Below are 57064 nucleotides of genomic sequence, written 5' to 3' on the forward strand. Positions count from 1 at the left end.
GTGATCGTGGCGTGCTGGATCTCCAGCACGCTCGGACGCTGGGCACCGGCGGCCGATATCCCCGGTTGGCCGTGGCTCGGCGTGGCGCTGAACTGGCTGACCACCGCCGGCATGTACGTGCTGGCCCTGTCCGGTCTGCGCCAGCGCATCCTGATGGCGCGGCCGCCAGCGGCCAGGAACACGGACGCGAGCGACGCAACCGCCACCGGCACCGCCATGGACCCGCGCTACCAGCGCTCCGGGCTGGATGCATCCCATTGCGCGCGGATCGCCGCCGAACTCACCCGTCTGGTGCAGGCCGAGCGGTTGTATGCCGACCCCGACTTCGACCTGCTGCGCCTGAGCCAGCGCAGCGGTTGGCCACCGAACCATGTGTCGCAGGCATTGAATCAGGGCCTGGGGCAGAACTTCTTCGAGTTCGTGAACACCTTCCGCATCGCCAGTGCGACGGCCAGCCTGGCCGATGGCGGCGATGGTCGCAGCGTGTTGGAGATCGCCCTGGCCTCCGGCTTCGGCAGCAAATCGACCTTCAACGCAGTGTTCAAGCGGATGACCGGCCACACCCCGCGCGAGTACCGGCGCCTGCCCGCCACCGACAAGCAGGCCGACAGCTGCCCCTGAAGGTGCGATCCGGCACGATCAGACGAATCGTGCCTTCAGCTCTGCTGTCCTGCGCACTGGCTCGGACAAGGTGGGGTGCGGGATGCGATGCATACGATGGGCATTTGTTGCGTTGATGGCGGCCGGCGCGGTCACGGCACAGGCGCAGGATGCCGAAGCGGCACTGGCGCGTGCCAAGGCCAGCAGCGGGGGCGCGAACTGGGACAGCGTGCAGACGCTGCAGATGGCGGGCACCCGATCGGCCGGCGGCCTGAGCGGTGCCTGGCAGCTCACCCAGGCGCTGGGCAGCGGCCGTTACGTCGAATCCTCGGCGTTGGGTGCGTTCCAACAGGCCCACGGCTTCGATGGCCAGCACGTGTGGCGGCGCGACCCGGGCGGCGAGATCGGGTTGCTCAATGGGGTGGTGCCGCTGCGTCAGGCGCGTACCCAGGCGTGGCTGGCGGCGCGGACGTACTGGCATGTCGGCGGCCTGCCGGCAGGCCATGCCGCCGTGCGCTCGCAGACGCTGGAAGGCCGGCGCTACACCCTCATCGCAGCAACGCCTGACGGTGGTGATCCGCTCGAGCTGTGGTTCGATGCCGGCACCGGCCTGCTTGCCCGCGTGGTGGTTCCGGCCATCAGCGGGTCGACGGTATCGGTGCTGAGCGATTACCGGCAGGTAGACGGCCTGCAGTTGCCGCACCGGATCACCGTCGACGCGATCGACAGCCGCGGCCACAGCGATCCGCGCCTGCGCACTGCGCTGCAGGTGCAGCGTTACGCGATCAACGCACCGCTCGCCGAGGCGGCCTTCGCGCCGCCGCCGATGCCGACCGATGCCTACGTGGACAACCCTGCCGGCATCACCCGGGTGCCCTTCGACCTGGTCAACAACCATATGTATGTCGATGCCGAAGTGGATGGAAAGCCGGCGCGCTTCCTGGTCGATACCGGCGCGGTGAACCTGCTCACGCCCGCCGCGGCCAAGCGCCTGGGCGTAGCCAGCGTGGGAAAGCTGAGCATCAACGGTGCCGGCGACGCGGCCATCGACCTGAGCCTGGCACAAGGGCGCGCGCTGCGCGTCGGTGAGGCGCATCTGCCGCATCCGGTGTTCTACGTCGTTGAGCTGGGCGAGCAGCTGAATTCGATGGGCGTGGCCTACGACGGCTTCATCGGCTATGAGACCTTCCGTCGTTTCGTCACCACCTTCGATTACGCCGCAGGCGTACTGACCTTCGCTGAGCCCGGTCGCTTCCCGCCGCCGGTCGATGCGGTCGTGCTTGCCTTCGAGCAGGACGACCGTGCGCCGGTCCTGTCCGGCGTGCTGGACGGAATCCCGTTGCGGCTGTGGATCGACTCGGGGTCACGCGGTTCGCTCAGCCTGAACAGCCCGTTCGTGCGCCGCCACGGCCTGCTTGAAAAGTACGGTGCCAGCGGCGAAGCCGTGCTCGGCTGGGGCATCGGTGGGCCGGCCCGCGCCCATCCGGCGCGGCTGGGCGTTCTGCACTTGGGCAGCATCGCGGTTGAGGGGCTGGCAGGGGACCTGTCGACGACCGGCAAGGGCGCGTTGGCCACGGCCGATTACGGCGCGATCCTCGGCGGCGCGGTGCTGCGGCGATTTACGGTGGGTCTGGATTACGACCGAAAGCACATGTACCTGACCGCCAATGCCGAAAATGCGGCACCGGAGCCGTTCGACCGCAGCGGGCTGTGGCTGCAGGCCGATGGCGCGGTAGTGCGCGTAGGCGATGTTGCTGCGGGCACCGCCGCCGCGCGGGCAGGGCTGCGCGAGGACGATCGCATCGTGTCCCTGCGCGGTGCGCCGGTGGCCACCCGCAGCCTCGGCGACTGGCGGGTGATGCTGCGGGAACTGCCGGCAGGCGAACGCGTTGCGGTCGGCTATGTTCGCGGTGGAAAGGCGGCGGTGGCAGAGATGGTGCTGGCCGATCGCATTGCGCCGCGCTGGCCTGCGGATTGAGGCGCCGGCCTTTCCCGAGAGCCTCCGGAGCAAGCGATTCGCTCCGGAGTGCCGCGCTCAATACGTCCCGTCAAACGCGAACATCGGCTTGCGCTGCTTCCACAACCCGGCAGTGAAGTCCGGGAATTCCAACGTCTGGAAGCCGTTGGCGATGGACTGCTCCGACAATGGCGTAATCGCGCTCCAGGTGATGGCGTCGTAGATGTCGATCGGCATCGGCGCCTTGGCCTTGAGTGCTTCAACGAAGGCGTGGATGACGAACCAGTCCATGCCGCCGTGGCCGGCGCTGGCGGCGGTGTCGGCGTGCTGCTTCCACAGGGGATGCTCGTACTGGTCCTGGTAGGTCTTGAAGTCCTCCCACTTGTGCGGGGGGCTGCGGCCTTCGATGTGGATGGACTGGTTGACGTCCATCCACAGGCCCTTGGTGCCCTGCACGCGGAAACCCATCGAGTACGGGCGTGGCAGCGAGGTGTCGTGCTGCAGGATGATCGTTTCGCCGTTCTCGCAGGCCAGCGTGGTGGTCACCACGTCGCCCAGCTTGAACGCCACCTTGGTGCTGGGGTGGGTGGTGCCGCCACTCTTGGCCACGGTGTAGTCGTGCAGCCCACGCGCCTTGCTGGCAAACGCGTTGATGTGGGTGAAGCGGTTGCCACGGTTGACGCCGGTGTACATCGCGCACGGGCCGATGCCGTGGCTGGGGTACAGCTCGCCGTTGCGCTTGACCGAGTGCTCGGTGCGCCAGCGCGCTTCGGACCAGCCCTTGGCCCCGAACTCCACGCCGCTGTCATAGGGCTGGTTGGGATCGCCGGAGTTGAACTTCACCCCGCGCAGGTCGTGCTGGTAGCCGGCCTGCAGGTGCACCAGTTCACCGAACAGGCCCTTGCGTACCATCTGCAGCGCGGCCATCACATCGCGGCGGTAGCAGACGTTTTCCAGCAGCATGTACGGGGTGCCGGTGCTCAGCTGGGTCTTGAGCACGTCCCAGTGGTCCTGCAAGGTGATGCCGGCGACCACTTCACAGCCGACCGCGATCTTGGCCTGCATGGCCGCAATGGCCATCGGGGCGTGGTAGTCCCACGGCGTGGCGATGATCACGGCATCGAGGCCGCGCTGTTCGAGCAGGCGCCTCCATGCGTTGACGTCGCGGTCCTGGCCGTAGGTTTTCGGCGTCGGCTTGCCGGCCTTGGCCACTTTTTCCAGGGCGCGACCGAGCATGATCGGTTCGATGTCGCACAGCGCCACCACCTCGACATCGTCGCGGCGCACCAGTTCGGTCAGCAGCACCTGGCCACGCATACCGGTACCGATCAGGCCCAGTCGTACCTTGCGCCCGCGCGCCCAGGCCGGCGTCTGCGGCAGCAGGCTGGTGGCGGCGACGGCCGCGCTGGCGGCGATGAATTCCCTACGTTTCATGGACAGTACCTCGTTTGAAGATCGCGCCGGCGTGCACCGGCGCGATGAAGCATCAGAACTTGTAGCCGACGGTCAGACTGTAACCACGACCGTAGATGGTGGCGTAATCGCTGGAGTCGCCGAGAAAGCTGTTCGGATCGTAGAACGGCAGGCGGTCGAACAGGTTCTTGATGGTGAAGCCGACATTCCAGTGCTCATCCGGGCGCCAGCCCACGCTGAGGTTGGCCGTCCACCACGACGGGGCACCATCGCACTTGCTCTGCTCCAGCGGCAGGTAGCCGGCGGTGCAGGTCTGCGGGTTGTTGTCTTCCTCATCGATCTGCTGCAGCGCCCACTTGGTGCCGCCCACGTAGTTGATGAACATGCTGGTGGTGAACTGCTTGTAGGTCCAGTCGGCGTTGAGCGTGGCACGCAGGCGCGGGTTGTTGTAATAGCCGACCAGGTCGCCGTAGTACCAGCCGCTTTGCGCGTCGGTGTAGGAGCGGTTGCGGTTGGCGATGGTGGCGGCCACACCGATGTTGAGGTTGCCCCAGTCGCCCAGGGTGAAGCGGCTGCGCGCGTCGATGTCGAAGCCGTCGATGAGCGTCTTGCCGCGGTTCTTGTACTGGCCCACCACGCTGGCCACGTTGCCCACGCTGTAGCCGGGCAGCGTGCCGGGGCAGCTGACGCCGCTGGCCGGGTCGGCGCACATCGCCGCCAGCGCGGCCTGGTTGGCACGGTCACTGTCGGTGATCGGCGAGCGCGTTGAGGCGATGATGTCTTCGTCGCGGGTGAAGTCCGGGGCGACGATTTCGTTGCTGCGGTAGATGAACCAGTAGTCGGCCGACACCGACAGCCACTGGGTGGGCTCGTAGACGAAGCCGAGCGTGGTGATCTTGGCCTTCTCCGGCTTCAGGTCCGGGTTGGGCTGGGTCATGCGCGCCACGGTGCGGCTGCAGTCGCTGTTGAGCAGGGTCTTGCCCAAGTCCACATCACCGCCGCGGCCGGATTTCAGCAGCAGGTTGGCAATGGCGTTGGTCTCGTTGCAGCGTACTTCGTCGCGGTAGCCGCCCAGCTGCGCGAACACCCCGCCGTTGCCGGACTCGGCCAGGCTGGGTGCACGGAAGCCGGTGGAGTACGTGCCGCGCAGCATCAGCTGGTCGAACATCTGGTACTTCAGGCCGATCTTCGGGGCTAGGTTGGCGCTGAAGTCGGGGTACTTGTCCACGCGCAGCGCAGCGTCCAGTTCCAGCTTCTCGGTGAGTGGGGCCACGGTTTCGGCAAACAGCGCATAGGTGTTGCGCTTGCCGTCGAACCACGAGCCGCCCTGCTGGGTGATCAGGCCGTTGGCCGCATCCGGGTTGCCGGGGGTGTAGAAGGTTTCGCGGCTGGCGTTGAAGCCGAAGGCCGCACGTACCTCACCGGCGGGCAGGCTGAACAGCGGGCCTTCGATCTTGCCGTCCAGGGTGTGCAGGCGCGTCCACGACTGGATGTCGAAAGTGGGGAAGGCCTCGCGGATCAGCGCGGCGTTGGCTTCGCTGAGCTCGCCGAACGTGTAGGCCGGATGGTCGGAGATGATCACCCGCCCGGTGCCCGGATCGATGCTGTACGGCCCGAAGGCCTTCTCGAAACCGGCCAGGTTGACGTTGGTGGTCTGGTAGGTGACCGAGTGGCTGCCGGCGGTGGCGAACGCGGTTTCCCAGTTCCAGTCACCCACGTCGCCACGCAGGCCGGCCACCACGCGGTAGCTCTGGTCGGTGTTGCGCTGGCCGAAGTGGTTGGCGCCCACGTCCTGCAGCAGGTACTGCAGGCCGACGACGCCGCCCATCAGGGCTTTCAGTTCGGGCGACGCGTGGTTGTATTCGTTGTTCGGGCCCAGGTACGGGTACAGGAACTGGTTGACCGTGGTGCCGGTGTTGCGCGAGAACCAGCTGGTCGGGTTGCCGGTGGTGGTGCCGTAGGCGCGAGGGGTGCCGCCGTTGGCGGTCAGGTCGATGTCGGTATAGGTCGCCTCGGCGAAGGCTTCGGTGCTGTCGCCAATGAGGAAATGCGCGTTGACGTAGGCGGTGTTGCGCTCGGATTTGGCGCCGGCATCGATCTCGTTGTTCATCCACGTCTCCCAGATACAGCGCGGGCCGGCCGCTTCGCTGGTGAGCACGTTGTTGCAGCCTGGCGCGGCTTCCTGCACGCGGCGACCGGTGACCGGGTCGAAGGCGAAGTAGCTGCCGGGGTTGAACTCGCCCGGCTTGCTGCCGGTGCCCAGGCGCAGGTTGGGCAGGTAGTTGGGGTTGTTGACGTAGTACTGGCTGGGGCGCTTGTCGTAGAAATCGCTCAGCGGAATCGCATCACGGCGGTACAGGTTGACCGAGGCGTAGACGTTGTAACGGTCAGCGTCGAGGTCGCCGAAGCCGGCGGTGATGCTGCCCTGGTGTTCGCCGTAGGAGCTGATGCGCGAGGATTTATCGGTGGTGAGGTTGATCTCGGCGCCCTGGTAGGAGCGCTTGGTGATCACGTTGATCACGCCGGCCACCGCATCGGTGCCGTACACCGCCGAGGCGCCGTCGGTGAGCACTTCCATGCGTTCGATGGCCGCGGCCGGGATCGCATCGATGTTGACGAACTGGGTCTGGAAGCCGGCCGGCGCGCCGTAGTACGACAGGCGACGGCCGTTCAGCAGCACCAGCGTGCCCTGCGCGCCGAGGCCACGCAGGTTGGCCTGCGAGGCACCATCGGAGCCGGTGAACAGCGAGCGCGAATCCTGCTGGCCCGGGCGGGCGGCCGGCAGGTTGTCGAGCACCTGCAGCAGGGTGCGCGCGCCCATGTTCTCGATGTCCTGCTTGCTGATCACCTGCACCGGCGAGGCGGTTTCCACGTCGGTGCGGCGGATGTTGGAGCCGGTCACTTCGATGCGCGACAGCTCGGTGGCCTTGGGATCGGGGGTGGCGTCCTGCGCGTTGGCACTGCCGACCACGGCAACGGCCAGGCCGAGTGCGATGGACAAGGGGGTAGCGGTGATGCGGCGATGGCGATGGCGTTCGGTCAACATCTTTGTCTCCTTGTTCGATCCGCAGCGTGGGGCTGGCGGTGGATGGGTGTTTTCGGGCAAACGTCCCCCGTTCCGCGGCCGGCGGGCCGCAGTCGGGAAAACGCAGAGAGCTGTTTTGAAGCGGGCGGTTGAGCGGTTACGGCGACACGATGCTGGCGGTATCGCCCTCCTGTCCGATCAGGGCGGCATTGGCCCAGTTGCCACAGACCTGCGCAGGCGTCTGGCCCTGCGCGCCCAGCGTGCGCAGGCTCAGTCGCTGCAGGCCGCGCACGTCCACTTCCGGTTTGACCACGCCCGGTGCCTTGACCAGGCCGCTGTCGTACAGCAGCCGGCCATCGCCCCAGACCTGGAACTGCATGCCACCGGCGGCGCGGCATTGGTCATCGATGCCGAGGTCGGCGCGCAGCAGGCGCCAGCTACCGCCCAGCTGCAGGTCGATGCGGCTGCTGGCATTCACGCCCAGGCCGCGACGGAAGTGCAGGCCGTTCATGCGCATGTCCGCCGTGCCGCCGAAGGCGTGGTCGGTGGCGACGCTGGCCTGCAACGCGGCCGGCAGTGGCAATGCGGACAGGTACAGCTGCTGCGCCGGCTTTTCAGGCTGCTGGTGTTCCAGCACATGGAAGGTCGACAGCACGATCGGACCCACATCGCGCGGCTGCAGCGCATCCACCGCGCGGGCCACGCTGCCCTGCGCGGCGGTCACCATCGGATCGGACGCGCTGGCGCCGTCGCCTTCCGGGTTCTGCGTGCTCAACACGCGGAAGCGCAGCAGGCGGCCGGCGTGGGCGGGGAAGTCGATCTGCTGCATGCCCTGCTGCAGGGTCAGGCGACCGCGCTTGACCGGTTCGCCCCACTCGCCGTTGCTGTCGGCCAGGTAGATCTCGTAGTCGCGGATCTGCCCGTTCTTCCAGTGCTGGTCGTTGCGCGGGGCCAGTTCGATGCCATCGATCAACTTGCGCTCGCCGAAGCCGACCACCCATTCGTGCGCGCCGGTCTTGACCGCCTGGTTGCGCACCGTGCGGAACCACGTGGCCGTATCGTCGTCGAAGGCCTTTTCCAGTTCGTAGCCCTGTTCTTCGGCCGGGCGGTTGACCACCAGCAGGCTGTCCGACGGCAGCGCGCGGCCCAGCTCGGGCGCAGCCGGGTAGGCGTCATCGGCCACGGCGGCGGCGACCGGTAGCGCCAGTTGCAGGCGCAGCGGCTGGCGGATGTCGCTGGGGGCGGTACGCACGTGCACGGTGCCGCGACGCTCGCTGGCATCGAAGTACCAGCCTTCGCTGGCCGCCTGCCATGCCGCCTTGTCGGCCAGCATCGGCAACGTGCGCTCGCCCAGCGTCACCGCGCTCGGACGCTGGCGGCTGAGCACCCGCAGGCCATAGCGGCGCTGCGCCCGCTGACCGGCGTACTGGCCCTGCACGGCATCGATGCGCACCTGCACCGGGCCACTGCCCTGCGCCGGTGCCTGCACGTGGATCTGCTGGGTGCTGGATTCGCCCTTCTCGTAGCGGCGGGTGGCGCCGTCGTCTTCGTACAGGGTGTAGCTGGCCTCGCCCTGCGGATACAGGTCGAAGGTCACTTCATCGAGGGGCTTTTCACCGTCGTAGAGCATGTCCGGGTACATCGGGATGATCGCCCCGGCGCGCACGAACACCGGGATCGTGGCCAGGTCGACCGGGCGGTCCAGCGAACGTCCGTCGGCACCGGCCTGCAGTTGGCGCCCGTCCCAGTAGTCGATCCAGCGGCCCGGCGGCAGGTGGATGTCGCGGCGCCAGCCACGGCTGGCGGCCTGGCTGCGGTACACCGGGGCGATCAGCAGTTCGCGGCCGAGCAGGAACTGATACTTGTGCGCTTCGGTATACGCCTGCGGGTCCTGCGGGTAGTCCCACATCAGCGCGCGCAGCGGCGGTGCGCCGCTGGTGGCCGCATCGTGCGCCAGCCCGTACATGTACGGGGTCATGCGCATCTTCAGCTTGAGGTAGTCGCGGTTGACGCTGCGGTACGGCTCGTCGAACCACCACGGGTGCTTGCGCGCATTGGCCGACCAGCCGGACATGCCCATCAGCACGGGCGTGAAGCTCTTCCACTGCAGGTCGCGGGTGAAGGTTTCGGCGCTGCCGCCGAAGATCGCATCCACATCGCCACTGGCATAGGCCATGCCGGACAGGCCCGAGCCGATGAGGGTCGGAATGTGCCAGCGGATGTAATCCCAGCTGCTGCTCTGGTCGCCGGTCCAGGCCACCGCGTAGCGCTGGATGCCACCCCAGCCCATCACCGTCCACAGGAACGGACGCGAGTCGGAGTTGTTGAGAATGCCGTTGAACGCGGACTGGTTGGCGTCCATCGCGAACTGGTAACCCTTGCCGGTCCAGGCCACGTCCAGCTTCTGCACGCGGCTGCCGGCGGTGCCCACTTCCCAGGCGATCTTGTCCACGCCGTTCTCGGTCCACAGGCCGGTCTTGAAGCCGTATTTCGCCAAGCCCTGCACCGTTTCCGGGAGTTTTTTATAACCGCAGCCGTACCCGTCGTTGGGCAGGATCCAGCCGCCGGGCATGTCGTGCGCGCGGTACTGCTTGGCCACGCTGTCGACCACGTCCGGGGTGGTGCCGGTGGGGCCATCGCTCCAGCCGTCGGGCACGCTGCCGGGCTTCTTGATGTTGTCGGCGTCGTTGTAGCAGTCGGCATCGCCATAGGAGAACGCCCAACGCGGCAGCAGGCCGGCGCGGCCGGTCAGCGTGGTGTAGCGGTCCAGCAGCGTGTGCAGGCTGGGCCCGACGAAGTAGTACGCATCGAAGCGGTCTTCGCGATGCAGCAGCGTGGCCTGGTCGGCCTGGCGCAGGTCGTAGCTGCCATCGCTCCAGGTGTTGCGCAGCATGCCCCAGCCGCGCGAGCTGAGCAGCATCGGTGCCGGGTTGGGGCGGTCGCCCTCTTCCCAGCCACCGGAGTAGGACACCTCCAGCTCGCGGCCCTTGAACTCGAAGCGGCCGTTCTGCTGGCCACCGCCGTAGAAGTGTTCGTCGGCCTCGCTGGACAGCACCTGCACGCTCTGCTCCTTGTCCAGGTCCAGCGGCTGCAGTTCGCGCCACAGCGCGATGTCGGTGCCCTGCTCGCGGCGGTCCAGCGCCAGCCGCAGCGGCGTGCGCTGGATGTGCAGCACCAGCGCATCGGTGCGGATGCGCACTTCGTTGCCGTCTTCTTCCAGCTGGAAGGCGACCTTGGCCGCCGGCTGCGGCAGCACGATCGGGGCGGCCTTGTCGCCGGCCGGCCGCAGTGTGCCGTTGCGCCCGGCCTGGATGCGCAGCACGTCCGCGCCGAGCAGGTCTACGCGCAGCGCCACGCCGTTGTCGGTGCTCAGCGTCCAGCCAGGGCTGCCGTCCTTGCCGGGGGCGGCGGTGATGCCGCGCAGGTTGCCCAGCGGTTCGGCCATCGCCGGTGCGGCCACCGCCAGCGCGGCCAGCAGTGCGATCGTCAAACCCGTGCGTCGTACCCGGAATTCCACCTTGCCCCCAAGCCCGCGATGAGCGGGTATCTGCAACCAGTGCGGCCGACTCTAGGGCAGGGTCTCGAAAGATGTCAATAAATTGCAAAGAAAAAAGAAGGATATTTCAGTCTAAACGAAAGTTGTTGCGGGGCACCACTTTCTATATGGCGGCTGAATGCGGACTTCGTGTCGCCTGTAACCATGTCGCAGCGCGGCATCTTTGCGATTGGCGCCGTATTGTTCGCGGGAAAATGTGATCGACCCAGCTTTTCTTTATCTTTCGATATTTGACATTTCGAAAGAAAACACAGAAGGTGCGGTCGCCCAACAGGAATTGCGAATGGACGCTTCTCTGCTCACTGATTTGCCCGCGTGGCAGCGCCTCGGCGGCGCCTATACCGCCGAAGAAATCGCCCAGCAGCCGCGCATGTGGACGGCGCTGGCCGACAGCCTGGACAGCGCGCAGGCGAAGATCGATACCTTCCTCGGCCAGGCCCTGCGCCAGCCGGGCCAACTGGTCATCTTCACCGGCGCCGGCAGCTCGGGCTTCATCGCCGAGATGGTGGCCGACCAGATCAACGCGCAGTGGCCGGCCGAAGTGCGCGCCCTGCACACCACCAGCCTGCTGACCCACCCGGCGCTGTACCTGCGCCGCGACCGCCCGACCCTGCTGGTGTCCTTCGGCCGCAGCGGCTCCAGCCCGGAAAGCGTGGCCGTGGTGGAGCTGGTGCGTGCGATGGTGGATGAGGCGCGCTTCCTGGATATCACCTGCAACCCCGACGGCGAACTGGCCCGGCGTGGCCAGGGCCGCAGCGACACGCTGTCGCTGCTGATGCCGGTCGCCAGCTGCGACCGTGCGTTCGCCATGACCAGCAGCCTGAGCTGCATGCTGCTGGCCGCGCTGAGCGTGTTCGACACCGCGCCGTGGCCGCAGCGCCTGCAGCGTCTGCGCACGCTTGCCACGCACGGTGAGCAGGCGCTGGGCGCCTGGGATACCGGCGTGGGTACACTGGCGCAAGCGGCGTATTCGCGGGTGATCTACCTGGGCAGCGGCCCGCTGGAAGCGCTGGCACGCGAGGCAGCGCTGAAAGTGCTCGAACTCACCGGTGGGCGTGTACTGGCGCTGGCCAACACGCCGCTCGGCTTCCGTCATGGTCCCAAGTCCACGCTCGATGGCGACACCCTGGTGGTGATGCTGCGCAGCGCGCAGCCGCTGTCGCGCCGCTACGAGCAGGACCTGCTGGACGAACTGCGCCGCGACCGCATCGCCGCCAAGGTGATCTCGGTGGGCCCCGACGGCGCCGACCGCGTCGAGGGCGACTTCGTCCTGGATGCGCCCGCGCTGGCCGACCCGTGGCTGGCACCGCTGTGGCTGCTGGTGCCGCAGTGCTATGCCCTGCAGCGCTCGGCCGCGCTCGGCATCACGCCGGACAATCCCTTCCCCGACGGCACCGTCAACCGGGTCGTGCAGGGCGTGACCATCCATCCCCATGGCTGAGCAGGCAACGCCCATGCAGTGTTGGTACGGCCTCGATGTGGGTGGCACCAAGATCGAACTGGTCGCCTACGACGGCGACCTGCGCGAGCTGCATCGGCAGCGGGTGGGCACGCCGACACAGGACTACGACGCGTTCCTGCAGGCCATCGCCGGTCTGGTGCACGGCGCGGACGCGGCATTGGGCGGTGCAGGCATTGCCATCGGCATCGGCCTGCCCGGCGTGCGCGACCGCGTCAGCGGCCGCCAACTGAGCGCCAACGTACCGGTGCTGACCGGGCGCCTGGTCGGTGATGACCTGCAGGCGTTGCTGCAACGCCCGCTGCAGTTCGGCAACGACCTGCAGTGCTTCGCGTTGAGCGAGGCCCACGGCGGCGCGGGTGCGGGCTACGCGAGCATGTTCGGCGCGATCCTCGGCACCGGTGCCGGTGGCGGCTTCTGCGTGGGTGGGCGCCTGGTCGCCGGTGCCAACGGCATTGCCGGCGAGTGGGGGCACTGGAGCATTCCGGCCACCCTCCTGCAGCGCCATGCCTTGCCGGTGCTGGCCTGCGCCTGTGGCCTGCGCGGCTGTCTGGAGCGATATGTCTCCGGCAATGGGCTGACGTTGATTTACGAAGGCCGCGGCGGCGAGGCGATGGACGCCACGACCGTGGTGGCCCTGGCCGCCGCCGGCAATCCCCTCGCGGCGCAGGCGCTGGCGGTCCACCGCGATCTGCTCGGTTACAGCTTCGCCAACCTCATCCTGGCCGTCGATCCGCACGTGATCGTGCTCGGCGGCGGGCTGTCCAAGCTGGAGCAGCTCTACCGCGACCTGCCAGCGGCGATCGCCCCGTACCTGTTCCAGGGGGTGCGCGTGCCCCCGATCCTGCCGCCGGCCTTCGGCGATGCCGGTGGCGCACGCGGCGCCGCCCTGCTCGCGCGGCAGCACCACCGGGCCCACTGATCTTCCGTTGTTACTGGAGTTGCCATGTCTGCCATCCAATCGCTGATCGCCGCCCATCGCCAAGGCCACCCCGTCGGGCTGTACAGCGTGTGCTGCAGCAACGCACCGGTGCTGCTGGCGGCGATGCAGGTGGCCCGGCGCTACGACACCCTGCTGCTGATCGAGGCGACCTCCAACCAGGTCGACCAGTTCGGCGGCTATACCGGCATGACCCCGCCGCAGTACCGCGACTACGTGCTGCAGCTGGCACGCGACGCCGGCTTCCCGGCCGAGCGCTTGGTGCTGGGCGGCGATCACCTCGGCCCCAACGCCTGGCAGAAGGGTCCGGCCGAGGCGGCCATGGCCAATGCGCGCGTGCTGATCGCCGCCTACGTGGCCGCCGGCTTCCACAAGATCCACCTGGACTGCAGCATGTCCTGCGCCGATGACCCGGTGCCGCTGCCGGATGCCACCGTCGCGGCGCGCTCGGCCGAGCTGGCGCGCATCGCCGAGCGCACCGCCGCCGAGCACGGCCTGCCGCCGCCGGTGTATGTGATCGGCACCGAGGTGCCAATCCCCGGTGGCGAAGCCTCGCTGGCCGGTGGCCTGCAGGTCACCACGCCCGCCGCTGCGGCGACCACGCTGGCGATCCACCGCGAGGCGTTCGCCGCGCCGGACCTGCTGCCGGCGTGGGAGCGGGTGATCGCGATGGTGGTGCAGCCGGGTGTGGATTTCGACCACAGCAGCGTGCACTACTACGACCCGGCCGCCGCGGCCGAACTGTCGGCGTTTGTCGAGCAGCAGCCGCGCATCGTGTTCGAGGCACACTCCACCGATTACCAGACCGAAGCTGGCCTGCATGCGCTGGTGCGCGATCACTTCGCCATCCTCAAGGTAGGCCCGGCGGCGACCTATGCCTTCCGCGAGGCGGTGTTCGCGCTGGCGATGATCGAGCGCGAACTGCTGCCCGCCGCGCGGTGCTCGAACCTGATCGAGGTGCTGGACCGCTGCATGGTCGACATGCCAGGCAGCTGGCGCAGCTACTACCAGGGCGATGAACACCAACTGCGCCTGCTGCGCGCGTACGCGCTCAGTGACCGCAGCCGCTACTACTGGGGTGAAGCGCCGGTGCAGGCAGCACTGGACACCCTGCTGGCCAACCTGACCGAACACGCGCCGCCGCAGATCCTGCTCAGCCAGTTTCTGCCCACCCAGCAGCTGGCCATCGAACGCGGCGAGCTGCAGGCCGAGCCCCGCGCGCTGATCCAGCACAAGGTGGCCGAGCGCCTTGCCGAGTACGCACGCGCCTGCAATCGCAACCGGGCAGCTGCCGATAACGAAACTTCCCGGGCCACGGAGCTTTCGGAACGGTAAGCTTTGGCTTTCCTTCTGAACGGAATCGTCCCCATGCGGAACACACGGCAGCGCCGCCAACAGATCCTGCAGTTGTTGGTCGACCACGGCAACGTGCAGGTCAGCGATCTCGTCGAGCGCTTTGGCGTGTCGGCGGTGACCATCCGCGCCGACCTGACCCACATCGAGTCGCAGGGCATGGCCACCCGCACCCACGGCGGCGCCACGCTGGTACGCACGCCGCTGCCGGAGCAGGACATCCACGAGAAGGACACGCTCAACCTGCCGGTCAAGGACAGCATCGGCGCGCACGCGGCTGGCCTGGTCAAGGCAGGCGACAACATCATCATCGACTCCGGCTCCACCACGATGACCCTGGCCCGCCACCTGCGCGCGCACCGCGACGTGACGGTGATGACCAACGGCCTGAACATCGCCTGGGAGCTGGCCAACGCACCGGGGGTTGAGCTGCTGCTCACCGGTGGACTGCTGCGCAAGCAGTCGCTGTCGCTGCAGGGCAGCCAGGCCGAGGCCAGCCTCAACACCTACAGCTTCGACACCCTGTTCCTGGGCGTGGATGGCCTGGACCTGCAGTTCGGGCTCACCACCCACCACGAGGCCGAAGCCAGCCTCAACCACCGCATGGTCGAGCGCGCGCGCCGCATCGTGGTGCTGACCGATGCCTCCAAGTTCGGCCGGGTCAGCCTGCACCGTATCGCACAGCTGGACCAGGTCCATACCGTCATCACCGACGCCAGCATCGACGCCGAGTACCTGGAAGGACTGCAGCGGCTGGGCATCGAAGTGATCATCGCCGAGTCCCCGCCTTGACCCAGATCCGCTCCCTGCATGGCCGCCTGCTCACCGCTACCGGTTGGATGCGCGGCGACATCCATTTCGACCAGCGCATCACCGCCATCGACACCGCGCACGAAGACCGGCGCGATGACCACGAGGTACCGCTGATCCTGCCCGGCTTCATCGACCTGCACGTGCATGGCGCGGCCGGCGTGGACATCATGCAGGGTGGCGACGCGGGGCGCACCGTCGCCCGAACGCATGCGCGCCACGGCACCACCGCACTGCTGGGCACCACCATGACCGCGCACGAGGATGACATCGTGCAGGCGCTGGCGGGCCTGGCCGCAGTGATCGCAACGCGCGCGCCCGGGACGGCGCGCATGCTGGGCGTGCATCTGGAAGGCCCCTTCATCAGTGCCGAGCGCCTGGGCGCGCAGCCCCCGCTGGTGGTGGAAGCCACGCTGGACGACGTGCGCCGCCTGCATGCCATCGCCCCGATCAAGGTACTGACGCTGGCCCCGGAGATCGGCCAGCACCTGGCGCTGATTCCCGCGCTGAGCGCCCTGGGCATCCGCGTGCAGCTCGGCCACAGCGCCGGCAGCTACGCCGACGGCGTGGCCGCACTGCAGGCCGGCGCGTCAGGCTTCACCCATCTGTTCAACGGCATGACCGGCGTGGACCACTACCACCCGGGCATCGCCACCGCCGCGCTCGCCCATGCCGAGTACGCCGAGCTGATTCCCGATCTGCAGCACGTGCACCCCGGCGCCATCCGCACCGCGCTGCGCGCGATCCCAAAGCTCTACTGCGTCACCGATGCCACCGCCGCCACCGGCATGCCCGATGGCGAATACGCGCTCGGCGTGCAGCGCGTGCACAAGTGCCTGGGCTGCGTGCGCCTGTCGACCGGCTCGCTGGCCGGCAGCGCGCTGACCATGGACCAGGCACTGCGCAACCTGGTGTCGTTGGGGCTGGATATCGCCGATGCCAGCAACCGGCTGTCGCGCTACCCCGCCGATTACCTGGGCATCGCCGATCGCGGTCGCCTCGCGGTCGGCGCCTGGGCCGACCTGGTCGTGCTCGACCGCGACCTTCAGGTGCGCGGGGTGGTGGTGGAAGGCGACGACATCGCACTCGATTAAGCGTTGAATCCCGCGCCGATGCGGCGCATGCAGTTGCAGACAGGACCGGCTCGATGAATCAGGTTTCCGCCGCTACGCCCATGCATGCCCACGCCGACGCGCCGCGCTGGCCGGTACGCTATCTGTTGTTCATCGGCGGCATGGGCGGCCTGCTCTACGGCATCGACATCGGCATCATCGCCGGCGCCCTGCCCTACCTGGAAGCGACCGCGACCGCGAGCTGGCACCTCACCAGCCAGCAGTTGGGCTTCGTGGTCGCCGCGGTGCTGCTGGGCAGCGTGCTGTCCTCGTTGTTCGCCGGCATGGTCGCCGACCTGATCGGCCGCCGGGGGGCGATGCTGCTGGCCGGCGTGCTGTTCACCGCCAGCATTCCGGTCATGGCACTGTCCGATGGCTACGCCGCGCTGTTGATGGGGCGCCTGCTGCAGGGTGTAAGCGGCGGCCTGATCGGTGTGGTGGTGCCGCTGTACCTGGCCGAAGTGCTCAGCCCCGAGCGGCGTGGCCGCGGCGCGGCGATGTTCCAGCTGCTGCTGACCATCGGGCTGGTACTGGCCGCATTGATCGGTCTGTACCACGCGCATACCGTGGACGCGGCGACCGACGCGGTGCGCCAGCTGCCCGCCGCCGAGCAGCAACGGCTGCTGTTCGTGGTCAAGGACCACGCCTGGCGCACGATCTTCTGGAGTTGCCTGCTGCCCGGCCTGGTGTTCACCGCCGGCGTGCTGCTGATCAGCGAATCACCGCGCTGGCTGGTCCGCCGTGGGCGAATCGACAAGGCACGCGTTGCCCTGCAGCGCACCGTCGCCGCTGCCGAGGTGGAGCCGACCCTGCAGCGCATGCAGGCTCCGGACGACGTGCAGGCCGGCCGCAACGGCACGCGCGATCCGCTGTTGAGCCGGCGCTATGTGTGGCCGTTCGTGCTGGCCTGCCTGGTGCTGGCCTTCACCCAGGCCACCGGCATCAACTCGGTGCTGGCCTACGCGGTCAACATTCTCAACCAGGCCGGCCTGCCCGGCTCGGTGGCCAACGGCGCGGACGTGGCGATCAAGCTGCTCAACGCGATCATGACGGTGGTGGCGCTGGTGCTGGTGGACCGCAAAGGCCGCAAGTTCCTGCTGATGCTGGGCAGCGGCGGCATCACCGTGGCGCTGCTGGCGGCCGCGCTGTTGTTCGTGAAGAGCGAGCACGGCCGCGTGGACGTGCATGCGCAGCTGCAGCAGCAGGTGGCCGGCAGCAGCTTGTCGTTGCCCCTGGACGCCGCGCAGTGGCAGCGGCTGGATGGCCATGCCGGCATGGCGCCGCAGCAGTTGACGGTGTCCTATGCGTACGGCGGTTTCAGCAACGTGCGTTCGTTGCGCAGCGACAATCCCATCGATGCCGCGCTGGAGATCCGCCGTGAGGATGCGGTATCGGCTGACAGCGTGATCGGCGCGTTCTTCCGCACGCTGCACCTCAATCCGTTCCCGGACCCGGCCCATGCCGCGCAGGCGCCGCTGGTGATCGAGCGCGCCATGATCGGCCCGGTCCCCTCGCCCACCCACGGCTGGCTGGTGGCCGGCTGCATCCTGCTGTTCGTGGCCTTCTTCGCCGTCGGTCCCGGCGTGTGCGTGTGGCTGGCGCTGTCCGAACTGATGCCCACCCGGATCCGCTCCAACGGGATGAGCATCGCGCTGCTGATCAACCAGTTCGTGTCCACCGTGATCGCGGCGATCTTCCTGCCCACGGTCGGCCACCACGGCTATGCCAGCATGTTCTTCTTCTGGGCCGGCTGCACGTTGCTGTACTTCCTGATCGCCGCCTTCTGGCTGCCGGAAACCAAGGGGAAGACGCTGGAGCAGATCGAGGCTGCGTTCCGTTGATGAAACGCGCCGGTGGTCAAGCCACCGGCCCTCGCAGGCCGTGCTCGGCTAGTGCGCTTTGCCGGTGATCTCGGTGAATATCCGCTGCGCGTCGGTGGCATCTTCCAGCCCGGCGACCTGCATCGCCTTGCCGAAGGGCCCCCGGATGGTGGCGACCGTCAGCACCCGGTCGCCCACGGTGAAGGCCACACGGCGGCCGACCCGCGCCTCGGTGGCCGCCAGGATGCGTGGCGCGGCGGCCTCGGTCATCTGCAGGTTGAGTACCGGCTGGCCGGTGGAATCCATCCCCAGCGCCACCGACGCTACGTCGGCGGTGAGAACGAAAGGCGGCTCCAGCAGCGCAAGCGGGGTGCCGTCGCGATTCTTCAGGTGGGTGGAACCCGCAGCGCGCTGTTCGTCCACTTCGCGCATCAAGATGCGGGCCTGGGGCAGCGGTGCAACACCGGCGACATCAGCAACAGGGGAGGTCATCTCCTTCCGCGGGCAACCGGTCAGGGCGACACATCCAGCCAGGATCAGTCCAGTCAGCACAACAGCGCGCATGCATCCACCTCCAATCGGATCTGGGAGCAGTATCACCGCTCGGGCGACTCAACGCAGCCGGCAAACCCGCCAGCCCACCACAATCTGCAGTACACCGTAGATAAGACTGCCCACACCGATCCACACCAGTGCCATCACACCGATCGCCCAGGCCAGCGCGGTGGCGGCCGCCAGCGGCCGGGCGATGGCGATCAGGCCGAACACCACGGCGACGATGCCGTACAGCAGCAGTACCCACCAGCTGCGGCCGATCAGGGACACCACAGGGGACAAGGGGGTGTTCATCGCCAGCGCCGTGCAGGGGTCAGTGGCCCATCCTGGCGCCGGGCGATGAAAGGCTCGATCACCGCGTGTCCATCAGCCCGTCGCGGTAGCCGCCTCCGCCAGCAGCCGCTGCTCGGCCTCGGCACTGAAACGATAGCCGCCGCCGTCCACCGGCACAATGGCACCGTCGGCCACCCGCGCGTTCCACCAGTCCTCGACGAACCCGGGCGCGAAGCCACCGGTCTTGAAGCCGAACGGCGCCGCGACGAGGTCGAAGGGCAGCATGAGTTCGTAGCACGGCGTTGCGTAGTCATTCTGCTCGGCCGGGAGTTTGAGGAACTGCGTGAACGACCTGGCCGTAGTCAACTGCGAATACAGCCAGAACATCCAGTCGTACATGCGGTGCGAGTCTGCGTCGGCGTGCAGGGCGAAGAAGCCCTTCTCTTCGGTGATCTTCCTGGCCAGCGCGCGCAGGTGGCGCTCGCCGTGCGGAAGCACGGCCACCGATGCATCCAGCGCGCGGCGCACGATCGGTGACAAGGTGCCCCGATCCACCGTGACCAGATCGATCGCCAGGGTTTCGGCGGCGTCATCGAAGGCCTCCTCGTCCACCAGCCCGCGGATGAACGCGGCAAAGTCCGGGGCGACCACCGTGATCGCGTAGTCCGCCTCCTGGTCCACATGCACCACCTGCGGCTCGCCCTGCGGCCCGCAGTGGCGGTAATCCAGCATGATCACGTCGTGGCCGGCGCTGGGGCAGTCGGCGAAGACGATGCCGATGTCCGGGTAGCCCCACTGCTCCTGCATGAAACGCGAACCGAATTCGCCCCCCAGCGAGTAGGGCTTCTGCCGCCCCAGCGCGTACAGGCCGCAGACCTGGATGTGGTCTTCGGCCCAACTGGTGGCCTCATACATCGGGTGGCAGCTGCGCTGCAGCAGGCCGCCATTGTGGCGCCGCGCGAGGGCGACGTATGCATCGGGGATGCGGTAGCCCAGTTCGGCCTGGAGTTCGGCGATCACTGCATCGCCGGGCGGCGGCTCCTGGTAGTTCTGCCGGGCGTACTCGCAGTCGTCCCAGAAATCATCAAAGTCGAACGTGGCGAACGGATCCATCGGGTGCGCTTTCCCTATGACAGCGACCAAGTATAGAGCGGTCGCTTACGGCACCCGCGCGCACACCCACAGGGCGGCATCGGGCAGTCCGGCTCGCTCCACCGCGTGCACCGCCGCATCGAGCGTAGCGCCGGTGGTCATTACGTCATCGACAAGGGTCAGCCGTGACGGTGGCGGCGAGGTCACTGCAAATGCATCGCGCAGGTTGCGACGTCGCGCATCGGCATCCAGGTCAGATTGCGCGGCAGTGAGCCGATCCCGGTGCAGCCCGCACCACAAAGGCAGTCGCAGCGCGCGCGCCAACGGGCGTGTCAGCTCCAGGGCCTGGTCGTAGCCGCGCGAACGCAGGCGCCGCCAGTGCAGTGGCACCGGCGCCAGCGGACCGGTCGCGAACGCGGGCACTCGCTGCAGCATGAGCTGGGAAAGCAGCCGTCCCGCCGCCAGATCCTGATGGAACTTGAAGCGGATCAGCAACTGGTCAACGGGCGCGGCATACAGGAACACCGCAGCGGCGGCGGATTGGCGTGGTGGATCGTGCTGGCAGCTTCCGCAGCGCTCGGCAGGTTCGTCGGCTGGCAGTGGCAGCGCGCACAACGGGCAGGCGTGTTCATTCCATGGCAATGCGGCATGGCAGGCCAGGCACAGGTCGCGCCCGTCGGCCCCGGCTTCGTCACAGACCAGGCAGCGCAGCGGCAGGGCCTGTCGGGACAGCCACGCCAGAGAATCGAACCAGTGAAGAGGCAAGGTGTCACCGCAGCGCGTGGAGTGCGACAAGGCTGCTGCCTCGGTCGGCGAATGTCTGTCAGTGCGTTCCCTTCGAGAGCGTCGGCGATTCGCCTTGCAGGTACCTCATCGGTCGGCGTCGATCACCGAGGCCATCAACTCCATCTCGGCACGTTTGGCACCTTGTGCCTTGGCAACTGCCTGCCATTTGCGCACCGCGTGCCGCACCTGCCGTTCAATGACAGCCGCATCGGCCGGCGTCAGCTGGTAATACGCAGCCGTCGCCAGAACATGCGCGGTCGTTGGCGTGGGATCGGCATCGTCCAGCGCCAGCACGTGCGTGTCGCTGGCCGTATTCGGATTCACATCGAACGCGGGGGAAAGCGACCAGCCCGTCCGGGTCCGCAGGAAGCCATGGTTACGCAGGTGGTCATCGCGGTTGCCGACCAGCACGTTGAACAAGGCCCTGCGGAAAAGCTGGTCAAGATCGTCTGCGATGCCCCGCTGCGTGCCGAGGTTTTCGATCACCTGGGCCAGATCCAGGTAGCTGTGGCCTTCGCTGTGCGTCGCGTCGAGCAGGGTGAACGCCGACGCGTAGTGACGCCGCCCCTCAGGACTACGATCAAAGCGCTGGACGGCGAACGTGTGCCCGCGCGCGGAAAGCGGCAGCAGGGCGGCCGGCGGCATCCGCACGCCGGCATCCGTGGCGAGGCGGTAGGTGATGTATTCCCAGAGCCCGACGTCATGGCGATCTTCGTTGCCGGGGAACTTCGCCAACCACAGCGCACCGTCGGAATCCCGATACCCTGCCTTGGGGCGGGCCCCGCCCAGTGATGCGCCAGGTACGACGAGCTGGATCAGCCAGCGCGTTTCCTCGTCGCGGGTGAGTCTGGCACCGGACTCCACCTTTCCCGCGATGCTTTCCAATCGGCGCAGGTCGGTGACCGGCGGTGCAGCCGGGCTGTCCGAAGCGATCCACGTCTGCGTGTCCGGATCACGCAGACGCAGCGCCCCCATGCGGGTGGTGTCATCCACTCCCATCAGGTAGTCCCACGACCGCAGGGATCTGCGAGGCCCGCCATCGCGATTGGCGCGTACTGCCTCGCGCCGATCCATCAGCAGCCGCCCCCATCGATCGGGCGAGCAGTCCTGGAACGCGGCGGTCACCTCGCCGGCGCCTGTGCGGGCGAACTGGTGGCCTTCCACCAGCGGCAGGCCGGGATCGAGTGCGAAAGGAGCGATGCCCATGGCGCCACGCAGCCAGACATCGGCGTAGGTGAAGGCGACGGTGTCGCCGGTGCGACCGGCGTGCCGGCTGATCCATCCCACCTGCACCGGTGGGCAGAGTTCCGGTGCGTCGAACCAGACTTCCCGGTCGATCTGCTCCCGGCCGGCCATGTTCAGCGGCTACCGGGTGCGCGGGATCGACGCCGCGTCGGCGTTGCAGCCGGAGCATCCAGACGTGGCGCGCGATGGCCTGCAACCAACGTGTATCGGTCGCCGGTTGCGTCCTGCGATGGCCCGGTGTGATCGGTCGAATAGGTGGGGTGCGTTTCTGCACCCCTTGGCTCCCGGACCTGTAGCGTGGCGGGCGGCGTACCTTGCGGGCGCGATGCCCGGCCGGTTGCGGCGGGCACGCGGCGCGGTGGCGGTCGTTTCAGGCTGCTTGCAGCCAGCTGTGCACCCAGTGCGTCGTCCGCTGCAATCCGCTCGATGTCCCGCTCCAGGCCTAACGCGGAAAGCACGCGCAGGACGGTGGACAGGCTGGTGCCGGCATCGCCGGCTTCCAGCTTGCCTATGGTGGTGCGATCCACGCCGACGCGCTCGGCGAGGTTTGCCTGGCTCATGCGACGCGCGAGCCGCGCGGTACGCAGGCGCTCGCCGAGCGCGGCGATGCGCTTGGCATCTCCTGGTCTTACCGGTGGCGTTCGCTTGGCCATGCGTAATTAAACCATCACTTTGGCCGCTGGTGTCATTTTTATCTTACATTTAATGCGGCATCAGGTCGTAGCCAGGCGCCCATGATCCATAAACCCAACATTCGCCGGGTTTGTGTTGGATTTATTCAACATTGATCCGCTCAAGCACACCACTTCACTGTAAACCTTTATTTGATCCTCTAAGTTGACAGCTTCGACTGCACTCACCAGACTGCCGCCCTTTCGCCTCTCTCCGTCAGGACACCCCATGGCTGCTGCCCTCCGCCACGACTGGCACCGCGACGAACTGCTGGCGCTGTTCGCACTGCCGTTCCCGGACCTGCTGCACCGCGCCGCCGGCATCCACCGCGAGCACTTCGATGCGGCGGAAGTGCAGGTTTCCACCCTGCTGTCGGTCAAGACCGGCGGCTGCCCGGAGGACTGCGCGTATTGCCCCCAGGCGCAGCGCTACAGCACCGGGGTGGCGGCGCAGAAGCTGATGGACACCGAGGCGGTGGTCGCCAAGGCACGCCAGGCCAAGGCCGCCGGTGCGTCGCGGTTCTGCATGGGCGCGGCCTGGCGCTCGCCCAAGGATCGCGATGTGCCCAAGGTGGCGGCGATGATCCGCGAGGTGAAGGCGCTGGGGCTGGAGACCTGCGCCACCCTGGGCATGCTCAGCGGCGACCAGGCCGTGGCCCTGCGCGAGGCCGGGCTGGACTACTACAACCACAACCTGGACACCGCGCCGGACTACTACGACGCGATCATCCACACCCGCCAGTACCAGGACCGCCTGGATACCCTGGCGCACGTGCGCGATGCCGGGCTGAAGACCTGCTGCGGCGGCATCGTCGGCATGGGTGAAACCCGTGAGCAGCGCGCGGGCCTGCTGCTGGCGCTGGCCACGCTGCCCGCGCATCCCGATTCGGTACCGATCAATCGGCTGGTGCAGGTCGCCGGCACGCCCCTGCACGGCATCGCCGAACTGGACCCGTTCGAGTTCGTGCGGATGATCGCGGTGGCGCGCATCGTCATGCCGCGCTCGATGGTGCGGCTGTCGGCCGGGCGCGAAGCGATGAGCGATGAGCTGCAGGCGCTGTGCTTCCTTGCCGGGGCCAACTCGATCTTCCATGGCGAAAAGCTGCTCACCACCGGCAACCCGGACACCGCGCGCGACCTGGCCCTGTTCGAACGGCTGGGCCTGCGCCCGATGGCGGTCCAGGTGGACGCGGCCGACCACGACCACCCGGGCACGGTCCACGCCGACATCACGGCCGAGGCAGGCCGCTGCAAGGGTGGCTGCGAGCAGGCCGCCTGAGGGCGGCGCCCGGCCGGCCCTGCCGGGGCAGCGCCGGGCCCGTCAACCGGGTACGCTAACCGCCCATCCATGCCAGCCGACGACCATGGCCCGCCCCGACCTGCACGACCGCATCCAGGCCCAGCGCAAGCTCCGCGACGCGCAGGGGCGCATCCGCGTGCGCCGCACGGTGACCCGTCGCGACGGTGTGCGGCTGGAGATCGACGGCCAATGGCTGACCGGCTTCTGCAGCAATGACTATCTCGGGCTGTCGCAACAGTTCGGCGTGGTCAGCGCGCTGCAGGACGCGGCCGCGCGCGAAGGTGCCGGCGCCACCGCCTCGCACCTGATCTGCGGCCACCATGCCCTGCATGAAGCGCTCGAACAGGAAATGGCCGACTGGCTCGGTTATCCGCGCGCGCTGCTGTTCGGCAGCGGCTTTGCCGCCAACCTGGCGGTGCAGCAGGCCCTGCTCAGCGAAGAAGACGATGTGTGCGTGCAGGACCGGCTCAACCACGCCAGCCTGCTGGATGCCGCGCGCCTGGCCGGTTGCCGTCTGCGCCGCTACCCGCACCTGGATACCGAAGGCGCGCTGCGCCAGTTGAAGCACGCGCCGGACGGCGCGGCGATGCTGGTCACCGATGGCGTCTTCAGCATGGATGGCGACATCGCCCCGCTGCGTTCGCTGTCGCTGGTGGCGCGCATGCAGGAAGCGCTGCTGTACGTGGACGACGCGCACGGTATCGGCGTGGTCGGCGAGCACGGCCGCGGCTGCGTGGCCGATGCCGGCCTGGGCGTGGCCGATGTGCCCTTGCAGCTGGCCACGCTGGGCAAGGCGCTCGGCGGCAGCGGTGCGGTAGTGCTTGGCGATGCAGCGCTGATCCAGCACCTGGCCGAAACCGCACGTCCCTACATCTACACCACGGCGGTGTCGCCGGCCCAGGCCGCCGCGTCGCTGGCAGCGGTGAAGCTGGCCCGGCGCGATGACTGGCGCCGCGAAAAGCTGGCCGAGCTGGTCGGTGTGTTCCGCGCCGGTGCACGCCAGCACGGCCTGGAACTGATGCCGTCGGACACGCCGATCCAGCCGCTGCTGTGCGGCAGCGAATCGACGGTAATGGCGTTGTCGGCGGCACTGGAAGCCTCCGGCTTCCTGGTCAGCGCGATCCGCCCGCCGACCGTGCCCGAAGGCAAGGCGCGGCTGCGGGTGACGCTGTCCGCGCTGCACACCCCGGCCCAGGTACGCGCGCTCACCGATGCAATCGGGCATGCGCGCGATACCGTGCTGCGGCAGCAGTCGCTGGATGCACTGAGCGCGTGAGCCGGTCGCTGTGAGCCTGCATATCGAGGTGGTCGGGCACGGGCCGGCGCTGGTCCTCATCCATGGCTGGGCGTTGCACGGCGGCGTGTTCGCACCACTGGTCGAGCGCCTGGCCGCGCAGCATCAGCTGCACCTGGTCGACCTGCCTGGCCACGGCCACAGCCACGACGACCCCACCCCGCTGCGGTTGCCTTACGTGGTCAATGCGATTGCCGCGTCCACGCCGCCGGCGGTGTGGTGCGGCTGGTCGCTGGGCGGCCTGTTCGCGCTGCACGCTGCCGCCACGCTGCCGCAGGTGCGCGCGTTGGCGATGATCGCCGCGACCCCGCGCTTCGTGCGCGCCGACGATTGGCCGCACGCGGTCGAGCCGGCGGTGTTCGAACAGTTCGGCCAGGACCTGGCCACGGACTACCGCGGCACACTGGAACGCTTCCTGGCGCTGGATGCGATGGGCTCCGAACACGCCCGCCAGGAACTGCGCACCCTGCGCGACCTGCTCGTCGCGCGCGGCGAGCCGGCCCCGCGCGCGTTGCAGGAAGGATTGCGGCTGCTGGAAACCACCGATCTGCGCGGCGCCCTGCCCGGCCTGGGCAAGCCCAGCCTGTGGCTGGCCGGCCAGCGCGACCGGCTGGTGTCGGCCAGGGCCATGCAGGCGGCGGCCGCACTGGCCCCGGCGGCGCAGGCGCACGTGGTCGCCCACGGTGGCCACGCCCCGTTCCTGGGCCATAGCGATGAGGTTGCCGCGCAACTGCAACACTTCGTTGCCGCCCTGCCCTGACCTTGCCGCTACGCATCGCCGATCATGTACGCCCGTCTCCCACCACAGGATTGACCCATGGACCTTGGAATCGCCGGGCGCTGGGCCCTGGTCTGCGCCGCCAGCAAAGGCCTCGGCCTGGGCTGCGCACGTGCGCTGGTGCGCGAAGGCGTCAACGTGGTGATCGCCGCGCGCGGTGAAGACGCGCTGGACCGCGCCGTACGCGAGCTGCAGGCGCTACCGGGCGCGCGCCAGGTCACCGGGGTGGTCGCCGACATCACCACCGACGAAGCCCGGCAGGCCGCGCTGGCGGCGTGCCCGCAGGTGGACATCCTGGTCAACAACGCCGGCGGCCCACCGGCCGGCGACTTCCGCCAGTTCACCCGCGAGGACTGGATCGCCGCGCTGGATGCCAACATGCTGGCCCCCATCGAACTGATCCGCGCCACCGTCGATGGCATGATCGAGCGCGGCTTCGGGCGGGTGGTCAACATCACCTCCTCGTCGGTGAAGGCCCCCATCGACATCCTCGGCCTGTCCAACGGCGCACGCTCGGGGCTGACCGGCTTCGTCGCCGGGCTGGCGCGCAAGACCGTGGCCCACAACGTCACCCTCAACAACCTGCTGCCGGGCCAGTTCGATACCGATCGCCTGCGCGGCAACTTCGCCTATCTCGCCCAGCAGCAGGGCATCGATGCCGGCCAGCTGGCCGAGCGCAAGCGCACCCACATTCCGGCCGGCCGTTTCGGCACCGCCGATGAGTTCGGCGCGGCCTGCGCGTTCCTGTGCAGCGCGCACGCCGGCTACATCACCGGGCAGAACCTGCTGATCGACGGCGGCGCCTACCCCGGCACGTTCTGACCTTCGCCATCGTGTTTTCCGCAGTGAGCCTTCCATGACGTCCAGCTTCGATCCCCGCCACGTCCGCCGCGCGTTCTCGCGCGCCGCCCACAGCTACGATGCCGCCGCCGCGTTGCAGCGCGAGGTCGAAAAGCGCCTGCTCGAATCGCTGGACTATCTGGAAGACCGGCAGCCGCAGGTGGTGCTGGATATCGGCAGCGGCACCGGCCATGCCAGCGCGGCGATGAAGAAGCGCTGGCCCAAGGCGCAGGTGATCGCCCTCGATCTGGCCGAGCCGATGCTGCGCGAAGCGAAGAAGCAGGCCGGCTGGTGGAAACCGTTCTCGCGTGTCTGCGCCGATGCACAGGCACTGCCGCTGCTGGACCAGAGCGTGGATGTGATCTACAGCAACCTGTGCCTGCAATGGGTGGACGACCTGCCGGCGGTGTTCGCCGGCTTCCGCCGCGCGCTCAAGCCCGGCGGCCTGCTGCTGTGTTCCACCTTCGGCCCGGACACGCTGGTCGAACTGCGCGAGGCCTTCGCCCAGGCCGACGCGGTGCCGCATGTCAGTCGCTTCGCCCCGATCGCGCAGTTCGGCGATGCGCTGATGATGTCCGGCTTCCGCGACCCGGTGCTGGACCGCGATCTGTTCACCCTCACCTACGACGACCTGACCGCACTGATGCGCGAGCTGCAGGCCATTGGCGCCACCAACGCCCGCCAGGATCGCCGGCACACACTGACCGGTCGCGGACGCTTTGCCGCCGCACGCGCGGCCTACGAGCCGCTGCGCCGCGACGACGGCAAGCTGCCCAGCAGCTGGGAAGTGATCTACGCCCATGCCTGGGCACCCGAGGCCGGCGCCCCGATCCGCGAGCGCGGCCAGGACGTGGCCAGCGTGCCGGTGTCGGCCATCCCGATCCGGCGCAGAACGTCCTGAGCCGACCGTTGGTCGGCTACCGGTGTGGCGGGTCGGTGGTCCAGCCGACCGACGGTCGGCTCTACGACGGGAACATGTCGCGGTGGAAGACGTAGATCTCCTGCACCGGGAACTTCGAGCTGGTGTGGAATCGGCGATCCCGATCCGTCGCAGAACGATTGATCGTAGAGCCGATCGTTGGTCGGCTGCCGTGTGGTCGGCTGCCCGTGTGGTCGGCTGCCGGTATGGCGGGTCGGCGGTCCAGCCGACCAACGGTCGGCTCTACGACGGGAACATGTCGTGGTGGAAGACGTAGATCTCCTGCACCGGGAACTTCGAGCTGGTATGGAATCGGCGATCCCGATCCGGCGCAGAACGATTGATCGTAGAGCCGACCGTTGGTCGGCTGCCTTTATGGTCGGCTACGCGTATGGTCGGCTACCCGTGTGGCGGGTCGGCGGTCCAGCCGACCAACGGTCGGCTCTACGACGGGAACATGTCGCGGTGGAAGACGTAGATCTCCTGCACCGGGAACTTCCAGCTGGTGTGGAATCGGCGATCCCGATCCGGCGCAGAACGATTGATCGTAGAGCCGACCGTTGGTCGGCTGCCGTGTGGTCGGCCACTCGTATGGTCGGCTGCCCGTGTGGCGGGTCGGTGGTCCAGCCGACCAACGGTCGGCTCTACGACGGGAACATGTCTGGTGGAAGCGGTCCAGCCGACCAACGGTCGGCTCTACGCCGGGAACATGTCGCGGTGGAAGAAGTAGATCTCCTGCACCAGGAACTTCCAGCTGGTGTGGAAGCTGCGGAAGCGGGTGCTCGGGGTCGAAGAGGACAGCGCGTCGATGCCCAGCTCACGGGCCAGGCGCAGCGCGCGCGCCATGTGCAGCGGATCGCTGACGATGATCACCCGGTGCAGGTTGCGCTGCTCCATGAGCCGGCGTGCCTCGATCAGGTTCTGCCGGGTGGTACGCGAGGCGGTCTCGATCAGGATCGCCTTGTCCGGCACGCCCTGCTTGAGCGCGTAGCGCCGCGCCACCTGCGATTCGGAAAAGCGCGCCCCGGTGCCGCCGTAGCCACCGGTGAAGATCAACAGCGGCGCATACCCCTGCTCGTACAGGTCCAGCCCATGGCGAATGCGCTCTTCGAACACCGGTGACGGCTTGGCATCGTAGGCCGCCGCGCCCAGCACGATGATCGCATCGGCCTTGGCGGCCTGGTCGCGCTCGCCCACCCACACGATCCACGCGGTCACCCCGAGCAGCCAGGCGAACAGCACGACGCACAGCCGCCACAGCCAGCCGAGCAGGCCCACCCGCGCGTGCCCGCTCATGCGCGCCCCCAGGGCAGTGCGTCCAGGTCGACATTGCCGCCAGACAGCACCAGCCCGACCCGCTGCCCGGCAAACCGCGCCGGGTCGGACAGGATCGCGGCCAGCACGATCGCCGAGGACGGTTCAACCACCTGCTTGAGCACCTGCCAGAGCAGCCGCATCGCCGCCAGGGTGGCCGCGTCGGGCACCGTGATGACCTCGGCCGCGCCGTGCAGCAGGGCGAAGTTGGGCGCGCCGAGGGTGGTGCGCAGGCCATCGCAGACGGTTGCCGGGGTGAAGTCGATGCGGCGTTCGCCGGCGGCCAGCGAGCGCGCGGTGTCGGCCGCGCCCTCCGGTTCGGCCAGCACCAGACGGGTGTTCGGTGCGACCGCCTGCAGCGCCAGGCGCGTGCCGGCGGCCAGACCACCACCGCCGACCGGCACCACCAGCACGTCGAACGGGCCGTGGCTGCGCAGCAGTTCCAGCGCCGCCGTGCCCTGGCCGGCCATTACCCGGGGGTCGGCATAGGGATGCACCAGGCTGGCGCCGGTCCGGGCCTGCACCTCGGCGCACATGGCTTCGCGCGCCTCGATGCTGGACGCGCAACGCCACACCGTAGCGCCCTGCCGGGCGATGTTGGCCAGCTTGGTGGCCACTGCCCCCTCGGGTACCACCACGTTGCAGGCAATGCCCCGGGTACGCGCGGCCAGCGCCAGCGCGGCGCCATGGTTGCCGGAGGAATGGGTGACCACCCCGCGCGCGGCCTGCTCCGGCTCCAGCGACCACACCGCATTGCAGGCGCCACGGAACTTGAAGGCGCCGCCGCGCTGCAGGTGCTCGGCCTTGAACGCCAGCGACGCGCCCGCCAGCCCGTCGAGCACGTGCGACTGCAGTACCGGGGTCACGCTGGCATACGGGGCGATGCGTGCGGCGGCCGCCAGGAGGTCGTCGACACAGGGCAAGGGTGAATCGCTCATGACGCAAGATTAACGTATGCCCACGGTTCGCATCGCGCCGGTCGCGCGTGCCAACATGGCAATCATTCATCGGATCGGGGCTGAGTTAAGGGCCGATTCAATGCGCCGGGCCGAAGCTGGCTCCATACCCTCGGGGGGACCCCATCATGAAAATGCGCCTGATCTTCGCCGGTGGCCTGCTCTTGGCCCTGTCCGGCTGCGCCACCTACGACTATGTCGGCGGTGGCGGTGGCGGCAGCGGCTACTACCACGGCGCGCCGTCGGTGGAGTATCGCTACCCGTACGGCTATCCGTCCTACGGTTACGGGAGTGGCTACTACGGTGGCGGCTATTACGGCGGCGGGTATGGCGGTGGCTACGGCTACGGGTATCCCAACTACCGTCCGTACCCGAACTATCGCCCGCCGCACAACCACCGGCCGCCGCCGCGCCCGGGCAACGGCGGAAATCCGCCGGTGCGTCCGGATCGCCCGCGTCCGTCCTACAACGGCGGCTCGCCGTGGCGGAACATGGACTCGGTCGGCCGCCCGCAACAGCAGCAGCGTCCCTCGCCGCCGCCGCAGTCGCGCCCGGCCCAGCAGGCCCCGCGCCCGGCCCAGCGGTCGAACGGGTCGCCGTGGCGGAACATGAACAATTTGCACCAGCGCACAGTTGAGCCCTGAGCCGTCTTGATTTTCACCACCTACCCGGTTCAATCTAGTCAGGTGGTGACGGCTTCGGTCGCAAAGTGACAAAAGCGACAGAACGCGTCACATGCAGTTCTATGTCGATATCCGGCGGGAAACTCTGGATCCCCCCTGTTCCGGCCCCGTCGGATGTCGGCACCTACAACGCAGAAGGCCCCGCCATTGGTGGGGCCTTCTGTCTTTGGCGCCGGCCCGTGGCCGGTCCCGGAAAAAAAACAGGGCCGACAGTCCCCCGACTGTCGACCCTTCTGCTTCCCCGGGATGCGCATGGACCGGCCCCTGTTCCAATTCCGGTCCGTAGCGCAAAGCGCCTGCCATCCTGGGTGCTATTGGGTTATCTGCAGAAAACGTGCCAACTTGAGGGTTGATTTCGTGCCCCCCGACGAATGGCGCTAAAATCGCCACCCGCGCCCTGACTCCAGGGCTGATCCTGGGCCGCCCGGCCCCGTCCCGAGCTCCTCCGCCATGACTGACTCCTTCTACCGCTACGACGTCATCGTCATCGGCGGCGGCCACGCCGGCACCGAAGCGGCGCTGGCGGCCGCGCGCAGTGGCGCGCGCACCCTGCTGCTGACCCACAACGTGGAAACCATCGGCGCGATGAGCTGCAACCCCGCCATCGGCGGGATCGGCAAGGGCCACCTGGTCAAGGAGATCGACGCCCTGGGCGGAGCGATGGCCCATGCCGCCGACCGCGCCGGCATCCAGTGGCGCACCCTCAATGCGTCCAAGGGTCCGGCGGTGCGCGCCACCCGCTGCCAGGCCGACCGCAACCTGTACCGCATGGCGATCCGGCAGATCGTCGAAGCCCAGCCCAACCTGACCGTGTTCCAGGCGGCGGTGGACGACCTGCTGATCGACGGCGACACCGTGCGTGGCGCAGTGACCCAGACCGGGCTGACCTTCCATGCCGCCGCCGTGGTACTCACCGCCGGCACCTTCCTGGCCGGCAAGATCCACGTCGGCCAGACCCAGTACGCCGCCGGGCGCATGGGCGACCCGCCGGCCACCACGCTGGCCGCACGCCTGCGCGAGCGCCCGTTCGTGATCGACCGCCTCAAGACCGGCACCCCGCCGCGCATCGATGGCCGCTCGCTCGATTACAGCGTGATGGACGAGCAGCCCGGCGATGACCCGCGCCCGGTGATGTCCTACCTGGGCGATGTGTCCGAGCATCCGGCCCAGGTCAGCTGCTGGATCACCCACACCAGCGAGCGCACCCACGAGATCATCCGTGCCGCGCTGCACCGTTCGCCGCTGTACAGCGGCCAGATCGAAGGCATCGGCCCGCGTTACTGCCCGTCCATCGAAGACAAGGTGGTGCGCTTTGCCGAGAAGGCCAGCCACCAGATCTTCGTCGAGCCCGAAGGCCTGGACGTGGTGGAGATCTATCCCAACGGCATCTCCACCTCGCTGCCATTCGACGTGCAGCTCGCGCTGGTGCGCAGCATCGGCGGTTTCGAGAATGCGCACATCACCCGCCCCGGCTATGCGATCGAATACGACTTCTTCGACCCGCGCGGCCTGGACAACACCCTGCAGACCAAGAGCGTGTCCGGGCTGTTCTTCGCCGGCCAGATCAACGGCACCACCGGCTATGAAGAAGCCGCCGCGCAGGGGCTGCTGGCCGGCCTCAACGCCGCGCGCCACGTGCGCGGGGACGCCGGCTGGTGCCCGCGTCGCGACGAGGCCTACCTGGGCGTGCTGGTCGATGACCTCATCACCCACGGCACCACCGAGCCGTACCGCATGTTCACCAGCCGCGCCGAATACCGGCTGCAGCTGCGCGAAGACAATGCCGACGTGCGCCTCACCGGGTTGGGCCGCGAGTTGGGCCTGGTCGACGAGCGCCGCTGGGCGGCCTTCCAGACCAAGCAGGAAGCGGTCGCCCGCGAATCGGCACGCCTGCGCGCGTTGTGGGCCACGCCGGGCAATGCGCTAGGCCGCGAAGTGGAAGCCACCCTGGGCGTAGCGGTCAGCCGCGAAACCAACGTGCTGGATCTGATCAAGCGCCCGGAGCTGGACTACGCCCAGCTCATGCAGGTGCCGTCACTGGGCCCGGCCGTGGCCGACCCGAAGGTGGCCGAGCAGGTCGAGATCGGGGTGAAGTACGCCGGCTACCTGGATCGCCAGCGCGACGAAATCGAGCGCCAGCAGCGCCATGAGAACACCGCCATCGCCAGCGATTTCGACTACGCCGGCGTGCGCGGGTTGTCGGCCGAAGTGCAGCAGAAACTCGAGCGCGTGCGCCCGCAGACCATCGGCCAGGCCCAGCGCATCCCCGGCATGACCCCGGCAGCGATTTCGCTGCTGCTGGTGCACCTGGAACGCGCGCGCCGCGCCCGCGTCGCGTAAAAGCGTAAAGCCGACCAACGGTCGGCGGCACGGCGGCTCCGGGTGCGCCGCAGCCGACCAACGGTCGGCTCTACGCGCTTGGCAGCGCGGGCGTGGCGCCACGCAGGCCCGCGTTATCATCATGGCATCGGGACGGTGGCGCAGGCGGCCGTCCGCCCCTGTCTTGCCGGAGTTACCGCATGTCCCCCATCCGCCCCTTCCTCGACACGCTGCCGGTCATCGGCGAGCGCTGCTACATCGATCCGGCCTGCACCATCATCGGTGACGTGGTGCTGGGCGATGACGTGTCGGTGTGGCCGGGGACGGTGATCCGCGGCGACGTCAACCATGTGCGGATCGGTGCGCGCAGCAACATCCAGGACGGCACCATCATCCATGTCAGCCACCACAGCCCTTACAACCTGGAAGGCTTCCCCACGTTGATCGGCGAGGGGGTCACGGTTGGCCACGGCACCATCATCCATGCCTGCACCATCGGCGATTACAGCCTGATCGGGATGGGCGCGTGCATCCTCGACGGTGCGCGGGTGGAGCGGCATGGCTTCGTCGGCGCCGGCGCGGTGGTCGGTCCGGGCAAGGTGGTCGGCGAGGGCGAACTGTGGGTGGGCAACCCGGCACGCCTGGTGCGCACCCTCACCGACAAGCAGATCGAATCGCTGCACTACTCGGCCGACCACTACGTCCGGCTCAAGGACAAGTACCTGGGATGATCGCGGCCGCCCCGGTCGCATCCGCCCCTGCCGCCGCGCCGATGCTGGGCATCGGCACGCCTGCACGGTAAAGTCCACAGCCGACCAGGAAGCAGTCGAGAACCGCATGCCCACCCAGGCAGCAGACCGGAGAGGATTCCGGGTCCATCTTTCCCATCGTGCGCGCTCATGAGCGCGACGATGCTGGATACCTACCGTGAAGTGATCACGCCCGAAGGCGTGCCGCTGCACCTGCCCGCCGCCGGCCCGGTGCCGCGTGCGTTGGCCTGGGCGATCGATTTCGCGGTCCGTTTCGGCGCGCTGCTGCTGCTCAGCATTCCACTGGCCTTCCTCGGCGATTTCGGCAAGGGCCTGTACCTGGCGCTGATGTTCCTGCTGATGTGGGCCTACACCATCGTGCAGGAAGCGGTGTGGGGCCGCACGCTGGGCAAGCGTGCGCTCGGCCTGCGCGTGGTGGCACGCGACGGTGCGCCGATCGGCTGGATGGCCGCGATCACCCGCAACCTGCTGCGCACCGTGGACATGCTGCCGTTCGGCTACGCGGTGGGGCTGCTGTCGAGCCTGTTCGACGCGCATGGCCGCCGCCTCGGCGACCTGGTCGCCGGCACCGTGGTGGTGCACGACCGCGCCCGCCCGGTGCTGGGCAGCGTGGCCATCGACACCGTGCTGGCCCCGCCCCAACCGCTGCAGCCGGCCGAACAGGCCGCGGTGGTCGCCTTCGCCGAGCGCGCATCGCGCTTGTCCTCGCCACGCCAGCAGGAACTGGCGGCGATCGTCGCCCCGCTCAGTGGTGGTGGCGGGCAGGTCGGGGTGCTGCGTCTTTACGCCATGGCCAATTGGCTGCTGGGGCGCCGATGAGGCAGGAACAGTTCGTCACCCGCTACCAGGGTGAGTGGCAGGCGCTGGAACGCTGGATGGCGCTGCGGGGCGACAACGCGCGCGGCGCGCGCGGCCAGGTGGCCGATGATCCACTCAACGACGAAGACATCCCGCAACGTTATCGACGCCTCTGCCAGCAGCTGGCATTGGCGCGCAAGCGCGGTTACAGCCCGCAGCTGGTGGCGCGCCTGCAGGGGCTGATGCAGCAGGGCCACAGCCTGCTCTACCGCACCCCACCACCGCGCTGGCGGCGTGCGCTGGAATTCCTGTTCGCCGACTTCCCGCAGCTGGTGCGCAGCCAGGCGCGCAGCATGTGGGTGGCCACCGCGCTGTTCGTGCTGCCACTGGTGGGCACGTTCGCGCTGGTGCAGTGGTATCCGGCATTCATCCATCTGCTGATGGGCAACGCCGAGATCGCGGCGATGGAGCGCATGTACGATCCGGCCTCCGCGCACCTGGGGCGCGACAGCGGCACCGACTGGATGATGTTCGGCCACTACATCATGAACAACATCAGCATCGGTCTGCGCACCTTCGCCAGCGGACTGCTGGCCGGGGTCGGCACGGTGCTGGTGCTGGTGTTCAACGGGCTCACCATCGGCGCGGTGGCCGGCCACCTGCAGCACATCGGCCACGGCGATCCGTTCTGGCGCTTCGTGGCCGGGCACGGCGCGTTCGAGCTGACCGCGATCGTCATCGCCGGCGGTGCGGGCCTGCAGCTGGGCATGAAACTGCTCGCACCCGGCCGGCGGCGGCGCATCGATGCGCTGGTCGAAGGCGGGGTGATCGGCGCGCGGCTGTGCCTGGGCGTGGCCGCGATGCTGCTGGTGGCCGCCTTCATCGAAGCGTTCTGGTCCTCGATCGCCGCGGTGCCTGCCTGGGGCAAGTACGCCGTCGCCGCGGCGCTGTGGAGCGCGGTGTTTGCCTGGTTGTGGCGCGGTGGACGCGGGAGCGCGCATGCGCATTGACCAGCTCAACGTGGTGCTGCGCGCACGCAGCGGCTGGGAAGCGGTGGAACTGGGCACCGCGCTGGTGCGCCGGCATGCGCGGGCGATCTGGCTGCCGTGGCTGCTGCTGGGCCTGCCGCTGTTTGCGCTGGTCAATGCGCTGGCATGGTGGACCGATACGTTCGGCTGGGCGTGGCTGCTGATGTGGTGGCTCACGCCGGTGTTCGACCGGCTGGCGCTGTATGTGATCTCGCGCGGTATCTTCGGCGATGCGCCGAGCGCCTTGCAGACGCTGCGCGCGCAACGCGCGTGGGGCTGGAGCGGCTTCTGGGGCTACCTGGGCTGGCGCCGCTTCAGTCCACTGCGTTCACTGCTGATGCCGGTCAACCTGCTGGAAGGCAACGCGGTTGAACATCGCGGCGCACGCCGTCGCGCCGTGGCCGGTGCGGCGTTCGGCCATGCGATCCTGCTGACGGTGACGTGCATGGCCTTCGAGGTCGCGCTGGTGGTGGGCGGGATCGCGGCGGTGTTCATGTTCGTCCCGTTCGAGCTGCTGTCCGATTCCTGGCGTGCGGCGTGGGCGATGGTCAGCGAGGACACACCGGCGTGGGCCAGGTTCGGCTTCAACCTGCTGTCCTGGCTGGCCATCAGTCTGATCGGGCCGTTCTACGTGGGCGCCGGCTTCGGCCTGTACCTCAACCGGCGCACCGAGATGGAAGCCTGGGACGTGGAGATCGCCTTCCGCCGCCTGCGCGACCGCCTGCAGCAGGCCGCACCGCTGCTGATGCTGGCCCTGGTGCTGGTCTGGCCGACCGGCGGGGTGCAGGCCCAGCAGCGCGACACCCCCGCGTCTGCGACCGCGCAGGGCGGCGAGGAGGAGGACGCAGAGGCAGAGGCAGAAGCAGAAGAAGACGTCGACGACACCCCGCTCACCTACGCCAACGACCCCGGCAATACACCGGCGGCGATCTTCGGCAACGGCGACGTGGACACGGCCGGCTTCCGCCAGGCCGTGCAACGTGCCTACGAAGATCCGTTGCAGAGCCCGACCCGCCAGGTGACCCATTGGGAGCGTACCCAACAGGATCCGGCGAAGAAGGAAAAGAAAAAGGACGACGACAGCGCCGCCAAGCGCGACACGGCTCGCAAGGGACCGCTGCTGCCGGCGCAGATCGCCGAGTGGCTGCTGTGGGGCATGGTCGGTGTGCTGCTGCTGATCCTGGTCGCCACCGCGCCGCGTTGGCTGCGCTGGCTGCGCGGCACGGGCAAGACCTCGCGCGACACGGTATCGACGGTCGTCGAAGATGACATCACCGTGCCCGATGAAGTCCCTCCGGATGCCGCCGCGCGGGCGCGTGCGCTATGGCAGCAGGGACGTCCGCGCCAGGCGCTGGCGCTGCTGTACCGGGCCAGCGTGGAATCGATGAGCGAACGCGCGCAGACCGCGCTGCCGCCCGGTGCCACCGAGGCGCAGTGTCTGCGCGTGTCGCGGCGCATGCCCGAGGCGGCCGACCGCGCCCTGTTCGAGCGCATCGTGCGGGTCTGGCAGTACGCCGCCTACGCCGGCCGCCTGCCCGATGACGAGGCGTTCGCCACGCTCGCCAGTACGTTGCAGCAGCAGTTCCGGTGGCGCGCATGAGTACGCGCCTGCGCTGGCTGCTGGTGATGCTGGGCGTGCTCGTGCTTGGCGTGCCGCTTACCATCCTGTTCCTGCGTACCCACCACCGGGTGACCGAAACCGAGCAGCTGCCGCCGCAGGGTGAAGCCCGCTACAACCCACTGTATGTGCTGGGCCAGGCGCTGCGCGCCGACGGCATCGAGGTCCATTCGCACCCGCGCGTGGACCTGACAACCCTGTCGCTCAAGCCGCACGACACCCTGGTGCTGCTGCAGGACACCACCACCCTGCCGCCGCCCACCGCGCGCGCGCTGCTGACGTGGGTGGCGCAGGGCGGCCATCTGATCGTGCGCACACCGCCCAGCACGCCGGCCGATATCGACGGCAACGGGCCATTGCTGGACGCCCTGGGCGTGGACGCCATCGACTACGGCAGCGGCTGCCAGCCCTTCCATGTGCGCGATGACGAACACCATGTGGAATTCTGCCATGGGCGACGCTTCGGCGTGACGCCGCCGGCAGGCATGCGCCTGGAACGCGGCTGGGGCGAAGACGATGCCGACAGTGACGCGTATGGGTGGGTGTTCGCGCGCCTGCGCCACGGCCAGGGCAGCGTGGACGTGCTGGCCGACCTGGACTTCATGAAGGGCATGGGCCGCCCAGCCGTGCTCGACAAGCCCGATGCAAAGCAGGGTGAGTACGTCGACGGCCTGCACGACAAGGCGCACCGCGACCTGACCCGCTACCTGCTGGCGCCTCGCTACGGCGAAGGCCGCATGTGGCTGGTGTACGGCGCGCGACCGCCGTCGCTGTGGAACCGTCTCTTCTACCAGGGCTGGCCGGTATGGGTGCCGCTGCTGCTGGCCCTGCTTGGCTGGCTGTGGCAGCGCGCGCAGCGCATGGGCAGCCTGTTGCCGTCGCCGGCGATCGAGCGCCGCTCGCTGCTGGAACACGTGCGCGCCAGCGGCGAACACCTGCTGCGTTACGGCAAGGCCCCGCTGTTGTACGAGGCGGTGCGGCGTTCGTTCCTTGCCCGCCTGCGTCGGCGCGCGCCCACCGCCGCCGCGTTGAACGGCGAGGCGCAGGTGCACGCCGTCGCCACCCTGCTGCACTGGCCGCATGCCCGCGTCCAGACTGCGTTGAACGCTCCGGCCTCGCGGGACCTGCCCGGTCTGCGCGAGCGCATCCGCCTGCTGATCCAGATGAGAAACCTGCTATGACCGAGCCGACCCCACCGCTGCTGCCGCCGCTGTCTCCTGCCGAACCCGCGCCGGCCCCGGCCGGCCTGTCCGGTCCCAGCGTGGTCGAACGCGTCGATGCCGTGCGCGATGCCGTCGGACGTGCCTTCATCGGCCAGCCCGAGGTGCTCGACCAGATCCTGATCGCGCTGCTGGCCGGTGGCCACGTGTTGATCGAAGGCGTGCCCGGCCTGGGCAAGACCCTGCTGGTGCGCGCCCTGGCCCAGGCGCTGGAGCTGGACTACGGCCGCGTGCAGTTCACCCCGGACCTGATGCCCAGCGATGTCAGCGGGCATGCGGTATACGACCCCAAGTCGGAGAGCTTCAAGATCCGTCGCGGCCCGGTGTTCACCAACCTGCTGCTGGCCGACGAGATCAACCGTGCACCGGCCAAGACCCAGTCGGCGCTGCTGGAAGTGATGCAGGAAGGCCAGGTCACCATCGAAGGCAAGGCGTTCGCGCTGACCCCGCCGTTCCTGGCGCTGGCCACCCAGAACCCGGTCGAACAGGAAGGCACCTACCCGCTGCCCGAAGCGCAGCTGGACCGCTTCCTGCTCAAGGTGCTGATCGACTATCCGTCGGTGGAAGACGAGAAGCGCATGGTCGATGCGATCACCACCGGGCGCAGTGCGGCCGACTTCGATCTGTCCCAGGTGCCGCGCGTGCTGACCGCCGCCGAGGTGGTGGCACTGCAGCAGGCCACCGCGGCGATCACGGTGGATCCGGAAGTAATCGACTACGCGGTGCGGATCGTCGCCGCCACGCGCCACTGGCCGGGCATCGCGCTCGGCGCCGGTCCGCGTGGCAGCATCGCGCTGGTGCGTGCCGCGCGCGCGCAGGCGGTACTGGCCGGGCGGGACTTCGTCACCCCCGACGATGTCCGCGACATTGCCAAGCCGGCCTTGCGTCATCGCATCGCGCTGGCCCCGGAACTGCAGATCGAAGGACAGAGCGCCGACGACGCACTGGACGCGCTGCTGGCCAAGGTGGAAGCGCCGCGCAAATGAGCCCAGGGCTTAATGCTGATCGCGCGCGGGGCGGCCGATGAGGCCAGCCCCGCTGCTGCTCGCCCTGGTGCTGGCATGGAGCCTGCTTGGCCTGCCGGTGGCCTTCGGGCTGTGGCCACGCTGGAGCTGGGGTGCCATGGGCGCGGCGATCGCGCTGCTGGCGCTCGTCGACCTGCTGCGGCTGCGTCGGCAGCCCTCGCCCAGCCTGCAGCGCGAATTGCCCGAGGCCCTGGCCCTGAACGTGGCGCGGCCGGTGACGCTGCGGCTGGAATCCAGCCTGCGCCAGCGCGTGGACGTGTTCGACCTGGTGCCCGGGCAGTGGACGCTGCAGGGCCTGCCGCGCGCATTGACGCTCAAGCCGCTGGTCGCCAGCAGTTTTCAGTACAGCCTCACCCCGACCGCGCGCGGGCGCTTCGTGTTCGAGGGCGTGCACCTGCGCGTGCATGCACCGTGGCGGCTGTGGCGGCAGCGCCGCACGTTGCCACCGGCACTAACGGTGCGGGTGTATCCCAACTTCGCACCGCTCACCCGCTTTGCCCTGTTCAGTGCCGAACAGGCCTCGCGGCTGGTCGGCGCACACCTGAAGCGGCGGCGTGGCGAAGGTACCGATTTCCACCAGATGCGTGAGTACCGCATCGGCGACAGCCTGCGCCAGATCGACTGGAAGGCGACCTCGCGCGCGCGCAAGCTGATCTCGCGCGAATACCAGGACGAAAAGAACCAGCAGTTGATGCTGATGATCGACACCGGTCGCCGGATGATGGCCAGTGAAGGCGGGCTGTCGCACTTCGACCATGTGCTCAATGCGGCGCTGGTGGTGGCCTACCTGGCGCTGCGCCAGGGGGATGGCGTGGGCCTGTTCGCCAGCGGCGGCGATACGCGCTGGGTGGCACCGCAGCGCGGCATGGGCGCCATCGACCGGTTGCTGCGCGCCAGCTACGACCTGCAGGCCACCCCGGTGGCCACCGACTACCTCGCTGCGGCCACCGAGCTGTCGCTGCGGCAGCGGCGACGTTCGCTGGTGATGCTGGTCACCAACGTGCGCGATGAAGACATCGAAGACCTGCTCGCCGCGGTGCGCCTGCTGCAGCGCCAGCACCTGGTATGCGTGGCCAGCCTGCGCGAGCGCGAGCTGGATGAGGCGCTCACCCAGGACGTGGAGACGCTGCAGGACGCCACCCAGGCCGGCGCCATCGCGCGCTACCTGCAGCAACGCAGCGACGCGCACGAGGCGCTGCGCAGCCACGGGGTGATGGTGCTGGACGTCACCGCCGATGCGCTGCCGGGCGCGCTGGTGGAGCGGTATCTGGCGGTGAAGCGGGACGGGCTGCTGTAGGCCACGACCGTGGGCGGTGGCCGGCCTGGACGGGTCAGACGTAAATGCGCATCGGTGCTTCGTCGATGATCGCGTGCGGCACGAAGCGGGCGCTGTCGCGGGTGATGCGGCTGCTGTCTTCGCGGATGCCCATGCCACAGGCCTGGTCGCCCACCACCCAGCTGCCGACCAGCGGATAGCCGCCGTCGAAACGGGTGAGCGGATGCGCGGCCTGACGGATCGCCGGGCCGGTGTAGGGGCCTTCGCTTTCCTGCCAGCTGCCGTCGGCCAGGTGCATGGCAACATTGGCGCCTTCGCGCGAGAACAACGGCTTGCGCACCCAGCCACGCGGCAGCTCGCTGCCATCGTCGAACTCGGCGGCGAGCAGGTTGGGATGGCCGCGGTGACGCTGCCACAGCAGCGGCAGCACGCCCTTGTTGCTCAGGATCGCCTTCCACGCCGGTTCCAGCAACTGCACGCCCGAGGCCGGCAACGCCTGACCGAACGACTCGGTCATCAGGTCTTCCAGCGGGTACAGCTTGAACAGGCTGCCGATCACCGTGTCGTCCAACGCAGTGAAGCGGCCGTCTTCGGACAGACCGATATCTTCGATGGCAATCGCCTCGCCGCGCAGCCCGGCCTGGGCGGCGCAGTCGCGCAGGTAGGCGACCGTGCCCTGGTCTTCCTCCGAGCTGCCCACCGCACTGAAATACAGCGGCGGTGGCAACTGCGCGGAGAGCTGCGCAAAACGCTCCACCAGCGCTTCATGGATCGCGTTGAACTGGTCGGCGTGGGGCGGCAGGCGGTTCTGGTTGCGTTGGTCTTCCAGCCATTGCCACTGGAAGAAGGAGGCTTCGAACAGCGAGGTCGGGGTGTCGTAATTGAGCTCGTAGAGCTTGGCCGGGCCGTTGCCGTCGTAGGCGAAATCCAGCCGGCCATACAGATGCGGTTCGCGGCGCCGCCAGCTGTCGGCGATCCAGTCGCGGAACTGCGGCGGGATCGCCAGCTGGTCCATCAACTGCTCGCTGCCGACCACTTCGTCCACCAGCCCCATCGCCATTGCATGCAGCTCGGCGCTGGGGTCTTCGATGTCCTGCTCGATCTGGCGCAGGGTGAAGGCGTAATACGCGCTCTCGTCCCAGTACGGCAGGCCGTCGATGGTGTGGAAGCGGAAGCCGGACTCTTCCGCCCGAGCGCGCCATTGGCTGCGCTCGGCGATACGCACGCGCTGCATCGGTCAGCCGCCGACGCTGCTGCGGCCGCTGCTGGTGCTGCCGAAGCCACCGCGGCTGGCCGTGACGGCACGGTTGGGGGTGGCGTTGACCGGGGCCAGGCCAGCCTTGCCCGCGCCGATGCCACTGGCGGTGTTCAAGCCGCCGCTGCCACCCGGGGCCGGGCGCGCCCAGCCGTTGGCCTTGTCCTGATAGGCCGGGCTGGCGGCCGGCGCCTGCGCCAGGCCGGCGCCACGGTTGCCGAGCATCTGCGACATGAAAAAGCCCATCATCATCGGACCGATGAACGAATGGCCGGTGGAGGTCTTCTGTTCCACGCACTGCTCGGCGCTGTAATCGGCCTGGCAGGCTTCGCGCGAGGCGTACTTGGGGGCGGCATCGGCCGACTGCTTCTGCGCGTTGGCAAAGGCGGTGCGGCAGCTGGACGGATCGCCGGTGGCCTCGGTACAGGCCTGCACCGAGGTGTACAACCCTTCCTGCACCTTGACGGCGTCGTCCTTCTGGCAGGCGGTGAACAGCAGCGGCGCGGCGCTCATCAACAGCAGCGCGGTGGTCCTGGAACGTTTCATGGCGTCATGCCCCCTAATGCGGTTATCCCCTCAATCATGCCTCATCGTCGCGAACAACCAAAACCGGCAAAGCGCGGAAGATGAACGACGTTTCAGCATTCGCCTGAACCGTCCTGGGCGCCGTCGCTGCGGCAGCGGCGAAGGTGGTTGCAAACGCAACCGGAATTTTTCGGCAGAATCGAGGCGAAACGCGCCCCCACGGCCCGCCCGATCCTGCCAGCCACCATGCCTGAATACCGCTCCCGTACGTCCACCGCCGGCCGCAACATGGCCGGGGCCCGCGCCCTGTGGCGCGCCACCGGCATGACCGATGGCGATTTCCACAAGCCGATCATCGCCATCGCCAACTCGTTCACCCAGTTCGTGCCCGGGCACGTGCACCTCAAGGACCTGGGCCAGCTGGTGGCCCGCGAGATCGAGCAGGTCGGCGGCGTTGCCAAGGAGTTCAACACCATCGCGGTGGATGACGGCATCGCCATGGGCCATGACGGCATGCTGTATTCGCTGCCCAGCCGCGAGATCATCGCCGACTCGGTGGAGTACATGGTCAACGCGCACTGCGCCGATGCGCTGGTGTGCATCTCCAACTGCGACAAGATCACCCCGGGCATGTTGATGGCCGCGTTGCGCCTGAACATCCCGGTGGTGTTCGTCTCCGGCGGGCCGATGGAAGCGGGCAAGACGCGGCTGTCCGAGCACAAACTGGACCTGGTGGATGCGATGGTGATCGCCGCCGATGAAAGCGCCAGCGATGAGAAGGTGGCCGAATACGAGCGTAGCGCCTGCCCCACCTGCGGCTCCTGCTCGGGCATGTTCACCGCCAACTCGATGAACTGCCTGACCGAAGCGCTTGGCCTGTCGCTGCCCGGCAACGGCTCGACCCTGGCCACCCATGCCGACCGCGAGCAGCTGTTCCGCCGCGCCGGGCGCCTGGTCGTGGAGCTGTGCCATCGCTGGTACGGCGGTGAAGACGCCAACGCCCTGCCGCGCACCATCGCCAGCGTGGCCGCATTCGAGAACGCGATGACCCTGGACATCGCCATGGGCGGTTCGACCAACACCATCCTGCACCTGCTGGCTGCCGCGCAGGAAGCGGAGGTGGATTTCGACCTGCAGGCCATCGACGCGCTGTCGCGACGCGTGCCACAGTTGTGCAAGGTCGCGCCGAACACCCCGAAATACCACATGGAAGACGTGCACCGCGCCGGTGGCGTGTACGGCATCCTCGGTGAACTGGCGCGTGGCGGCCTGCTGCATACCGATGTGCCGACCGTGCACAGCCGCACGCTGGCCGAGGCGATTGCGCGCTGGGATGTCGCGGTGAGCGAGGATGAAAAGGTGCGCGACTTCTTCCGTGCCGGCCCGGCCGGCATCCCTACCCAGGTGGCTTTCAGCCAGGCCACGCGCTGGCCGACGCTGGACGTGGATCGTGAAGAAGGCTGCATCCGCGCGGTTGCCCATGCCTACTCGGCCGAAGGCGGGCTGGCGGTGCTGCGCGGCAACCTGGCGCCGGATGGCTGCGTGGTGAAAACGGCCGGCGTGGATGAATCCATCCATGTGTTCGAGGGCAATGCGCGCGTGTTCGAGAGCCAGGACGCGGCCGTGGCCGGCATCCTCGCCGACACCGTGGTGGCCGGCGACGTGGTGGTGATCCGCTACGAAGGCCCGCGCGGTGGCCCGGGCATGCAGGAGATGCTGTACCCCACCAGCTACCTGAAATCCAAGGGCCTGGGCAAGCAATGCGCGCTGCTCACCGACGGCCGTTTTTCCGGCGGCACCTCGGGCCTGTCGATCGGCCATGCGTCCCCGGAAGCCGCGTCCGGCGGTGTGATCGGTCTGGTCCGCGAAGGCGACCGTATCCGCATCGATATCCCGGCGCGACGCATCGATCTGCTGGTCGATGACGCCACGCTGGCCGCGCGCCGCGTCGAGCAGGATGCACTGGGCTGGAAGCCGCGCGAGGCACGCCCGCGCAAGGTCACCGGTGCGTTGAAGGCCTATGCGCTGCTGGCCACCAGTGCCGACAAGGGCGCGGTACGCGACCTGTCCAAGCTGGAAGGCTGACGCGGTAGCGCCACGCCACGCGTGGCTGGATGCCCGGCCAACCCCATCCATCTGCGAAATGCAGCCACGCATGGCGTGGCTCTACCGGGCGTGCGTGGCGCTGCGATGCCGCGTCAGCCGATCACCCGCTTGAACGGCGGTAGTGAATCGATGATGCGCTTGCCGTAACGGCGGGTGAGCAGGCGCGAGTCGAGGATGATCACCCGGCCGGTGTCGGTCGAGGTACGGATCAGACGGCCGGAGAACTGGGTCAGCGTGCGCAGCGCGTGCGGGATCGCGATCAGGTTGAACGCATTCAACCCACGGCTTTCGAACCACTCGCTCAAGGTGGAGGTCTGCGGATCGGTCGGCACCGCGAAGGGCACCTGGGTGATCACCACCGTGGTGCAGGCCTCGCCCGGCAGGTCCAGGCCTTCGCCAAACGAGTTCAGCCCGAACAGTACCGAGCCCTCCCCGGCCGCAGTGCGCCGCAGGTGCTCGTCGATCATCTTCTGCTTGGCGCTCTCACCCTGCACGAGCACCCGTTTGCGCTGCGCGGCCGGCATCAGCTCGGCCACTTTTTCCATCTTCCAGCGCGAGGTGAACAGCACGATGCTGCCCTTGCCCCAGTCCAGCTCCCGCACCAGGTACTTGGCCACTTCCTTGGGATGCCCTTCCTTGTCGTCCGGGGTGACCGGGAACGCCGGCACGATCAACTGCGCCTGGTTGGGCAGGTCGAACGGGGAGGACAGCGAGACCAGCTCGGCATCTTCGGGAATGCCGTTGTCGATGGCCAGCGACTGGAAATCGCCGCCGCCGGTGAGCGTGGCCGAGGTCATCACCACCGAATCCACTTCATCCCACAGCAGCTTGCGCAGCACGTGCGCGGCTGAGATCGGCGAGCCGTGGAGGATGAAATCCCCCTCGCGCGACATCGTCACCCAGCGCGCCATCGGCGGCTGGCCGTCCTTGTCTTCACGGCGCCAGGCGGTCCACAGGTTGTGCTGCTGCTCGATCATCTCCAGCGCCATGCCGAGGTTGCGCTGCAGGCGCTCGCGCGCGGCGTCCTCGGGCTTGCCCTTGGCCACCTGCGCCAGCGCGGCATGGGCCCAGTTGAACAGGCTGCGGGTGTCGTCGGCGATGGCCTCGATATCGGCCATCCAGATCTCCGGCAGGCGCCCGTTCGGGGCGCGCCACATCGGCTCCTGCGCGGACGGGTCCGGGCGCCAGCTGCGGTCGATCACATCGCGGAACGCCTTGAGCTGCTTGCTGACCTTGGCAGCGGCCTCGATGGCTTCGTTGGGCAGCAGGTTGCCCAGCTTGTCCTTGTCCACGGCACGGTAGGACGCGGCGATCAGCACCTGCAGGCGGCCGGTGCGCTTGGCCATCTCATCCAGGGCCAGGCTGGCCGCGCCCTGGTCGATGGCCACGCTGCCGATGTGATGGCCTTCGTCGAGCACCAGCAGCATGTCCGAGGGAGCGGCGATCAGCGGCTGGCCGTTGTCGCTCTCACCGATGGACAGCGCCGACAGCAGCAGCGCGTGGTTGGTGACCACGATCTGCGCATCGCGCACGGTGTTGCGCGATCGCAGCACCGCGCACTGCGCCGAGTAGGCGCACTTGCGCCCCGCGCACCCGGAGGCCGGCGTAGTGATGCGCGAGCGCAGCGTGTTGCTGATGGTCTCCGGGGCGTTGTCGAGGTCGCCGTTCCAGCGGCCTTCGAGAAATTCCTTGCTCAGCTTCTGCGCCAGGTCCATTTCGATCGGGGCCAGCGGCCGGTCGAACAGCGGCTGCTCATCCTCGAACATGCCTTCCTGCGCGCCCTCGCCATGCGCTTCGGCGGCGTTGCGCGTGCACAGGTAGCGGGTGCGCCCCTTGGCCAGCGCCACGGTCGCCTCGATGCCGGTGGCCTTGAGGAAGTTGGGGATGTCGCGCTCGACCAGCTGCGACTGCAGCGCCACGGTACCGGTGCTGATCACCAGCTTCTTCTTGGTGGCCAGGGCGATGGGGACGCCAGCGGTCAGGTAGCCCAGCGACTTGCCGACGCCGGTGGGCGCCTCGACCACGCCCACGCCGCCGCTGTGCGACAACGCACGCGAGACCACGCCGATCATCTGGCTCTGCGAACGCCGGGTACTGAAGCCGGGGGTATTGGCCTGCAGCTTGGCGTAGGCATCGCGGATGGCGGCCTTCATCTCATCGTTAAGCGCACGCGGGGCTTCAACTTTTTCGGTCACGCCGGGAGCTACCTGCCTGGATCACGGCAGGTATTTTCTCACGAGCGGAGGGCAGTGACCGGCACGGATTTCCGCGCCGGTTCAGATCCGGGATGCAGGTCCGAAGTTCAGCCGGCGGGGGTCTGGTTTCGCGTGCGCAGCGCGCGGGTCATCGCCCACACCAGCAACACGATGGCCAGCGCGTCGAACAGGCCCAGCACGAAGTGCGCCCCGCCCAGCCACAGCGACAGGTTGCGCACCGAATCGTAATTGCCCTGCTGCACCAGCCACATCGGCACCACGTTGAGCACCAGCCCGGCCACGGCGGTCACCGCCAGCAGCGCCAGCGCCCACAGCGCCACGCTGCGTACCGCCGTGCGCGGGGTGTCGACCACCCAGACCACCGACACCGCCAGGGCGATCAGGATCGGCAGGCGCGTGGCGACCATGCCCAGCACGGACATCATCATCTCAAGGTTCATGCGCTCAGTCCTCGCCGGCCAGCGCATTCTCGCCGCGCAGTTCCGCATACACCGCATCGGTCTGCGGACGCACCGCATGCCACTGCAGGAAGCTCTCGGCGGCCTGTTCAACCAGCATGCCCAGCCCGTCCACCACGTTGCGGCAGCCGGCCGAACGCGCCCACGCAATGAAGGCGATGGCGGCCTCGCCGTAGTTGAGGTCCACCGCCGTGGTCATGCTGTTGACCAGCCCCAGCGGCAGCTTGAACTCGGCGTCGCGGTCGCGCCCGGCCGAGGTGGCGTTGATGATCAGTTCGAAGTCGCCCAGCTCGCGGATGTCTTCCCAGTAACGGGTGATCGCCCGGCCCGGCTCGCCCATGGCGTCGATCAGCGCATCGGCGCGTTCGGGCGTGCGGTTGACCACCACCAGTTCCAGGATCCCGGCATCCAGCAGCGCCGGGGCGACGCTGCGGGCCGACCCGCCAGCACCGATCAGCAGGGTGCGGCGGCCACGCAGGTCCAGCCCGTGGCGGTCGGTGAGGTCGCGCACCAGGCCGATGCCATCGGTGGTGTCGCCATGCCAGCGGTCGCCCTTGCGCAGCAGCGTGTTGACCGCACCGGCCCGGCGCGCACGCGAGGTCAGCGTGGTGCACAGCGCGAAGGCGGCTTCTTTGTGCGGCGCGGTGACGTTGGCGCCTACCCCGCCTTCGGCGGCGAACGCCTCCAGTGCGGCAGCGAAATCCTCCGGGCTGGCCTCGATGGCACGGTAGTCCAGCGCGATGCCTTCCTGGTGGCCGAACGCGGCGTGGATCCGCGGCGACTGCGAGTGCGCGATGGGCTGGCCGAATACGGCGTAATGGTCGGCGGTCATGGGTGTGTGTCTGCTCCGGGCCTAGAATGGAACGCAAACCCCCAACGGACGCGGCTATGCGCACTCCATTGTCACTGCTCGCGCTGTGCGCCAGTTTACTCTCCGCGCCGCAGGCGATGGCACTTTCCGAATTCGGCATCGAGGGCATGGGCGTGGTCTCGACCAAGGCCAACGAAGCCCAGGCCACGATCTCGCCGGACGGCCAGCGGATCGTCTGGACCAGCGACCGCCCCGGCGGCGCCGGTGGCTGGGACCTGTGGCAGGCGGTGCTGCGTGACGGCCGTTGGCAGGACCCGACGCCGCTGGCGCTCAACACCGGCCGCGATGAGCTCGACCCGTTCTTCAGCCATGACGGCGCCTGGCTGTACTTCGCCTCCAACCGCGACGGCGGGCGCGGCGGTTTCGACCTGTATGCCGTGATGATCCACGCCGATGGCGGTTTCGGACCGATCATGTCGATGCCGCTGACGGTCAACACCGCCGACGACGAGCGCCGTCCGGCCGTGCGTCCGGACGGACAGGCGTTGCTGTTCGCCCGCAATGGCACGCACACCCAGGGTGGCTTCGACCTGTACGTGGCGACCGCGCAGGGCCGGGGCTTCAATACGGCCAAGCCGCTGCCGGCGCCGCTCAACAGCGCGGCCGATGAGCTGGGCGGCGACTGGCTGGGCAACGACGGCGCGCTGGCGATCACCCGGGCCACCGCCAGCGGATCGCAGGTGTGGCTGGTGGGCTGTGACTACCGCCAGCCGGCCACGCCGCTGACGCTGTCGTTCAACACGGCCGATGGCCAGACCGGGTCGCCGGTGGTGGACGCCTCCAAGCCGTCGGAAATGACGGTGGCTGGCGTGGCACGCGCACCGCGTGCCGGCGGGCTGGATCTTTATCGGATGAAGACGCCGGCGGCGCCGGGGACGGCCTGCCGCTGAGGGTCTATCGGCGCCGGGGAGGCAGCCACGCGTGGCGTGGCTCTACCCCGGCTGGCGGTTGCCCTGCGGAAACGTGGCCTGGCCTGCCTGTATCAGCCGCAGGAACCCGGTAGAGCCACGCCATGCGTGGCTGCTTTTCCCGGCCGCACCGAACGCGCGGGTGCGCTCAGCGCGATGCCAACAACGCCGCGCGCTGTTGTTCGTACTGCGCTTCGCTGATCTCGCCGTTGTCCTTGCGCTGGTTCAATTCGGCCAACTGCGCCTGCAGTGCCGGTGCCAACTGGCTTTCGCGGGCCACGCGGGCGGCGGCCGAGGGCTGCTCCGGCGGCCGCTTGGCGGCGCGCAGCACCCCACGGATGATCAGGCCGATCACCACGGCGAAGACGGTGACCCCGGTGCCCCAGGTGAGCCACTGCACCCATCCCATCGTCTGCATCATTGTCGTCCTGTGTGCGTGTGGGCGCGTATTGTCAGCGCTGCTGCAGCCAACGCGCCACCTGCGGCGCGAAATAGGTCAGCACGCCATCGGCGCCGGCGCGCTTGAAGCCCATCAGCGACTCCAGCACGCAGGCGCGTTCGTCCAGCCAGCCATTGGCGAAGGCGGCCTTCATCATCGCGTACTCGCCGCTCACCTGGTAGGCGAAGGTCGGCACGCCGAACTGCTGCTTCACCCGGCGAACGAGGTCCAGATAGGGCATGCCCGGCTTGACCATCACCATGTCCGCGCCTTCTTCCAGGTCCAGCGCGATCTCGCGCATGGCCTCATCGCCGTTGGCCGGGTCCATCTGGTAGGTTTTCTTGTCGGCCTTGCCGAGGCTGGCCGAGCTGCCCACGGCATCGCGGAACGGGCCGTAGAACGCCGAAGCGTACTTGGCCGAGTAGGCCATGATGCGCACGTTGACGTGGCCGGCGGCATCCAGCGCGCGGCGGATCGCCCCGATGCGCCCGTCCATCATGTCCGACGGCGAAATGATGTCCACGCCGGCCTCGGCATGCGACAGCGATTGCTTCACCAACGCCTCGACGGTGATGTCGTTGAGCACGTAGCCCTTGTCGTCGATGATGCCGTCCTGGCCGTGGGTGGTGTAGGGGTCCAGCGCCACGTCGGTCATCACGCCCAGCTCGGGGAAGCGCGACTTCAGCGCACGGATCGCCCGCTGCGCCAGGCCGTTGTCGTCCCATGCCGCGGCCGCATCGAGCGACTTGCCGGCCGGGTCGATCACCGGGAACAGGTCGATCACCGGAATGCCCAGTTCCAGCGCTTCCTCGGCCACCTTGAGCAGTTCGTCGATGGACAGCCGCTCCACGCCGGGCATCGAGGCCACCGGCGCGCGGCCGGCCAGATCGTGCACGAACACCGGGTAGATGAGGTCGTCGGTGGTGAGCGTGTTTTCGCGCATCAGGCGGCGCGAGAACTCGTCGTGACGCATGCGGCGGGGGCGGTAGTCGGGATGGGCCATGGGGTTGCTCCGTAACGGAATGCGGTAGGGCGCGGCAGGTTTACTGCAGCAGGTAACGATGCGGTTGCAGCGGCGCAGGCAGGGGCGTCACGCCGAGGCTGTCGAGCAGGTCGATTTCGATGGTGCGCACCAGCGCATCCAGCGGCAGGTCGTTGGGCTCCAGCCCGAACGGCTCTTCCATCTCTTCGCCCAACTGGTCCAGGCCGAAGAAGGCGTAGGCCAACACCGCCGACACCACCGGGGTAGCCCAGCCCAGCGAGCTGGCCAGGCCGAACGGCAACAGCACGCAGAACATCCACGCGCAGCGGTGCAGCAGCAGGGTGTAGGCGAACGGCAACGGCGTGGAGAGGATGCGCTCGCAGCCGGCCTGGATACTGGACATCGCATGCAGGCGCGTCTCGAACTGGCTGTAGAGAATGGGATCGAGGCGGCCGCCGCGCAGCGGCTCGGCCAGGTCGGCGGCGATCATCGCCAGCAACTGGTCCGGCACGTTGAGGCGTTCGCCCAGGCGCGCGTGGTCTGCATCGCTCACCCAGGGCAGCGCGGCCAGCCCGGCATCGCGACCGCGCAGCTTGGCTGCCAGCGCATGGGCGAAACCGATCCCGAGCCGACAGATGCGCGCGCGGCGCGGCGCATCATCGGCCAGCAGCGCCGTGCACAGCCGCGCCAGGCTGCGCGATTCGTAGACCAGCTGGCCCCACAGCTTGCGGCCTTCCCACCAGCGTTCGAAGCAGGCGTTGTTGCGGAAGCTCAGGAAGATCGACAGCACCAGGCCCAGCAGGGTGAACGGGGCCACCGAGACGCGCTCGATGCCCGGCGGGTGCCAGACCTCGGCGAAGGCGGCCACGGCGATCGACAGCAGCAGGATCGCCAGCACCTTGGGGGCCACCGCCGGAACGATGGAGCCGCGCAGGATGTACAGCAGTTGCCAGCCGTGGGGACGAGGACGAATGATCATCGAGAGCGGGAGTGGCGCCCGGGCGGGCGTGGGCCGGCGGCAGGCCCGCAGCGGCAGCGGTAAATTGTACGCCGATGCGCGGCGCTGCCCGGTCGCTGCGACCGATGGTCGCAGCCGGTCGTGTCACCGGCGATCGGGCTCAGACGATGCCGCCGCCCAAGCCCAGGCGCACGATCCCCACCACCACCACGATGCCGTTGAGCACCAGCCCGGCCCAGGCCCGGCCGCGCTTGGTGGGGTGGGTGAACAGGATGCCCAGCGCGGCGATGACCGCGCCGACTGCCGCGAACGGGATCAGGAACCAGTTGCCCCAGCCCAGCAGCGGGATCAGGGCCAGGATCATCCACAGCAGTGCCAGGATGCCCCACAACAGACTGATCAACCCCATGCCAGGCTCCTTCGATGATATTGGCGTCACCATAGCCTAAAACCGGCGCGTAGCTGACGCGTTCATCGGCGCCTGCGGCCGGTCGCACGGACCGCGGCACGCCGCTCACCTGGACAGTGCTAGCGTGAAGATCACGACGTTGGCACCGATTCAGTGGTCGCCACCGATGATCGCGCCACGGGCCGATGGTCCCTACCGAACAGGGGTGATGCATGAACATCCGATCGATTGCCGTACTTGGCGTGCTGCTGGCCCTGGCCGGCTGCGCCAGTACGTCCAAGGTGATGCTGGGCCAGGCGCGCGCGCCGGTGGATCCGGCCAGCGTCCAGATCTATTCGACCCCGCCGGCCGGCTCGGTCGAGATCGCGCAGCTGGAATCGGCCAGCGCGGTGGGCTTCGGCACGCAGGGCCAGACCGACGCGGCGGTGATGCGGCTCAAGCGCGAAGCGGCCGCACTGGGCGCCAATGGTGTGATCCTGATGGGCGTAGGGTCCAGCGGCTCGCCGGTGGGCATGTCGGTGGGTGCCGGCAGCTTCGGCTCGCACGTGGGCGGCGGTGTAGGCATCGGCATCCCGACCACCCAGAAGCGGGCGGCCGGCGTGGCGATCTGGGTGCCCAACCCGGCGCCACCGGCACGCCTGCCGACGCAGACGATCACGCCGCAGCGGTAACGGCAAAACCCGCCGCGGGATCCATTAGGGTAGTGCCGGCCGCTGGCCGGCAACCTCGCACATCCTGATGGGCTCATGAGGTTGCCGGCCAACGGCCGGCACCACCCGTCCGCGCCCGGAGGATGGGCGCGGACGGCAGACCGGTCAGCGCTTGGCTGCGGCCTTGTACTTCGGCACGAAGACCTCGTTCACCGCCTGGGCCAACTGGTCAGGCGGCAGCAGGCCCTGGTCGAGCAGGAAGTTGTTGAACGCCAGGCGGTCGAAGCGCTTGCCCAACGCCAGCTCGGTCTGCATGCGCAGTTCCAGGATGCGCGTGTACCCGTAGAAGTAGCTGCCGGCCTGGCCGGGCATGCGCACCATGTAACGGTCCAGTTCCTGGGTGGCCATCGCTTTGGACAGGCCGACCTCGTCGATCAGCACGCGCTCGGCGTTGGCGCGGTCGATCAGGCCCAGGTTGAGCATCGGGTCGAGCATCGCGCGGGCGGCGCGCAGCAGGCGGAACTGCAGTGCGATCAGCTGCCCGTCCAGCGGTTCGTACGGCACCATCTCCGCTTCGGCATACAGCGCCCAGCCTTCGACGTTGACCGAGTTGAACGCGAACATGGTGCGTGCCAGCGAGATACCGCGCTCGACCATGGCGGTGAACTGCAGCTCGTGGCCCGGCCGGCCTTCGTGCGCGCTCAGCGTCCACGCGGCCGAACCGAAGTTGAAATCGTCGTACTGCGCGGCCTTGTCGCCGGCGGCGGGGTTGCCCAGCGGCAGTACGAAGGTGCCCTGCTGCCCGGTGTTGCCGACCAGCGGCGCGGGCAGGAAGTGCGGGGCCGGCGAGGCCGCGCTCTCGGCCGCCGAGCCCAGCCGCATCTGCATCGGGCGCTGCGGCACGTCGACGATCTTCTCGCGGCGGATGATCGGGTCGATTGCATCGATCACGCCACGGTAGTGGTGCTCGAGCTGGTCGTCGGCGATCTTGTCACCCTTCAGCGCGCGCACCACCGCGACCGGATCGGTCGGGTCGGCCACCTTCAGGCCCTTGGCCTGGACCACCAGCGGCGCCAGCTGGCGCATCGCCGAGCGGGTTTCCATGAATTCCAGCTGCGCACGCTGCATCAGCACCGCCGGGGCGATGTCGATGCCTACCCGCTTGAGCTGGTAGGCGTACAGCGGCTCGGGCAGGCGCGCGTCGGTGCGGGCCTTGGGCAGCACCGCGCTGCGGGTCCAGTCGCGGTACTCGCGCAGCTGGGTGGCAATGGTCTTCAGCGCTTCATCGGCGCCGGCCACCTTGTACTTGCCAAACAGCTGTTCGATGCCGGTGATGTAGGTGTCCACGTTGGCCAGCGACTGCTCGACTTCGATCTTCGTCGGCTGCAGCAGGGTCTTGTCGCCCAGGCGCTCTTCATAGCGCTGGCGCGACAGCGTGGTGACCGGCTGGGTGCCCGGGGCGAGGCCGGCATACGCCTTCAGGCGGTCCAGGGCCTTGGCCCGGCGCTCGGCGGGCACCTGGTCGGACAGCAGCAGGTTGAGGCCGCTGAACACGGTCTGCGGGGTATCGCTCCACGGCAGCAGGTACTTGTCGTTGAGCTCGCTGCCTTCGATGTTCTGGCTGGCCGCGGCGATCATGATCGCCAGGTCCTGGCGCACGTTGGGATCGCGCTCGGTGCTCAGCTTGGCCTGTAGTTCGGTGCGTGCCTTGGCCATGGCCGCGCGGTAACGGGCGCCGTTGTCCGGGCCGAAATCGGCCACCTTGTCGTCATAGCCGGGCACGCCGAAGAAACCGGTCTCTTCCGGCTGGAATGGGCCCTGCGCATCCAGCAGGATCTGCGCCAGCTGGTTGCTGCGGGTGACCCACGCCGGGCTGGCGGCGGGTTTGGCGGTGGCAGGCTGGGCAGCGGCCTGCCTGGCCAACGCCGGCGGCGCCGACAGGGTGGCGGGGACGGTCAGGGCCAGCGCAACAGCAAGGACGAGCGGCTTCATGCGGGAACTCCAGGGCAGGATGCCTGCGACCCTACGCACTCACGGCGCGCCCGGCAATCGGCCGGAGGTCATGCGCCGATCAGGCCCCCAGCGACCCGGACGGCACCGGGCATTGGCCATTGGCGCGGCATTCTTCCAAGGCGCAGCTGTCGGCGGCCTCTTCGTCGTCCAGTGCGGTGAGGTCGATGGCCTCCTTGCCCTCAGTGACCACGTACAGCATCGGGTAGTCCCATTGCCCGCCGCTGCGCCGGGCATTGAGGAACAGGCGGCCATCGCCGCGCGGGCCGGACAGCGCGATCACGAACTGGCTCTGCCCGGTGGTGTGCATGGAACCGGCCGGCAGGTAGCCGTCCTGCACCGGCTCGCCGAGCGCCTGCACCAGTTCGATGTTGCAGCGCGCGCGGCGCATGGCCTCCTGGTAGGGCGTGCTGGATTTGCTCCAGTACGCCCACTGCGACAGCGCGAACCACACCGCCCAGACCGCCGCGGCGATCCCCACCACCACCGCCAGTGGCATTGCCCAGCGCCAGTGGCGGCGCCACCAGCCGGTGGATGCGGTCTTTCCGGTCAATACGGGGGGCGATGTCATCGGCAAACTCCTTGTCGGGCCGGTGGCGGAAGCGGTGGGTCAGCGGGGCAGGCAGCGCCCCAGGAAATCCTCGGCCAGGCGATAGCGGTGCAGCGCATTGCTGCCCGACAGGCCGTGCTTGGCGCCGGGGTAGGTCATCAGTTCGAACGGCTGGCCACGCTTTTGCAGCGCGCTCATCAACGAGGTCGAATTGGTGAACAGCACGTTGTCATCGGCCATGCCGTGGATCAGCAGCAGGCGCGAGCGCAGGCCGTCGATGTGGGCCAGCACGCGCGCGGCTTCATAGCCCTTCGGATTGTTGGCCGGCAGGTTCATGTAGCGCTCGGTGTAGTGGCTGTCATACAGGCCCCAATCGGTGACCGGCGCGCCAGCCACGCCGCAGGCGTAGGTGTCCGACGCCTTGGCCAGCAGCATGAGGGTCATGTAGCCGCCGTTGGACCAGCCCTGCACGCCGATGCGCGCCGGATCCACCCAGGCCTGCTGCTTCAGCCAGGCCACGCCGCGCAGCTGGTCGGCCACTTCCACCGTGCCCTGCACGCCATACAGCGCGCCGCCGAAATCGCGGCCGCGGCGCGGCGTGCCGCGGTTGTCCAGCGAGAACACCACGTAACCCTGCTGGGCCAGGTACTGGTTGAACAGGTGGTCGCCACGGCCGGGCCAGCTGTCGGTGACGGTCTGGCTGGCCGGGCCGCCATACACGTACACCACCACCGGATAGCGCCGGGCCGGATCGAAACCGGCCGGCTTGATCAGGCTGTAGTGCAGCTCGGTCGTGTCGTCGGCAGCGGTAAGCGTGCCGAACTCGACCGGGCGCTGCGCATCCAGGTAACGCGCGTAGGGGTGCTGCGGATCGCGCAGATTGTTTTCGACCAGGGTGGCGATCTTATCGCCGTTGGCGCGGAACAGGGCGATCTGCGGCGGGGTGGTGGTGTTGGACCAGCTGTCCACGTAGACGCTGGCATTCTTGGCGAAGCTGGCACTGTGCATGCCCGGTGCCTGCGACAGGCGCTGCAGCGTGCCGCCCTGCAGCGGCACGGCGTAGATCTGGCTTTCGCGCGGCGAATCGACACCGGCGCGGAAGTACACCTTGCCGGCGGCTTCGTCCACGGCCAGCAGTTCATCGACGGGCCAGTGACCGCTGGTCAGCGCGGTGACGGTCTTGCCGTCGTCGGAGACGCGGTACAGATGCTCGAAACCGCTGCGCTCGGACGACCATACAAAGCCGCCCTGCTTCAGGAAATGCAGGCTGTTGTGCAGCGGCACCCAGGTCCTGGAGGTTTCGGTGACAAGCGTGTGCTGCTGGCCGCTGGCCAGATCGGCCTGGATCAGTTCCAGGCGCTTCTGGTCGCGCGACTGGCGCTGGAAGGTCAGGCGCTGCGGATCGCGCCAATCCACCCGTGCCAGGTAAATGTCCGGGTTGCGGCCGAGGTCGATCCAGCGCGGTGCGGCATCGGCCTTCGGCGCGATCACCGCGAGCTTGACGGTGACGTTGTGGTCGCCGGCCGCCGGATAGCGCTGCTCGATCATCTCGGTGCGGTCGGCATACATCTCATAGCGCTTCTGCACCGGCACCGGGCTTTCATCGATGCGCGCAAAGGCGATCGCCGAGTCGTCCGGCGCCCACCAGTAACCGGTGTGGCGGTCCATCTCCTCATCGGCAACGAATTCGGCCACGCCGTTGCCGATGGTGTCGCTGCCGTCGCCGGTGAGCTGGATCTGCTTGCCGCTGGCCAGGTCGATCACCCACAGGTTGCGCGCGCGCACGAAGCTGACGAACCCGCCCTTGGGCGAGAGCTTGGCATCGGTGGCGAACCCTTCGCCGTGGGTGAGCTGGCGTACCGCCGCCTTGCCCTGTTTGCTCAGGTCGTACAGGTACAGCTCGCCGCCGAGCGGAAACAGCA

The 57064-nt window shown here is 68.5% G+C and carries 48 protein-coding genes (2 of these 48 only partly in view); 25 read left to right on the forward strand and 23 right to left on the reverse strand.

Annotated elements, in window-relative coordinates; genetic code table 11:
- Both NR101_RS08185 and NR101_RS08190 read left to right on the forward strand, forming a co-directional pair.
- Positions 1 to 621, forward strand: partial view of a helix-turn-helix domain-containing protein gene (locus NR101_RS08185; protein ID WP_256774787.1) — the 3' portion only. It extends 540 nt beyond the left edge of the window; 621 of the gene's 1161 nt are visible here — the last part of the coding sequence; the start codon falls outside the window, past its left edge; its stop codon occupies positions 619 to 621.
- 115 nt (positions 622 to 736) lie between these two features.
- Entirely contained in the window at positions 737 to 2578 is a 1842-nt protein-coding gene (locus tag NR101_RS08190; protein WP_256774788.1) for a pepsin/retropepsin-like aspartic protease family protein, read from the forward strand.
- A gap of 57 nt (positions 2579 to 2635) precedes the next feature.
- Here NR101_RS08190 and NR101_RS08195 read toward each other — a convergent pair whose 3' ends face one another.
- From NR101_RS08195 to NR101_RS08205, 3 genes are all read right to left on the reverse strand, one after another.
- Positions 2636 to 3991, reverse strand: a complete 1356-nt coding sequence (locus NR101_RS08195) for a Gfo/Idh/MocA family oxidoreductase (protein WP_256774789.1) — start codon at positions 3989 to 3991, stop codon at positions 2636 to 2638.
- A 52-nt stretch (positions 3992 to 4043) separates the two neighbouring features.
- Positions 4044 to 7016, reverse strand: a complete 2973-nt coding sequence (locus NR101_RS08200; RefSeq protein WP_256774790.1) for a TonB-dependent receptor — start codon at positions 7014 to 7016, stop codon at positions 4044 to 4046.
- 136 nt (positions 7017 to 7152) lie between these two features.
- Positions 7153 to 10512 carry a TIM-barrel domain-containing protein gene (locus NR101_RS08205; RefSeq protein WP_256774791.1) on the reverse strand — a complete coding sequence of 1120 codons (3360 nt, stop codon included), beginning with the start codon at positions 10510 to 10512 and terminating at the stop codon, positions 7153 to 7155.
- Between the two features lie 322 nt (positions 10513 to 10834).
- Here NR101_RS08205 and NR101_RS08210 point away from each other — a divergent pair, with 322 nt between their 5' ends.
- The 6 genes from NR101_RS08210 to NR101_RS08235 are packed head-to-tail and all read left to right on the forward strand — an operon-like array spanning position 10835 to position 18066.
- Positions 10835 to 11992 (forward strand): SIS domain-containing protein, encoded by a 1158-nt coding sequence (locus NR101_RS08210; protein WP_256774792.1) that lies wholly within the window; start codon positions 10835 to 10837, stop codon positions 11990 to 11992.
- A 13-nt stretch (positions 11993 to 12005) separates the two neighbouring features.
- Entirely contained in the window at positions 12006 to 12932 is a 927-nt protein-coding gene (locus NR101_RS08215) for an ROK family protein (protein WP_256774793.1), read from the forward strand.
- A 24-nt stretch (positions 12933 to 12956) separates the two neighbouring features.
- On the forward strand, positions 12957 to 14285 hold the full coding sequence (locus NR101_RS08220; protein WP_256774794.1) for a D-tagatose-bisphosphate aldolase, class II, non-catalytic subunit: 1329 nt from the start codon (positions 12957 to 12959) through the stop codon (positions 14283 to 14285).
- A 33-nt stretch (positions 14286 to 14318) separates the two neighbouring features.
- The gene (locus tag NR101_RS08225) at positions 14319 to 15095 is read left to right on the forward strand and encodes a DeoR family transcriptional regulator (RefSeq protein WP_256774795.1); all 777 of its coding nucleotides are present in this window, start codon (positions 14319 to 14321) and stop codon (positions 15093 to 15095) included.
- Positions 15092 to 16207 (forward strand): N-acetylglucosamine-6-phosphate deacetylase, encoded by a 1116-nt coding sequence (gene nagA, locus NR101_RS08230; RefSeq protein WP_256774796.1) that lies wholly within the window; start codon positions 15092 to 15094, stop codon positions 16205 to 16207. Before NR101_RS08225 ends, nagA begins: the two co-directional genes overlap by 4 nt.
- A 53-nt stretch (positions 16208 to 16260) precedes the next feature.
- Positions 16261 to 18066, forward strand: coding sequence for an MFS transporter (locus NR101_RS08235; RefSeq protein WP_256774797.1), 1806 nt, complete (start codon positions 16261 to 16263; stop codon positions 18064 to 18066).
- 48 nt (positions 18067 to 18114) lie between these two features.
- Here the strand turns inward: NR101_RS08235 and NR101_RS08240 are convergent, their stop codons facing one another.
- The 6 genes from NR101_RS08240 to NR101_RS08265 form a co-directional block, all read right to left on the reverse strand.
- Entirely contained in the window at positions 18115 to 18537 is a 423-nt protein-coding gene (locus tag NR101_RS08240; protein WP_256774798.1) for a hypothetical protein, read from the reverse strand.
- A 120-nt stretch (positions 18538 to 18657) separates the two neighbouring features.
- A complete protein-coding gene (locus NR101_RS08245) occupies positions 18658 to 18894 on the reverse strand; it encodes a hypothetical protein (RefSeq protein ID WP_256774799.1) in 237 nt (78 codons plus the stop codon).
- 72 nt (positions 18895 to 18966) lie between these two features.
- Entirely contained in the window at positions 18967 to 19986 is a 1020-nt protein-coding gene (locus NR101_RS08250) for an SMI1/KNR4 family protein (RefSeq protein WP_256774800.1), read from the reverse strand.
- Between the two features lie 45 nt (positions 19987 to 20031).
- Positions 20032 to 20730, reverse strand: a complete 699-nt coding sequence (locus NR101_RS08255; RefSeq protein WP_256774884.1) for a ComF family protein — start codon at positions 20728 to 20730, stop codon at positions 20032 to 20034.
- A 105-nt stretch (positions 20731 to 20835) separates the two neighbouring features.
- Positions 20836 to 22107 (reverse strand): HipA domain-containing protein, encoded by a 1272-nt coding sequence (locus NR101_RS08260; protein ID WP_256774801.1) that lies wholly within the window; start codon positions 22105 to 22107, stop codon positions 20836 to 20838.
- A gap of 2 nt (positions 22108 to 22109) precedes the next feature.
- Positions 22110 to 22649, reverse strand: a complete 540-nt coding sequence (locus tag NR101_RS08265) for a helix-turn-helix transcriptional regulator (protein WP_256774802.1) — start codon at positions 22647 to 22649, stop codon at positions 22110 to 22112.
- A 247-nt stretch (positions 22650 to 22896) separates the two neighbouring features.
- On the opposite strand from NR101_RS08265, the gene bioB reads away from it, so the two are divergent.
- The 5 genes from bioB to bioC all read left to right on the forward strand — a co-directional run bounded on the left by bioB (position 22897) and on the right by bioC (position 27780).
- On the forward strand, positions 22897 to 23946 hold the full coding sequence (bioB, locus tag NR101_RS08270; RefSeq protein ID WP_256774803.1) for a biotin synthase BioB: 1050 nt from the start codon (positions 22897 to 22899) through the stop codon (positions 23944 to 23946).
- A gap of 85 nt (positions 23947 to 24031) precedes the next feature.
- Positions 24032 to 25243, forward strand: a complete 1212-nt coding sequence (gene bioF, locus NR101_RS08275) for an 8-amino-7-oxononanoate synthase (protein WP_256774804.1) — start codon at positions 24032 to 24034, stop codon at positions 25241 to 25243.
- Positions 25244 to 25259: 16 nt separating this feature from the next.
- Positions 25260 to 26021, forward strand: a complete 762-nt coding sequence (gene bioH, locus NR101_RS08280) for a pimeloyl-ACP methyl ester esterase BioH (protein ID WP_256774885.1) — start codon at positions 25260 to 25262, stop codon at positions 26019 to 26021.
- A gap of 57 nt (positions 26022 to 26078) precedes the next feature.
- Positions 26079 to 26861: an SDR family oxidoreductase gene (locus NR101_RS08285; RefSeq protein WP_256774805.1), complete on the forward strand. Its 783-nt coding sequence runs from the start codon at positions 26079 to 26081 to the stop codon at positions 26859 to 26861.
- Positions 26862 to 26895: 34 nt separating this feature from the next.
- Complete coding sequence (gene bioC / locus NR101_RS08290; RefSeq protein ID WP_256774806.1) at positions 26896 to 27780, forward strand: malonyl-ACP O-methyltransferase BioC; 885 nt, start codon at positions 26896 to 26898, stop codon at positions 27778 to 27780.
- A gap of 714 nt (positions 27781 to 28494) precedes the next feature.
- On the opposite strand, the gene NR101_RS08295 is transcribed toward bioC, so the two are convergent.
- A complete protein-coding gene (locus NR101_RS08295) occupies positions 28495 to 29106 on the reverse strand; it encodes a YdcF family protein (RefSeq protein WP_256774886.1) in 612 nt (203 codons plus the stop codon).
- On the reverse strand, positions 29091 to 30050 hold the full coding sequence (locus NR101_RS08300) for a pyridoxal-phosphate dependent enzyme (RefSeq protein WP_256774807.1): 960 nt from the start codon (positions 30048 to 30050) through the stop codon (positions 29091 to 29093). Before NR101_RS08300 ends, NR101_RS08295 begins: the two co-directional genes overlap by 16 nt.
- Positions 30051 to 30196: 146 nt before the next feature.
- On the opposite strand from NR101_RS08300, the gene NR101_RS08305 reads away from it, so the two are divergent.
- From NR101_RS08305 to NR101_RS08345, 9 genes are all read left to right on the forward strand, one after another.
- Positions 30197 to 30712, forward strand: coding sequence for a hypothetical protein (locus NR101_RS08305; protein ID WP_256774808.1), 516 nt, complete (start codon positions 30197 to 30199; stop codon positions 30710 to 30712).
- A 489-nt stretch (positions 30713 to 31201) separates the two neighbouring features.
- Positions 31202 to 33091 carry a tRNA uridine-5-carboxymethylaminomethyl(34) synthesis enzyme MnmG gene (mnmG, locus tag NR101_RS08310; RefSeq protein WP_256774809.1) on the forward strand — a complete coding sequence of 630 codons (1890 nt, stop codon included), beginning with the start codon at positions 31202 to 31204 and terminating at the stop codon, positions 33089 to 33091.
- A gap of 179 nt (positions 33092 to 33270) precedes the next feature.
- Complete coding sequence (locus tag NR101_RS08315) at positions 33271 to 33801, forward strand: gamma carbonic anhydrase family protein (protein WP_256774810.1); 531 nt, start codon at positions 33271 to 33273, stop codon at positions 33799 to 33801.
- A 168-nt stretch (positions 33802 to 33969) separates the two neighbouring features.
- Positions 33970 to 34659, forward strand: coding sequence for an RDD family protein (locus tag NR101_RS08320; protein ID WP_256774811.1), 690 nt, complete (start codon positions 33970 to 33972; stop codon positions 34657 to 34659).
- Positions 34656 to 35648, forward strand: coding sequence for a stage II sporulation protein M (locus tag NR101_RS08325; protein ID WP_256774812.1), 993 nt, complete (start codon positions 34656 to 34658; stop codon positions 35646 to 35648). The genes NR101_RS08320 and NR101_RS08325 overlap by 4 nt, the downstream gene beginning before the upstream one ends.
- Positions 35638 to 37266 (forward strand): DUF4129 domain-containing protein, encoded by a 1629-nt coding sequence (locus tag NR101_RS08330; RefSeq protein ID WP_256774813.1) that lies wholly within the window; start codon positions 35638 to 35640, stop codon positions 37264 to 37266. The genes NR101_RS08325 and NR101_RS08330 overlap by 11 nt, the downstream gene beginning before the upstream one ends.
- Positions 37263 to 38465 (forward strand): DUF4350 domain-containing protein, encoded by a 1203-nt coding sequence (locus NR101_RS08335; protein WP_256774814.1) that lies wholly within the window; start codon positions 37263 to 37265, stop codon positions 38463 to 38465. Before NR101_RS08330 ends, NR101_RS08335 begins: the two co-directional genes overlap by 4 nt.
- The gene (locus NR101_RS08340) at positions 38462 to 39490 is read left to right on the forward strand and encodes a MoxR family ATPase (RefSeq protein WP_256774815.1); all 1029 of its coding nucleotides are present in this window, start codon (positions 38462 to 38464) and stop codon (positions 39488 to 39490) included. The genes NR101_RS08335 and NR101_RS08340 overlap by 4 nt, the downstream gene beginning before the upstream one ends.
- A 37-nt stretch (positions 39491 to 39527) precedes the next feature.
- Positions 39528 to 40826 (forward strand): DUF58 domain-containing protein, encoded by a 1299-nt coding sequence (locus NR101_RS08345; RefSeq protein ID WP_256774816.1) that lies wholly within the window; start codon positions 39528 to 39530, stop codon positions 40824 to 40826.
- A gap of 34 nt (positions 40827 to 40860) precedes the next feature.
- Here NR101_RS08345 and NR101_RS08350 read toward each other — a convergent pair whose 3' ends face one another.
- On the reverse strand, positions 40861 to 42039 hold the full coding sequence (locus NR101_RS08350; RefSeq protein WP_256774817.1) for a glutathionylspermidine synthase family protein: 1179 nt from the start codon (positions 42037 to 42039) through the stop codon (positions 40861 to 40863).
- A gap of 3 nt (positions 42040 to 42042) precedes the next feature.
- Positions 42043 to 42606 (reverse strand): DUF1190 domain-containing protein, encoded by a 564-nt coding sequence (locus NR101_RS08355; RefSeq protein WP_256774818.1) that lies wholly within the window; start codon positions 42604 to 42606, stop codon positions 42043 to 42045.
- A gap of 225 nt (positions 42607 to 42831) precedes the next feature.
- Here NR101_RS08355 and ilvD point away from each other — a divergent pair, with 225 nt between their 5' ends.
- Positions 42832 to 44670, forward strand: coding sequence for a dihydroxy-acid dehydratase (gene ilvD, locus NR101_RS08360; protein ID WP_256774819.1), 1839 nt, complete (start codon positions 42832 to 42834; stop codon positions 44668 to 44670).
- A gap of 113 nt (positions 44671 to 44783) precedes the next feature.
- On the opposite strand, the gene dinG is transcribed toward ilvD, so the two are convergent.
- The 3 genes from dinG to aroE form a co-directional block, all read right to left on the reverse strand.
- Positions 44784 to 46844, reverse strand: a complete 2061-nt coding sequence (dinG, locus tag NR101_RS08365) for an ATP-dependent DNA helicase DinG (RefSeq protein ID WP_256774887.1) — start codon at positions 46842 to 46844, stop codon at positions 44784 to 44786.
- Positions 46845 to 46993: 149 nt separating this feature from the next.
- Positions 46994 to 47347, reverse strand: a complete 354-nt coding sequence (locus NR101_RS08370; protein ID WP_256774820.1) for a hypothetical protein — start codon at positions 47345 to 47347, stop codon at positions 46994 to 46996.
- 4 nt (positions 47348 to 47351) lie between these two features.
- Positions 47352 to 48197, reverse strand: coding sequence for a shikimate dehydrogenase (gene aroE, locus NR101_RS08375; RefSeq protein ID WP_256774821.1), 846 nt, complete (start codon positions 48195 to 48197; stop codon positions 47352 to 47354).
- A 56-nt stretch (positions 48198 to 48253) separates the two neighbouring features.
- Between aroE and NR101_RS08380 the strand changes: the two genes are divergently transcribed.
- The gene (locus tag NR101_RS08380) at positions 48254 to 49126 is read left to right on the forward strand and encodes a TolB-like protein (protein WP_256774822.1); all 873 of its coding nucleotides are present in this window, start codon (positions 48254 to 48256) and stop codon (positions 49124 to 49126) included.
- A gap of 166 nt (positions 49127 to 49292) precedes the next feature.
- On the opposite strand, the gene NR101_RS08385 is transcribed toward NR101_RS08380, so the two are convergent.
- The 4 genes from NR101_RS08385 to NR101_RS08400 form a co-directional block, all read right to left on the reverse strand.
- Positions 49293 to 49565 carry an SHOCT domain-containing protein gene (locus tag NR101_RS08385; protein WP_256774823.1) on the reverse strand — a complete coding sequence of 91 codons (273 nt, stop codon included), beginning with the start codon at positions 49563 to 49565 and terminating at the stop codon, positions 49293 to 49295.
- Positions 49566 to 49596: 31 nt separating this feature from the next.
- A complete protein-coding gene (gene hemB / locus NR101_RS08390; protein ID WP_256774824.1) occupies positions 49597 to 50586 on the reverse strand; it encodes a porphobilinogen synthase in 990 nt (329 codons plus the stop codon).
- Between the two features lie 40 nt (positions 50587 to 50626).
- Positions 50627 to 51544 carry a bestrophin family protein gene (locus NR101_RS08395; RefSeq protein ID WP_256774825.1) on the reverse strand — a complete coding sequence of 306 codons (918 nt, stop codon included), beginning with the start codon at positions 51542 to 51544 and terminating at the stop codon, positions 50627 to 50629.
- A 139-nt stretch (positions 51545 to 51683) separates the two neighbouring features.
- Positions 51684 to 51932 (reverse strand): hypothetical protein, encoded by a 249-nt coding sequence (locus NR101_RS08400; RefSeq protein WP_256774826.1) that lies wholly within the window; start codon positions 51930 to 51932, stop codon positions 51684 to 51686.
- 212 nt (positions 51933 to 52144) lie between these two features.
- Between NR101_RS08400 and NR101_RS08405 the strand changes: the two genes are divergently transcribed.
- Positions 52145 to 52603 (forward strand): hypothetical protein, encoded by a 459-nt coding sequence (locus NR101_RS08405; RefSeq protein ID WP_256774827.1) that lies wholly within the window; start codon positions 52145 to 52147, stop codon positions 52601 to 52603.
- A gap of 144 nt (positions 52604 to 52747) precedes the next feature.
- Here NR101_RS08405 and NR101_RS08410 read toward each other — a convergent pair whose 3' ends face one another.
- The 3 genes from NR101_RS08410 to NR101_RS08420 all read right to left on the reverse strand — a co-directional run.
- Positions 52748 to 54574, reverse strand: a complete 1827-nt coding sequence (locus NR101_RS08410) for a DUF885 domain-containing protein (protein WP_256774828.1) — start codon at positions 54572 to 54574, stop codon at positions 52748 to 52750.
- A 79-nt stretch (positions 54575 to 54653) separates the two neighbouring features.
- Entirely contained in the window at positions 54654 to 55163 is a 510-nt protein-coding gene (locus NR101_RS08415; RefSeq protein WP_256774829.1) for a cytochrome c oxidase assembly factor Coa1 family protein, read from the reverse strand.
- Between the two features lie 39 nt (positions 55164 to 55202).
- A protein-coding gene (locus tag NR101_RS08420; RefSeq protein WP_256774830.1) for a S9 family peptidase crosses the window boundary here: on the reverse strand, positions 55203 to 57064 show its 3' portion. The gene runs 367 nt beyond the window's last position; the window shows 1862 of its 2229 coding nt (coding positions 368–2229); its start codon lies off the right edge, out of view; the stop codon is at positions 55203 to 55205.

The organism is Stenotrophomonas sp. Ste86 (assembly GCF_024519465.1).
GTDB lineage: Bacteria > Pseudomonadota > Gammaproteobacteria > Xanthomonadales > Xanthomonadaceae > Stenotrophomonas.

What these genes read in the sequence shown, in the direction of transcription:
- NR101_RS08190 (WP_256774788.1), top strand. Translation starts at nt 737, where the DNA reads ATGGCGGCCGGCGCGGTCACGGCACAGGCGCAGGATGCCGAAGCGGCA.
- NR101_RS08195 (WP_256774789.1), bottom strand. Translation starts at nt 3,991, where the DNA reads ATGAAACGTAGGGAATTCATCGCCGCCAGCGCGGCCGTCGCCGCCACC.
- NR101_RS08200 (WP_256774790.1), bottom strand. Translation starts at nt 7,016, where the DNA reads ATGTTGACCGAACGCCATCGCCATCGCCGCATCACCGCTACCCCCTTG.
- NR101_RS08210 (WP_256774792.1), top strand. Translation starts at nt 10,835, where the DNA reads ATGGACGCTTCTCTGCTCACTGATTTGCCCGCGTGGCAGCGCCTCGGC.
- NR101_RS08215 (WP_256774793.1), top strand. Translation starts at nt 12,006, where the DNA reads ATGCAGTGTTGGTACGGCCTCGATGTGGGTGGCACCAAGATCGAACTG.
- NR101_RS08220 (WP_256774794.1), top strand. Translation starts at nt 12,957, where the DNA reads ATGTCTGCCATCCAATCGCTGATCGCCGCCCATCGCCAAGGCCACCCC.
- NR101_RS08225 (WP_256774795.1), top strand. Translation starts at nt 14,319, where the DNA reads ATGCGGAACACACGGCAGCGCCGCCAACAGATCCTGCAGTTGTTGGTC.
- NR101_RS08235 (WP_256774797.1), top strand. Translation starts at nt 16,261, where the DNA reads ATGAATCAGGTTTCCGCCGCTACGCCCATGCATGCCCACGCCGACGCG.
- NR101_RS08240 (WP_256774798.1), bottom strand. Translation starts at nt 18,537, where the DNA reads ATGACCTCCCCTGTTGCTGATGTCGCCGGTGTTGCACCGCTGCCCCAG.
- NR101_RS08245 (WP_256774799.1), bottom strand. Translation starts at nt 18,894, where the DNA reads ATGAACACCCCCTTGTCCCCTGTGGTGTCCCTGATCGGCCGCAGCTGG.
- NR101_RS08250 (WP_256774800.1), bottom strand. Translation starts at nt 19,986, where the DNA reads ATGGATCCGTTCGCCACGTTCGACTTTGATGATTTCTGGGACGACTGC.
- NR101_RS08260 (WP_256774801.1), bottom strand. Translation starts at nt 22,107, where the DNA reads ATGGCCGGCCGGGAGCAGATCGACCGGGAAGTCTGGTTCGACGCACCG.
- NR101_RS08265 (WP_256774802.1), bottom strand. Translation starts at nt 22,649, where the DNA reads ATGGCCAAGCGAACGCCACCGGTAAGACCAGGAGATGCCAAGCGCATC.
- bioB (WP_256774803.1), top strand. Translation starts at nt 22,897, where the DNA reads ATGGCTGCTGCCCTCCGCCACGACTGGCACCGCGACGAACTGCTGGCG.
- bioF (WP_256774804.1), top strand. Translation starts at nt 24,032, where the DNA reads ATGGCCCGCCCCGACCTGCACGACCGCATCCAGGCCCAGCGCAAGCTC.
- NR101_RS08285 (WP_256774805.1), top strand. Translation starts at nt 26,079, where the DNA reads ATGGACCTTGGAATCGCCGGGCGCTGGGCCCTGGTCTGCGCCGCCAGC.
- bioC (WP_256774806.1), top strand. Translation starts at nt 26,896, where the DNA reads ATGACGTCCAGCTTCGATCCCCGCCACGTCCGCCGCGCGTTCTCGCGC.
- NR101_RS08300 (WP_256774807.1), bottom strand. Translation starts at nt 30,050, where the DNA reads ATGAGCGATTCACCCTTGCCCTGTGTCGACGACCTCCTGGCGGCCGCC.
- NR101_RS08305 (WP_256774808.1), top strand. Translation starts at nt 30,197, where the DNA reads ATGAAAATGCGCCTGATCTTCGCCGGTGGCCTGCTCTTGGCCCTGTCC.
- mnmG (WP_256774809.1), top strand. Translation starts at nt 31,202, where the DNA reads ATGACTGACTCCTTCTACCGCTACGACGTCATCGTCATCGGCGGCGGC.
- NR101_RS08315 (WP_256774810.1), top strand. Translation starts at nt 33,271, where the DNA reads ATGTCCCCCATCCGCCCCTTCCTCGACACGCTGCCGGTCATCGGCGAG.
- NR101_RS08320 (WP_256774811.1), top strand. Translation starts at nt 33,970, where the DNA reads ATGAGCGCGACGATGCTGGATACCTACCGTGAAGTGATCACGCCCGAA.
- NR101_RS08325 (WP_256774812.1), top strand. Translation starts at nt 34,656, where the DNA reads ATGAGGCAGGAACAGTTCGTCACCCGCTACCAGGGTGAGTGGCAGGCG.
- NR101_RS08330 (WP_256774813.1), top strand. Translation starts at nt 35,638, where the DNA reads ATGCGCATTGACCAGCTCAACGTGGTGCTGCGCGCACGCAGCGGCTGG.
- NR101_RS08335 (WP_256774814.1), top strand. Translation starts at nt 37,263, where the DNA reads ATGAGTACGCGCCTGCGCTGGCTGCTGGTGATGCTGGGCGTGCTCGTG.
- NR101_RS08340 (WP_256774815.1), top strand. Translation starts at nt 38,462, where the DNA reads ATGACCGAGCCGACCCCACCGCTGCTGCCGCCGCTGTCTCCTGCCGAA.
- NR101_RS08345 (WP_256774816.1), top strand. Translation starts at nt 39,528, where the DNA reads ATGAGGCCAGCCCCGCTGCTGCTCGCCCTGGTGCTGGCATGGAGCCTG.
- NR101_RS08350 (WP_256774817.1), bottom strand. Translation starts at nt 42,039, where the DNA reads ATGCAGCGCGTGCGTATCGCCGAGCGCAGCCAATGGCGCGCTCGGGCG.
- NR101_RS08355 (WP_256774818.1), bottom strand. Translation starts at nt 42,606, where the DNA reads ATGAAACGTTCCAGGACCACCGCGCTGCTGTTGATGAGCGCCGCGCCG.
- ilvD (WP_256774819.1), top strand. Translation starts at nt 42,832, where the DNA reads ATGCCTGAATACCGCTCCCGTACGTCCACCGCCGGCCGCAACATGGCC.
- dinG (WP_256774887.1), bottom strand. Translation starts at nt 46,844, where the DNA reads ATGAAGGCCGCCATCCGCGATGCCTACGCCAAGCTGCAGGCCAATACC.
- NR101_RS08370 (WP_256774820.1), bottom strand. Translation starts at nt 47,347, where the DNA reads ATGAACCTTGAGATGATGATGTCCGTGCTGGGCATGGTCGCCACGCGC.
- aroE (WP_256774821.1), bottom strand. Translation starts at nt 48,197, where the DNA reads ATGACCGCCGACCATTACGCCGTATTCGGCCAGCCCATCGCGCACTCG.
- NR101_RS08380 (WP_256774822.1), top strand. Translation starts at nt 48,254, where the DNA reads ATGCGCACTCCATTGTCACTGCTCGCGCTGTGCGCCAGTTTACTCTCC.
- NR101_RS08385 (WP_256774823.1), bottom strand. Translation starts at nt 49,565, where the DNA reads ATGATGCAGACGATGGGATGGGTGCAGTGGCTCACCTGGGGCACCGGG.
- hemB (WP_256774824.1), bottom strand. Translation starts at nt 50,586, where the DNA reads ATGGCCCATCCCGACTACCGCCCCCGCCGCATGCGTCACGACGAGTTC.
- NR101_RS08395 (WP_256774825.1), bottom strand. Translation starts at nt 51,544, where the DNA reads ATGATCATTCGTCCTCGTCCCCACGGCTGGCAACTGCTGTACATCCTG.
- NR101_RS08400 (WP_256774826.1), bottom strand. Translation starts at nt 51,932, where the DNA reads ATGGGGTTGATCAGTCTGTTGTGGGGCATCCTGGCACTGCTGTGGATG.
- NR101_RS08405 (WP_256774827.1), top strand. Translation starts at nt 52,145, where the DNA reads ATGAACATCCGATCGATTGCCGTACTTGGCGTGCTGCTGGCCCTGGCC.
- NR101_RS08410 (WP_256774828.1), bottom strand. Translation starts at nt 54,574, where the DNA reads ATGAAGCCGCTCGTCCTTGCTGTTGCGCTGGCCCTGACCGTCCCCGCC.
- NR101_RS08415 (WP_256774829.1), bottom strand. Translation starts at nt 55,163, where the DNA reads ATGACATCGCCCCCCGTATTGACCGGAAAGACCGCATCCACCGGCTGG.